This is a genomic window from Streptomyces sp. NPDC053541 (assembly GCF_044544705.1).
In the GTDB taxonomy this organism is placed as follows: Bacteria; Actinomycetota; Actinomycetes; order Streptomycetales; family Streptomycetaceae; genus Streptomyces.
This window is the reverse complement of the sequence record NZ_JBITXM010000010.1, coordinates 328,576-384,526: the sequence shown is the minus strand read 5'-3', so window position 1 is coordinate 384,526 and position 55,951 is coordinate 328,576. Positions and strand designations below refer to the sequence as shown.

The 55,951-nt window shown below is 73.9% G+C and carries 48 protein-coding genes, 1 pseudogene and 1 riboswitch (2 of these 50 running past the window's edge); of the genes and pseudogenes, 17 read left to right on the top strand and 32 right to left on the bottom strand.

Going from position 1 to position 55,951, the window contains the following annotated elements:
* From ACIGW2_RS26475 to ACIGW2_RS26465, 3 genes are all read right to left on the bottom strand, one after another.
* On the bottom strand, window positions 1-1,227 hold the 5' portion of the coding sequence (locus ACIGW2_RS26475) for an MFS transporter (protein WP_399846422.1). The gene continues 117 nt to the left of window position 1, outside the view; the window shows 1,227 of its 1,344 coding nt (coding positions 1-1,227); the start codon lies at window positions 1,225-1,227; its stop codon lies off the left edge, out of view.
* Window positions 1,224-2,957, bottom strand: coding sequence for an IucA/IucC family protein (locus ACIGW2_RS26470; RefSeq protein WP_399846529.1), 1,734 nt, complete (start codon window positions 2,955-2,957; stop codon window positions 1,224-1,226). Before ACIGW2_RS26470 ends, ACIGW2_RS26475 begins: the two co-directional genes overlap by 4 nt.
* Before the next feature lie 122 nt (window positions 2,958-3,079).
* Entirely contained in the window at window positions 3,080-4,276 is a 1,197-nt protein-coding gene (locus ACIGW2_RS26465; protein ID WP_399846420.1) for an acetyl-CoA carboxylase biotin carboxylase subunit family protein, read from the bottom strand.
* Between the two features lie 221 nt (window positions 4,277-4,497).
* On the opposite strand from ACIGW2_RS26465, the gene ACIGW2_RS26460 reads away from it, so the two are divergent.
* Window positions 4,498-5,379, top strand: a complete 882-nt coding sequence (locus ACIGW2_RS26460; protein ID WP_399846417.1) for a (2Fe-2S)-binding protein — start codon at window positions 4,498-4,500, stop codon at window positions 5,377-5,379.
* Window positions 5,380-5,518: 139 nt separating this feature from the next.
* Here ACIGW2_RS26460 and ACIGW2_RS26455 read toward each other — a convergent pair whose 3' ends face one another.
* On the bottom strand, window positions 5,519-6,517 hold the full coding sequence (locus ACIGW2_RS26455) for an ABC transporter substrate-binding protein (RefSeq protein ID WP_399846415.1): 999 nt from the start codon (window positions 6,515-6,517) through the stop codon (window positions 5,519-5,521).
* A 184-nt stretch (window positions 6,518-6,701) separates the two neighbouring features.
* On the opposite strand from ACIGW2_RS26455, the gene ACIGW2_RS26450 reads away from it, so the two are divergent.
* The 4 genes from ACIGW2_RS26450 (at window position 6,702) to ACIGW2_RS26435 (ending at window position 11,889) form a co-directional block, all read left to right on the top strand.
* Window positions 6,702-7,775 (top strand): FecCD family ABC transporter permease, encoded by a 1,074-nt coding sequence (locus tag ACIGW2_RS26450; RefSeq protein WP_391655967.1) that lies wholly within the window; start codon window positions 6,702-6,704, stop codon window positions 7,773-7,775.
* Window positions 7,772-8,914, top strand: coding sequence for a FecCD family ABC transporter permease (locus tag ACIGW2_RS26445; RefSeq protein ID WP_399846413.1), 1,143 nt, complete (start codon window positions 7,772-7,774; stop codon window positions 8,912-8,914). The genes ACIGW2_RS26450 and ACIGW2_RS26445 overlap by 4 nt, the downstream gene beginning before the upstream one ends.
* Before the next feature lies 1 nt (window position 8,915).
* Window positions 8,916-9,743 (top strand): ABC transporter ATP-binding protein, encoded by an 828-nt coding sequence (locus tag ACIGW2_RS26440; protein ID WP_391655969.1) that lies wholly within the window; start codon window positions 8,916-8,918, stop codon window positions 9,741-9,743.
* A 499-nt stretch (window positions 9,744-10,242) separates the two neighbouring features.
* A complete protein-coding gene (locus tag ACIGW2_RS26435) occupies window positions 10,243-11,889 on the top strand; it encodes an alpha/beta hydrolase (protein ID WP_399846410.1) in 1,647 nt (548 codons plus the stop codon).
* 42 nt (window positions 11,890-11,931) lie between these two features.
* Here the strand turns inward: ACIGW2_RS26435 and ACIGW2_RS26430 are convergent, their stop codons facing one another.
* Entirely contained in the window at window positions 11,932-13,161 is a 1,230-nt protein-coding gene (locus ACIGW2_RS26430) for an MBL fold metallo-hydrolase (protein ID WP_399846408.1), read from the bottom strand.
* 125 nt (window positions 13,162-13,286) lie between these two features.
* Window positions 13,287-14,090, bottom strand: coding sequence for an SIMPL domain-containing protein (locus tag ACIGW2_RS26425; protein WP_399846405.1), 804 nt, complete (start codon window positions 14,088-14,090; stop codon window positions 13,287-13,289).
* A gap of 241 nt (window positions 14,091-14,331) precedes the next feature.
* Between ACIGW2_RS26425 and ACIGW2_RS26420 the strand changes: the two genes are divergently transcribed.
* The 5 genes from ACIGW2_RS26420 to ACIGW2_RS26400 all read left to right on the top strand — a co-directional run bounded on the left by ACIGW2_RS26420 (window position 14,332) and on the right by ACIGW2_RS26400 (window position 19,623).
* Complete coding sequence (locus ACIGW2_RS26420; RefSeq protein ID WP_399846402.1) at window positions 14,332-15,297, top strand: STM4015 family protein; 966 nt, start codon at window positions 14,332-14,334, stop codon at window positions 15,295-15,297.
* Entirely contained in the window at window positions 15,294-16,463 is a 1,170-nt protein-coding gene (locus ACIGW2_RS26415) for an STM4014 family protein (protein WP_391655975.1), read from the top strand. The genes ACIGW2_RS26420 and ACIGW2_RS26415 overlap by 4 nt, the downstream gene beginning before the upstream one ends.
* 80 nt (window positions 16,464-16,543) lie before the next feature.
* Window positions 16,544-17,377 (top strand): STM4013/SEN3800 family hydrolase, encoded by an 834-nt coding sequence (locus ACIGW2_RS26410; protein ID WP_391656158.1) that lies wholly within the window; start codon window positions 16,544-16,546, stop codon window positions 17,375-17,377.
* A complete protein-coding gene (locus ACIGW2_RS26405; protein WP_399846399.1) occupies window positions 17,374-18,723 on the top strand; it encodes an STM4012 family radical SAM protein in 1,350 nt (449 codons plus the stop codon). The genes ACIGW2_RS26410 and ACIGW2_RS26405 overlap by 4 nt, the downstream gene beginning before the upstream one ends.
* Window positions 18,724-18,735: 12 nt before the next feature.
* The gene (locus ACIGW2_RS26400) at window positions 18,736-19,623 is read left to right on the top strand and encodes an STM4011 family radical SAM protein (protein WP_399846397.1); all 888 of its coding nucleotides are present in this window, start codon (window positions 18,736-18,738) and stop codon (window positions 19,621-19,623) included.
* 52 nt (window positions 19,624-19,675) lie between these two features.
* On the opposite strand, the gene ACIGW2_RS26395 is transcribed toward ACIGW2_RS26400, so the two are convergent.
* Both ACIGW2_RS26395 and ACIGW2_RS26390 read right to left on the bottom strand, forming a co-directional pair.
* Window positions 19,676-20,470, bottom strand: coding sequence for an SGNH/GDSL hydrolase family protein (locus tag ACIGW2_RS26395; protein WP_391655978.1), 795 nt, complete (start codon window positions 20,468-20,470; stop codon window positions 19,676-19,678).
* Window positions 20,471-20,641: 171 nt separating this feature from the next.
* Window positions 20,642-21,607 (bottom strand): peptidoglycan DD-metalloendopeptidase family protein, encoded by a 966-nt coding sequence (locus tag ACIGW2_RS26390; RefSeq protein ID WP_399846394.1) that lies wholly within the window; start codon window positions 21,605-21,607, stop codon window positions 20,642-20,644.
* A gap of 4 nt (window positions 21,608-21,611) precedes the next feature.
* Window positions 21,612-21,768, bottom strand: a riboswitch (cyclic di-AMP (ydaO/yuaA leader).
* A gap of 374 nt (window positions 21,769-22,142) precedes the next feature.
* Here ACIGW2_RS26390 and ACIGW2_RS26385 point away from each other — a divergent pair.
* Window positions 22,143-22,940, top strand: a complete 798-nt coding sequence (locus tag ACIGW2_RS26385; protein WP_399846392.1) for a tyrosine-protein phosphatase — start codon at window positions 22,143-22,145, stop codon at window positions 22,938-22,940.
* Between the two features lie 36 nt (window positions 22,941-22,976).
* On the opposite strand, the gene ACIGW2_RS26380 is transcribed toward ACIGW2_RS26385, so the two are convergent.
* The 18 genes from ACIGW2_RS26380 to ACIGW2_RS26295 all read right to left on the bottom strand — a co-directional run bounded on the left by ACIGW2_RS26380 (window position 22,977) and on the right by ACIGW2_RS26295 (window position 41,750).
* On the bottom strand, window positions 22,977-23,126 hold the full coding sequence (locus ACIGW2_RS26380) for a DUF6126 family protein (RefSeq protein ID WP_356075065.1): 150 nt from the start codon (window positions 23,124-23,126) through the stop codon (window positions 22,977-22,979).
* An 18-nt stretch (window positions 23,127-23,144) separates the two neighbouring features.
* Entirely contained in the window at window positions 23,145-23,744 is a 600-nt protein-coding gene (locus ACIGW2_RS26375) for a helix-turn-helix domain-containing protein (protein WP_391655981.1), read from the bottom strand.
* 86 nt (window positions 23,745-23,830) lie between these two features.
* Window positions 23,831-25,216: an aspartate aminotransferase family protein gene (locus ACIGW2_RS26370; RefSeq protein WP_391656159.1), complete on the bottom strand. Its 1,386-nt coding sequence runs from the start codon at window positions 25,214-25,216 to the stop codon at window positions 23,831-23,833.
* Window positions 25,217-25,227: 11 nt separating this feature from the next.
* Window positions 25,228-26,250 (bottom strand): adenosyl-hopene transferase HpnH, encoded by a 1,023-nt coding sequence (gene hpnH, locus ACIGW2_RS26365; RefSeq protein WP_356075070.1) that lies wholly within the window; start codon window positions 26,248-26,250, stop codon window positions 25,228-25,230.
* Between the two features lie 7 nt (window positions 26,251-26,257).
* On the bottom strand, window positions 26,258-26,929 hold the full coding sequence (locus tag ACIGW2_RS26360; protein ID WP_399846387.1) for a 1-hydroxy-2-methyl-2-butenyl 4-diphosphate reductase: 672 nt from the start codon (window positions 26,927-26,929) through the stop codon (window positions 26,258-26,260).
* Window positions 26,929-28,974, bottom strand: coding sequence for a squalene--hopene cyclase (gene shc / locus ACIGW2_RS26355; RefSeq protein WP_391655983.1), 2,046 nt, complete (start codon window positions 28,972-28,974; stop codon window positions 26,929-26,931). Before shc ends, ACIGW2_RS26360 begins: the two co-directional genes overlap by 1 nt.
* 119 nt (window positions 28,975-29,093) lie before the next feature.
* Complete coding sequence (locus ACIGW2_RS26350) at window positions 29,094-30,194, bottom strand: polyprenyl synthetase family protein (RefSeq protein WP_399846384.1); 1,101 nt, start codon at window positions 30,192-30,194, stop codon at window positions 29,094-29,096.
* Window positions 30,191-31,621, bottom strand: coding sequence for a hydroxysqualene dehydroxylase HpnE (gene hpnE / locus ACIGW2_RS26345; protein WP_391655985.1), 1,431 nt, complete (start codon window positions 31,619-31,621; stop codon window positions 30,191-30,193). Before hpnE ends, ACIGW2_RS26350 begins: the two co-directional genes overlap by 4 nt.
* 67 nt (window positions 31,622-31,688) lie before the next feature.
* Complete coding sequence (gene hpnD / locus ACIGW2_RS26340) at window positions 31,689-32,639, bottom strand: presqualene diphosphate synthase HpnD (protein WP_391655986.1); 951 nt, start codon at window positions 32,637-32,639, stop codon at window positions 31,689-31,691.
* Window positions 32,636-33,556: a squalene synthase HpnC gene (gene hpnC / locus ACIGW2_RS26335; protein ID WP_391655987.1), complete on the bottom strand. Its 921-nt coding sequence runs from the start codon at window positions 33,554-33,556 to the stop codon at window positions 32,636-32,638. The genes hpnD and hpnC overlap by 4 nt, the downstream gene beginning before the upstream one ends.
* A 364-nt stretch (window positions 33,557-33,920) precedes the next feature.
* Window positions 33,921-34,559 carry a TetR/AcrR family transcriptional regulator gene (locus tag ACIGW2_RS26330; RefSeq protein ID WP_391655988.1) on the bottom strand — a complete coding sequence of 213 codons (639 nt, stop codon included), beginning with the start codon at window positions 34,557-34,559 and terminating at the stop codon, window positions 33,921-33,923.
* Between the two features lie 153 nt (window positions 34,560-34,712).
* Window positions 34,713-35,501, bottom strand: a complete 789-nt coding sequence (locus ACIGW2_RS26325; RefSeq protein ID WP_356071985.1) for an ABC transporter ATP-binding protein — start codon at window positions 35,499-35,501, stop codon at window positions 34,713-34,715.
* Entirely contained in the window at window positions 35,494-36,423 is a 930-nt protein-coding gene (locus tag ACIGW2_RS26320; RefSeq protein ID WP_356071982.1) for an ABC transporter permease, read from the bottom strand. The genes ACIGW2_RS26325 and ACIGW2_RS26320 overlap by 8 nt, the downstream gene beginning before the upstream one ends.
* 49 nt (window positions 36,424-36,472) lie before the next feature.
* A complete protein-coding gene (locus tag ACIGW2_RS26315) occupies window positions 36,473-37,357 on the bottom strand; it encodes a glycosyltransferase family 2 protein (RefSeq protein ID WP_391655989.1) in 885 nt (294 codons plus the stop codon).
* A gap of 11 nt (window positions 37,358-37,368) precedes the next feature.
* Entirely contained in the window at window positions 37,369-38,148 is a 780-nt protein-coding gene (locus ACIGW2_RS26310; protein WP_356071976.1) for a CDP-alcohol phosphatidyltransferase family protein, read from the bottom strand.
* Complete coding sequence (locus tag ACIGW2_RS26305; protein ID WP_391655990.1) at window positions 38,126-39,187, bottom strand: iron-containing alcohol dehydrogenase family protein; 1,062 nt, start codon at window positions 39,185-39,187, stop codon at window positions 38,126-38,128. The genes ACIGW2_RS26310 and ACIGW2_RS26305 overlap by 23 nt, the downstream gene beginning before the upstream one ends.
* Complete coding sequence (locus tag ACIGW2_RS26300; protein ID WP_399846379.1) at window positions 39,175-39,924, bottom strand: sugar phosphate nucleotidyltransferase; 750 nt, start codon at window positions 39,922-39,924, stop codon at window positions 39,175-39,177. Before ACIGW2_RS26300 ends, ACIGW2_RS26305 begins: the two co-directional genes overlap by 13 nt.
* On the bottom strand, window positions 39,921-41,750 hold the full coding sequence (locus ACIGW2_RS26295; RefSeq protein WP_399846525.1) for a DUF5941 domain-containing protein: 1,830 nt from the start codon (window positions 41,748-41,750) through the stop codon (window positions 39,921-39,923). The genes ACIGW2_RS26300 and ACIGW2_RS26295 overlap by 4 nt, the downstream gene beginning before the upstream one ends.
* A 412-nt stretch (window positions 41,751-42,162) precedes the next feature.
* Here ACIGW2_RS26295 and ACIGW2_RS26290 point away from each other — a divergent pair, with 412 nt between their 5' ends.
* The 3 genes from ACIGW2_RS26290 (at window position 42,163) to idi (ending at window position 45,353) form a co-directional block, all read left to right on the top strand.
* Window positions 42,163-43,104: a cation diffusion facilitator family transporter gene (locus tag ACIGW2_RS26290; RefSeq protein WP_391655992.1), complete on the top strand. Its 942-nt coding sequence runs from the start codon at window positions 42,163-42,165 to the stop codon at window positions 43,102-43,104.
* 262 nt (window positions 43,105-43,366) lie between these two features.
* Window positions 43,367-44,602, top strand: a complete 1,236-nt coding sequence (locus ACIGW2_RS26285) for a GNAT family N-acetyltransferase (protein WP_391656161.1) — start codon at window positions 43,367-43,369, stop codon at window positions 44,600-44,602.
* 142 nt (window positions 44,603-44,744) lie between these two features.
* On the top strand, window positions 44,745-45,353 hold the full coding sequence (idi, locus tag ACIGW2_RS26280; protein WP_356071965.1) for an isopentenyl-diphosphate Delta-isomerase: 609 nt from the start codon (window positions 44,745-44,747) through the stop codon (window positions 45,351-45,353).
* An 82-nt stretch (window positions 45,354-45,435) separates the two neighbouring features.
* Here idi and ACIGW2_RS26275 read toward each other — a convergent pair.
* Both ACIGW2_RS26275 and ACIGW2_RS26270 read right to left on the bottom strand, forming a co-directional pair.
* Window positions 45,436-45,882: pseudogene (locus tag ACIGW2_RS26275) on the bottom strand (ATP-binding protein); the annotation flags it as partial.
* 142 nt (window positions 45,883-46,024) lie between these two features.
* Window positions 46,025-46,615, bottom strand: a complete 591-nt coding sequence (locus ACIGW2_RS26270; protein ID WP_391656162.1) for an HdeD family acid-resistance protein — start codon at window positions 46,613-46,615, stop codon at window positions 46,025-46,027.
* 168 nt (window positions 46,616-46,783) lie between these two features.
* Between ACIGW2_RS26270 and ACIGW2_RS26265 the strand changes: the two genes are divergently transcribed.
* Entirely contained in the window at window positions 46,784-47,527 is a 744-nt protein-coding gene (locus ACIGW2_RS26265; protein ID WP_399846375.1) for an enoyl-CoA hydratase/isomerase family protein, read from the top strand.
* Here ACIGW2_RS26265 and ACIGW2_RS26260 read toward each other — a convergent pair.
* Window positions 47,524-48,174, bottom strand: coding sequence for a DJ-1/PfpI family protein (locus ACIGW2_RS26260; RefSeq protein ID WP_391655994.1), 651 nt, complete (start codon window positions 48,172-48,174; stop codon window positions 47,524-47,526). The two genes, ACIGW2_RS26265 and ACIGW2_RS26260, sit on opposite strands and share 4 nt — an antisense overlap.
* A 13-nt stretch (window positions 48,175-48,187) precedes the next feature.
* A complete protein-coding gene (locus ACIGW2_RS26255) occupies window positions 48,188-49,180 on the bottom strand; it encodes a GlxA family transcriptional regulator (protein WP_391655995.1) in 993 nt (330 codons plus the stop codon).
* Between the two features lie 153 nt (window positions 49,181-49,333).
* Here ACIGW2_RS26255 and ACIGW2_RS26250 point away from each other — a divergent pair, with 153 nt between their 5' ends.
* Together ACIGW2_RS26250 and ACIGW2_RS26245 are read left to right on the top strand one after the other, a co-directional pair.
* Window positions 49,334-50,197 carry a hypothetical protein gene (locus ACIGW2_RS26250; protein ID WP_391655996.1) on the top strand — a complete coding sequence of 288 codons (864 nt, stop codon included), beginning with the start codon at window positions 49,334-49,336 and terminating at the stop codon, window positions 50,195-50,197.
* A gap of 113 nt (window positions 50,198-50,310) precedes the next feature.
* Window positions 50,311-52,701: a Tex family protein gene (locus tag ACIGW2_RS26245; RefSeq protein WP_391655997.1), complete on the top strand. Its 2,391-nt coding sequence runs from the start codon at window positions 50,311-50,313 to the stop codon at window positions 52,699-52,701.
* A 42-nt stretch (window positions 52,702-52,743) separates the two neighbouring features.
* On the opposite strand, the gene ACIGW2_RS26240 is transcribed toward ACIGW2_RS26245, so the two are convergent.
* The gene (locus ACIGW2_RS26240; protein WP_399846372.1) at window positions 52,744-55,863 is read right to left on the bottom strand and encodes a glycoside hydrolase family 3 protein; all 3,120 of its coding nucleotides are present in this window, start codon (window positions 55,861-55,863) and stop codon (window positions 52,744-52,746) included.
* A 31-nt stretch (window positions 55,864-55,894) separates the two neighbouring features.
* A protein-coding gene (locus tag ACIGW2_RS26235) for a ricin-type beta-trefoil lectin domain protein (protein WP_399846522.1) crosses the window boundary here: on the bottom strand, window positions 55,895-55,951 show its final stretch. It continues 1,788 nt past the right edge of the window; 57 of the gene's 1,845 nt are visible here — the last part of the coding sequence; its start codon lies off the right edge, out of view; the stop codon is at window positions 55,895-55,897.

The following is a 55,951-nucleotide window of genomic DNA, read 5'->3' as shown; positions in this document are numbered from 1 at the left end:
GCCGACGGCGGCGACGACGCCGGCCGCCACGGCACCTGCCTTCGAGAAGAACTCCAGCGAGCCGAACATGCCGCCGGGCGCCCGGCCCCTGCAGCAGTCCGCGGCCAGCACGGAGAGGCAGACGAGCCCGAGGGTGAGCCCGGCACCGAGCACCAGGCGCACGGCGGTGAGGGCGGCGAGCGAGCCGGCCGCGCCGTGTCCGGCGAGACCGAGCGCGATGCAGAGGAAGCCGAGGGCGAGACCGAGCCGGGGGCGGGCGTGGAAGCCCTTGTGCACCGCCATGGCCGTGACCAGGTAACACAGGTGCGGCAGGGCGAACAGGACGCCGGAGACCGCCGGGGAGGTGCCGGGGAGGCGCTCCTCGATGAGCGAGACGAGGTACGGGAAGGAGATGACGGTGGAGAAGACGAAGGCGAACTCCAGGGCGTAGAGCGCCCGGAGGGAGGTCACCGGGGACGTGGCCCGGTCCGGTGCCGTCCCGGATGCGGGCTCCTTCTCCGGCGCGGGCGCCGCTTCCTGCGCCTCCCCCTGTGTCCGTGCCGGTCCCTGTGCCGGGGCGCCGTCCGGGCGCGGTGTGGGCGCGTCCTGTGCCTTCGGCGGCTCGGTCCGCCGGCCGCGCGACTCGGGCAGGGCGCAGATCAGCAGGGCCGCGGTGAGCGGGAGCACCGCCAAGAGGGCGTACTGCCGGTGCGGCGAGAGCCAGGGCGACAGGGAGCCCACGACGATCGGGGCGAAGACGAGGGCGGCCCGGGCGGCGCCCTGCATGAGGGTGAGCGCCTTCGACAGGGCCGGGCCTTCGAGCGCGGCCCCCAGATAGCCGTTGGACGCGGCGAACGTGCCGCCGAGGACGCCCTGGAGGACGAGGGCTGCGGTGAAGGTGAAGATCGAGTCGGCCCAGCCGGCGAGCAGGAAGGACACGGCGAGTCCGAGCTGGGCGCGCAGCAGCAGCCGCTTGCGGCCGTAGCGGTCGGCGAGGCGGCCCCAGAAGGGGGCGCCGACGGCGCCGAAGACGGTGGGGACGACGTAGAGCACCCCGGCCCAGCGGGCAGCGGGGTCGCCGAGCTCCGGCAGGATCGCGGTGAGGAACGGCGGCAGGCCGAGGGCGGCGAAGGACGCCACGAAGTAGCAGCCGGCGACGGCGTGCACCTGGCGCCGGGCGAGTGCCGGGGCCTCGGCCGTGGCCCGGGCGGCCCGGCCGCTGTGCGGCGGGGCGGTGGTCGCGGTCATCGTCCTTCCCTCCTCAGGTAGTTGGGCCCGGTGGTGTAGTGCTTGTTGATGTCGGCGGCGCCGGAGCGTTCCTTGGTGAGCAGCGTGCCGGCGGTGACCATGGCCTTGACCGGGAGTTCCGGCGCGTCCAGGAGGTGGGCGCGCAGGACGGCGCCGGGCTCGCCGGGGGCGGTGCCGAGCCGTTCGACGGCCTCGGCCAGCCGGTCCCGTACCAGCGCGAGGAGCGTGGTGAGCGGGGCGCGTCCGTGGCGCGCGAGGCCGAAGGCGTAGGCGCCGGCGCACAGATGGACGGTGATGGTGGTGAACAGGTCGGCGACCGGGCGGTCGTCGTCGCCGAAGATGCGGGCGTCGTCGAAGTCGGCCGGGTCGGGCGCGTCGGCGCCGAGGGTGTCGGTCAGGCGGCGGGTGTGGACGCGCGGTCCGTCGTTGTCCTTGAGCAGCAGCCGGAGGCGGGTGCCGCCGCCGTCGGCGCGCCGGTCGAGGACGAGCGAGATGTTCTGCTGGTGGGACTCCAGGGCGATGCCGTAGCCGAAGAGGGTGGTCTGCCAGTCGAACAGCAGGGTGAGCAGGCCGTCGAGCAGGGCGACCGGGTCGCCTTCGTGGAACCGGTCCGCGAGGTGGTCGATCAGAAGCCGGCCTCCGGGGGCCTCGGCCAGGAGCGCGGCGAGGGGGACGACGACGGCGTCGTCGAGTCCGGCCGGGTGGCGGCGGCACAGGGCGGCGAGGATTTCGTGGCCGGCGTGGGCGTACACGGTCTCGTCGGCGTGCAGGATCGTTTCGCGGAACCGCGGTTCCCGGGCGATCACGGTGTGCAGGAGCCGCTGTCCGGCGGCGCCGTCGACCAGCGTGCCCGGCTTGATGGTGCGCCGGTTGCGCTGCCCCAGGGTCGCGGTGGCCAGCGGCAGCTTGAGGTGCAGGGACGGTTCCTCGGCCAGGGCGACGGTCCGCATGGACAGCGTCGGCACGACCTCCAGACGCGGCTCCGGGGCGAGGACGGCGTGCTCGTGCAGGCCGGTGGCGCGCAGCGCCTCGGCCAGTGGCGCGCCCGCCGTCAGCGGGTGGACGGGCAGCGCCAGGTGGGTACGGGCGAGGGCGGGCAGTCCGAGGTCGGCCGGGGAGGGCCAGCGGGCGGGCAGCCGCCCGGCGCCGCCGGGCACGGTGACGGCCTCGCGCGGGACGGCGACCCAGCGCAGCGCGAAGCGCGGGTGGAACTCGGGGGCGTACGCGCGTATTCCGTCGTCGTCGAGTCCGGAACGGCCGCGCGCCGTGGGGTACACGGGGTGGTCGAGGCGGGCGGCCAGCGTGTCGTACCCGAGCCCGTGCGCGTAACCGGTCCAGCGGGCGGGGTCGGCGCCGTGGAGGCGGGTGAGCCGGGCGGCGGTCTCCTCGCGGGTGCGCTCGTGCAGGCGCATGGTGGCGAGGGTCTGGCGGCACTCCTCGGCGTAGGCGTCGAAGCCGGGCCGGTCGACGGGCTCGGCCAGGTCCCGGAGCGCGCCGATGATCTCCTCGTACGTGGCGAGCGGGGCGCCGTCCGACTCCCGGACGAGCAGCGGCATCCGGGCCGCGTACGCGCTCTGGAAGCCGTCCTCGGCGACGGGCAGCAGCAGGGCGTCGCCGTCCTCGCCGGCGCGGCGCAGCCACGCTCCGTCGGCCCGCCGGACGAGGGTGCCGCGGCTGCGCAGGCCGACGACGTCCTCGCGCAGCAGCGCGGACAACACCCGCAGGAGCAGCTCCCGTTCGGCGGTGCCCGCGTCGGCGGCCGCGCGGTCGGCGCTCTCCTGGTCAGCGGTGTCGTGGCCGGGGTTCTCCCGGCCAGCGGTGTCCTGGTCGGGGCGGGTTCCGGTGAGTGCCGTCACGGGGTGATCTCCCAGCGCTGCGCGGCCAGGAAGTCCGCGACGACCCGGTCGACGGTGGCCTGGTCGGTGCCGGTGGCCCGCAGCACGCCGAGGTAGTCGCGGTTGGTGTGGTACAGCTCGTGCCGCTCGCCGGTCGCGCGGAGCGGACGGTAGGCCAGCCGGACGCCGTCGGTGGTGAGGTCGACGGGGCCGGGGGCGGACCGGAGCGTGCCGGCGGCCTCGGCGCAGGGGTATTCGAGGCGGGCGGCGCCGTCGGTGCGGGCGCCGAGGTCCGCGGGGAGCGGCTCGCCGAGGTGGGTGCGCAGGATGTGCTCGAAGAGCGGGATGTCGAGGAGCTGGGCGAGCAGCAGGTCGCACTGGTCGCCGATGGCGCGGTAGTTGACCTCGATGATGCGGGCGCGGCCCTCGTGGACCACGAACTCGGTGTGGCAGGCGCCGAAGCCGACGCCGAGGGCGTCGAGCTGGGCGAGGATCTGCGCGACGACGGGCTCGGGGTGGGCGGGGACGAAGGTCAGGCGCTCCTCGATGAAGTACGGGGGCGCGGACAGCTCGGTGTGGAAGCCGCCGAGGACGTGCCGGAGGTTCCCGTCGCCGAGGGTCTCCAGCGTGTGGAGCTCCCCCTCCAGGAACTCCTCGACGATCAGGGCGGCTTGCGGCCTGCGCCGCTGTATCTCCTTGCAGTGCAGGAGGAGTTCCTCCTGGTCCCGGACGAGGACCACGTCCTCGCTGGCGACGCCCTCGCGCGGCTTGACCACGCAGGGGTAGGGCACGCCGGCGCCGAGGAGCGCGGACGGGTCCTGCCCTGCGGGGAGTTCGGCCGCCCGGACGGTGTCGGCGCCGGTCAGGGCGAGATGGCGGCGCAGGTGCGCCTTGTCCTTGGCGCGGAGGGCGGCCCGCCAGTCCTTGGCGGGCAGACCGAAGTACTCGGCCGCCAGTGCCGCCTGCGTCTGCAGGTGGTCGCTGTTGGTGAAGACCGCGTCGGGCCGGTGGTGGGTGGCGATCCGGGTGATGACGGCGCGGAAGTCGCGCACGTCGCACTCCAGGACCTCGATGCCCGGGCCGGTCCGGCGGTGGGCCTCCGGCTGGTCCGTCAGGACCGTGACGTCCAGGCCCAGCCGGGCCGCCGCGGGCAGGAACCCCTCGGTGACCGAGTCGGTGGGGTTCAGGGCGAGCAGGTACAGCCGCTTGGGCATGCCGGGGCCTTCCGGGGACGGGTGGGGAGGGTGGTGCGGGGCAGATCCGCGTGCACAGGCGGCGCCGCGACGGAGAGTTTAGGTTAGGCAACCCTAAGACATCAACCCGGCGCACGGGTCAACCACCCTGTCCGACCGGCCCGTTGGCGTGTCCGATCTCCCCCTACCCCGACCTCCGCTAAGGTAAGCCTGACCTCACCGACTCGCGCGAAGGAGCTCCGATGAGCCAGGCCCCGGGGTCACCGGCCGCCACGGCGGGCACGGCCGCGTACGACGCCGCGGACGGGGCGTCCGCGCTCACCGGCACCTACCGGCGCGTGATCGCCGTCTGCGAGGCACTCGACGCCCGTGTCGTCGACCCGTACGCCCCCGACGAGGCCGCGCTCCTTCCCGACGGCCACGAACTCGCCGCCGGTCCGGGGATACTCGACGCCTACCTCGACGCCTCCGCGGCCCGCGTCACCGCCCGCCACAGCGCCGCACCGCGCCGGGACGTCGTGGCCTCGCGGGCGCTGCACGACTACCTGTGGTCCGTCAGCCTGCTGATGAGCGGCGCCTGGTACCTGGACCGCCGGGTGCCGCGCGTCGCGCCGCGCGACATCCGGGTGGACCTGACCACGGGCGCGTTCGGGATCGTCCCCGGCCAGGACTTCGCGTGCCTCCCGGACGATCCCGCGGCGGGATCCGCCGCCGCCCGGGTCGTGGGACACGAAGAGGAGCTGCGCGCCGAACTGCGGGCCGCGGTCGTCGACCACGTGCGCCCGCTGCTGGCCGCGATCGGCCCGACCGTGCGGCGCGGACCGCGCGCCCTGTGGGGCATGGTCGCCGACGACCTGCTCTCCGGCATCTGGTACCTCGGCCGGACCCTGGGCCAGGAGGAGCGTGCGGTGCGCGCGGCGACCGAGCTGCTCCCGACGGCGATCCCGCCCTTCCCGGGCGGGGCGGACTTCCGGCGCCTCACGGGCCGCGACGGCCGCCGCTTCCCGACCCGTACGCGCCTGGGCTGCTGCCTCTACTACGCGCTGGAGCCCGCGAGCGCCTGCCTCACCTGCCCGAGGACCTGCGACGCCGAGCGCCTGCGCCGGCTCCAGGACGAGGACTGAGCCCGTACCGGATTGACTTACGGCGAAGGGCAAGTGAGCACCGCAGGCCACGGGGCCGCCGGGCCCCGTACAGTGAAGGGCCGGTGCCGGAGGCGCGTCGACGCGCCTCCGGCACCGGCCCCGCCGGTCACGGCCCCGCTCACTTCGCCGGGTCGACCTTGAAGATCTTCGCCATGTCGTCGAGCACCAGGTCGGCGCCCTGGAGCGAGACGGAGGTCATCCAGACGGCGTCCTCGACCTCGTGGACGTTGCCCTTCTGCACCGCGTTCAGGCGCTTCCACAGCGGGTTGGCGAGGAACTTCTTCTTGCGCTCCTCACCGCCCGAGAAGGTGGTGACGAAGATGTGGTCCGCGTCGGCCTGCCCGATCTGCTCCTCGCTGATCTCGATGTTGAACTCCTTCGGGTCCTGCTGGTTGGCGGGCCGGGCGAGTCCCATGTCGGTCAGGATGATGCCGCTGAAGGTCTTGGGCAGGTAGATGCGCGTCGGACCGTCCAGGAAGCGGACCATGGAGTAGGTCTGCCGGGGGTTCTTGGCGTTGATGGCGTCGCCGATCTTCTTGGCGCGCGTCGTGTAGGCGGCGAGCTTGTCCGCGGCCTTCTTCTCCTCGCCCAGCGCGGTGCCCAGGAAGGTGATGTTCTCCTTCCAGATCGGGCCGGTGGTCTTCACGAAGACGGTCGGCGCGATCTTGCTGAGCTGCTCGTAGAGGTCCTCGTGACGCACCGTCGCCGACACGATGAGGTCGGGCTTGAGGGCGGCGATCGCCTCCAGGTTCGGGCTGTCGATCGGACCGACGTCCTTGGTGTCCTTCACCGCGTCACCGAGGTACGCGGGGAAGCCCTTCTGGTCGCGGTAGGCACCGATGCCGCCGACCAGCGGTGCGTCCAGCGCGACGACGGCCTCGACGAGGCTGTTGTCCAGCGCCACCACGCGCTGGGGCTTGCTCTTGATCTCCGTCTTGCCCTTGTCGTGGGTGACGGTCCGGGGGAAGCCCGCCTCGGAGGCAGCGGCCGGCTTGTCGGCGGCGGGCTTGTCGTCGCCCTTGCCGCCTCCGCAAGCGGCCACGGAGAAGGCCAGGGCGGCGGTGAGCAGGGCAGCGGCGAACCGGCCGGGCCGGCGGCGCTGGACGAGGGTGTTCATGGGTCTCCCATACACGGACTGTTGCACTGGGCAAGGCGGAACTGCGGGCCTGCCGGCGTCCATCACGGATGCTTAGGCAAGGCTTACCTATCAGGGCGCTGTGAGAATAGCGCCTCTCCGTGACCGGATCCATACGGTGGGATGGTCGTACACACAACCGTTAGGCATGCCTTACCTTGTGCAGGTGTCTGTGAAGCCCGTCGCCGAAGGCGCGCCCGCCGCGCCGCCGTTCGTCCCGCCACCCGACCGGCGGCCACCGAGAACGGGGGCGCGCGCCCTGGTCGCGGTGCTCCTCGCGGTCGCGCTCGCCGCCGCGGTCTGCGCCTCGCTGGCCATCGGGACCAAGGCGGTCCCGCTCTCCGACGTCCTGAACGCGATCGGCGGCGGCACGGACGGCGACGCGGTCGTCATCCGCGAACTGCGCATGCCCCGCACCTTCCTGGGCCTCCTGGTCGGCCTGGCGCTCGGCGCCGCCGGGGCCGTCGCCCAGGACATCACGCGCAACCCGCTGGGCGATCCCGGCCTCATCGGCATCAGCGCCGGCGGGGCGTTCGCCGTCGCGGCCGGCATCGGGGCCTTCGGGCTGACGAGTTCGTACGAGTACATCTGGTTCGCCTTCCTCGGCGGCGCGCTGGCGGGCCTCGTCGCCTACGCGGTCGGCGGCACCGGCTACGGCGGCGCGACCCCCGCCAAGCTGGCGCTGGCCGGCGCGGCCGTCACCGTCCTGCTCGACGCGGGCACCAACACCCTGGTCCTGCTCGACGTCCGCACCCTGGACCAGTACCGCTTCTGGGCCGTGGGCTCCCTCGCCGGGCGCGATGCCCAACTCGGCGTGCAGCTGCTGCCGTTCATCGTCGTGGGCCTGGTGCTGGCCCTCGGCCTGAGCGGCCGGCTCAACGCCCTGGCCCTCGGCGACGACCTGGCCACCACCCTCGGCACCAAGGTCAGGACCACCCGGCTCCTCGGTGCCGTCGCCGTGATCCTGCTCACGGGTGCCGCCGTCGCGGCGGCCGGGCCCGTCACCTTCATCGGCCTGGTGGTCCCCCATGTGATCCGGGCGTTCACCGGTCCCGACGCGCGCTGGCTGGTGCCCTGTTCGGCGCTCGGCGGCGCCACGCTCATGCTCAGCGCCGACGTCGTCGGGCGCATGGTCGCCCGGCCCGGCGAGCTGGAGGCGGGCGTGGTCACCGCGATGCTCGGCGCCCCGTTCCTCGCCCTGCTGGTCAAGCGCGGCAAGCTGAAGGAGCACACCCGATGATCGCCCCGCACACGCCGGTCGCGAAGGCACCGGCCGCGGCCACGGACACGGCCACACCCGCGCCCCGTACCCCCGCACCGCGCAAGGGCGTCCTCCGTGTGGAGTTGGGGCCGTTCGGCGCGGCCCTGCGCCTCCGGGTCGCGGCGACCGTCCTCGTCCTGGCCGTGCTCGGCTTCGCGGGCCTGGTCGCCTCGGTCTCGCTCGGCACCTACGCCATCCCGGTCGGCGAGGTCCTGGGCTCCGTCCTCGGCACCGGCGACGGCGCGGCGGACCTGATCATCCAGGAGCTCCGGCTGCCCCGCGCGCTCACCGCCCTCCTGGTCGGCGCCGCGTTCGGCCTGGCCGGCGCGGTCTACCAGGCCGTCACCCGCAACCCGCTCGCCAGCCCCGACCTCATCGGCATCTCGGCCGGCGCCGGCGTCGGCGCGGTCGGCGCCATCCTGATCGGCGGCGTCACCGCCGCGGGCGCCGGGACGTTCGGCGCCGTGCCCCTCGGCGCCCTGGCCGGCGCGCTGCTCACCTCCGCCGTCATCTACCTGCTGGCCTTCCGGGACGGCACCATCACCGGCTACCGCTTCGTCCTGGTCGGCATCGCCGCGAACGGCGCGCTCGTCGCCCTCACCCGCTGGATGCTCGCCCGCGCCGACATCGACCAGGCCTCCCGCGCCATGGTCTGGCTCACCGGCAGCCTCAACGGGCGCGGCTACGAACACGTCCAGTGGTCCGGGCTCGCGCTGGCGGTGCTGCTGCCGCTGACGGTCGCGCTGGCTCGCCCGTACCAGCTGCTCCAGTACGACGACGACACCGCCCGCAGCCTCGGCGTCCCGCTCCGGCACGCCCGGATCGCGCTGCTCGTCCTCGCCACCTGCCTGACCGCACTGGCCACCTCGGCGGCCGGACCGATCGCCTTCATCGCCCTCGGCGCACCGCAGATCGCCCGCCGCCTCGCGGGCACGCCGGGCGTGCCGATGGTGTGCAGCGCGCTGACCGGCGCTGTCCTGCTCGTCCTCGCCGACCTCGCCGCCCGGACCGTGCTCGCCCCGACCGAACTGCCCGTCGGCGTCCTCACCGGCGCCGTCGGCGCCCCCTACCTGCTGCTGCTCCTCGCCCGTACCAACCGGGCCGGAAAGGGAGGCTGACATGACCTCACAGCTCACCGACGCCGTCGCCGTCGCCGCCCTGCACGGCACCGGGCTGCGCCTCGGGTACGGCGACCGGGTCGTCGCCGAGGACCTCGACCTGGCGATCCCGGCGGGCAAGGTCACGGCCCTCGTCGGCCCCAACGCCTGCGGCAAGTCCACCGCGCTGCGCGCCCTCGCCCGCCTCCTGAAGCCCTCGGGCGGTGCCGTCCACCTGGACGGCGAGGACATCGCCGGCATGTCGGCCCGGGACTTCGCGCTGCGCCTCGCCCTGCTCCCGCAGACCCCGAGCGCACCGGACGGCATCACCGTCCGCGACCTGGTGGCCCGCGGCCGCACCCCGCACCAGCGCTGGTGGCGCCAGTGGTCCTCCACCGACGAGGCCGCCGTGGACGCCGCCCTGGCCGCCACCGGCACCGCGGACCTGGCGACCCGCTCCCTGGACGAGCTGTCCGGCGGCCAGCGCCAGCGCGTCTGGATCGCGATGGCCCTCGCCCAGGACACCCCGGTCCTGCTGCTCGACGAACCGACGACCTATCTGGACCTGGCCCACCAGGTCGACGTCCTCGAACTGGTCGCCGAACTCAACCGCGGCGACGGCCGCACCGTGGTGATGGTGCTCCACGAGCTCAACCTCGCCTGCCGCTACGCCGACCACCTCGTCGCCCTGCGCGACGGCCGCGTCGTCGCCGCCGGCAGCCCCTCGGACATCGTCACCCCGGAGCTGGTCCGGGAGGTCTTCGGACTCCGCGCCGCGGTCATCACCTGCCCGGTCGCCGGCACCCCGCTCGTCATCCCGGAGGGCGGCCGCCGCACCGAGCCGGTCTGACCGGGACGACGGGCACAACGGCTACGAACAACGGCGGGGACGCGGCTCCGACGAGCGCCGCGTCCCGCCGGCCCGGAGGGATGCCCTCGCCGCCGGCCCCCGGCACGGTGCTTCCCCGCACCCCGAGGGCGAAGAGCCTGCGCGGCCGGCCGTACGAGCCCGTGCAGGGGGCGGCGCTCGGCCGGGACGACGCTCAGCCCGGACGATGCCGAGGCCGAAGCGGGCCGGATCCTCCAGGCGTACCACTTCGGCCGTGCCGGCACCCCCCTCCAGGTCGCCCGCCGGCTCCACCTCGGCCGCGCCACCCGCTTCCGCCGGTTGCGCCACGGGCTCGACACGCTCGCGGCCCGCCTCCGGGACCCCGAGCGCCGGCCCGCCGCTTCCGGACCAGGCCGCCCCGGAGCCTCCGCGCGCCGACAGCAGCGCCTGCTTGCGCGATCTTTACCGGTTCTCCAACTCCTGACATTCTGACCGGACTTGAGCAACCGAAGGAGGTTCCTTGTCCCGGATATCCACCCTGGCGGTGGTGCTCACCAGCACCCTCGCCCTCGTTTCCGGCGGTGCCGTCACGGCCTCGGCGGCGCCCACGGCGCCCGCCGGAGAGACGTCCCCGGCGACCGTCCCGGCCACCGCCGCGGAACAGGTCGACCCGGTGGACTGGACGCCCTGCAACCCGGACCCGTCCAAGCCCGACCCGAAGATCTACGACTGCGCCGTCTACCCGGTGCCGCTGGACTACGCGAACCCGTCCGGCCAGAAGATCGGCATCGCCATGCTGCGGCGCCGGGCCGGCGACCCGGCCAAGCGCATCGGCTCGCTCTTCCTCAACCCCGGCGGCCCCGGCGGCAGCGGTTACCTGTGGGCCACCACGACCCGCTTCGAACCCAAGGTCCAGGAACGCTTCGACCTCATCGGCTTCGACCCGCGCGGCGTCGCCCGGAGCAACCCGCTGCGCTGCTTCAAGACCAACGAGGAGGCCGACGCGGTCTTCGGCCGGATGACGGGCGTGCCCGTCACGCCGACGGAGGTGCGCGACACCCTCGCGGCCACCAAGGACTACACCGACTCCTGCGCGCGCAACGCGGGTCCGCTCGTCCGCCACATGTCCACCCTCAACGTGGTGCGCGACCTCGACCGGATGCGCCAGGCCGTCGGCGACGCCCAGCTCACCTTCGCCGGCTTCTCCTACGGCACGCTGATCGGCTCCACGTACGCCAACATGTACCCGGACAAGGTGCGCGCCGTCATCATCGACGGCAACGTCGACCCGCACCTGCGGCTGCACAACGGTCTCGAGTACGACCGGCAGCGCGCCTCGGGCGGCTTCGAGCTCGCCCTGGACGAGTTCCTCAAGCGCTGCGCGGCCGCCGGCGCGCCCCGCTGCGCGTTCGCCGAGGGCGGCGACACCCGCGCGAGGTTCGACGCGATCCGCGACCGTCTGCGCACCGGGCCGGTGACCCTGCCGAGCGGCGAGACGGTCACGCTGAGCAGCTTCACCAGCCAGGTGGCCAGCGCCCTGTACGCGCAGAGCCGGCTGGCGCCGCTGGCCCGCTCGCTGCAGGCCCTCGACCAGGTCGTCAACCCCCGGCAGGGGCTCGGCGCGGTGGCCCAGGACGTGTCCGCGGACGAGGCCGACCGGCTGGCCAAGGTCGCCCCGGCCGCGCTGCGCGAGGCGCCCGCCGACACCCCGTACACCGCCGACGACTCGTACTACGGCGTCAACTGCCAGGACAAGCCGTACCCGTCGAATCCGAAGGTCTTCGCGAGCCTGGCCCGCGCCTGGGAGCTGGAGGCGCCGACCTTCGGCCGCTACCAGGCCTTCGACGCACCCGCGTGCGCGACCTGGCCGTCACCGGCCCGCTCCTCCGAGCGCTACGCCGGCCCGTGGAACAAGCGGACCGCCAACCCGGTCATGGTCATCGGCAACACCTTCGACCCGGCCACCCAGTACCGGTTCGCCCAGAACATGCAGCGGGAGCTCGGCAACTCCGTGCTGGTCACGGTCGACGTGATCGAGCACTGCGCGGTCGGCCGCAGCAAGGCGCTCAACGCCCTGGTGACCTCCTACCTGGTGGACGGAGTCGCGCCGGAGCCCGGCCAGGTCCTCAAGCCGGACCTCGACCCGTTCCCCCTGCCCAAGGCCTGACCCGGGGGTGACACCGCGGGCGCGGTGACGGCGGCCCCGCCGTCACCGCTCTCCCGCGAGGTCCAGGTCGCCGCTGCGCGCCTCGGCCGGGACCCGCGCCGGCTCCGGCCGGCGCCACGGGCGGGCGATCGGCCGGGACAGCCCGCGCCACCACGGCTCGGCGGGCAGCTTCCCGGCCGGCTCGAACGGCTCGCCGGGCCGCGGGAACGCCACCGCCTGCCCGGCGCCCTCGGCCTCGTCCTTGGTCCACTCCCCCGGCTCCGCCCACGCGTGCGGGGCCAGGTTGAAGGTGCCCCAGTGGATGGGCAGCAGCACGCCGTGCGAGCGCCCGCCCTGGAGGTCGAGGTGGGCGCGCAGGCCCTCGGCGGGGGTCATGTGGATGTCCGGCCAGTACGCGGAGTACGCCCCGATCTGGATCATGGTGGCGTCGAAGGGGCCGTGTGCGGCGCCGATGTCCCGGAAGCCGGAGAAGTAGCCGGTGTCGCCGCTGTGGTAGATCCGGTGGTCCGGGCCCGCGACGGCCCAGGAGGCCCACAGGGTGTGCTGCTGGTTGCGCAGGCCGCGGCCGCAGAAGTGGCGGGCCGGGGTCGCGGTCAGCCGCAGGTCGCCGACCTCGGTGGTCTCGTTCCAGTCCAGCTCGCGCAGCCGGGAGGCGGGCACGCCCCAGTGCTCCAGGTGGGCGCCGACGCCGAGCGGGACGGCGAAGAGGGTGTCGGTGCCGGCCAGGGCCTTGATCGTCGGCAGGTCGAGGTGGTCGTAGTGGTCGTGGGAGATCACCACGACGTCGACCGGGCCGAGCGCCGCGAGCGGCACCGGCACGGGGTGCAGCCGCTTCGGCCCGACGAAGGAGAAGGGCGAGCAGCGCTCGCCCCACACCGGGTCGAAGAGCACCCGGCGGCCGTCGATCTCGGCGAGGACGCTGGAGTGGCCCATCCAGGTGAGGCGCAGCCCGGTGACCGGCGGCTTGGCCAGGTCGGCGACGGTGGTCGGGTGGACCGGGATGCGGCCGGTGGGGGCCCGGCGGGCGCGGGCCTCCTTCTCGAAGTAGACCTTGGCGAACTCCAGGGTCGAGCCGGACGGGCGGTGCCGGGCCTCTTCCGGGTTCCGGAAGACCCCGTCGGCGAAGTTCGGCGAGCGGCGGATGCGCTCCAGCCGCTCTCCGCCCGGGTCGGCGCCGAAGGCCGGGGGGCGCAGCGCGCGCAGCCGTGCCCGCGGCGAGGAGTCGGAGCCAGTGCCGGTCACAGGGCCTCCTGAGGTCGGTGGTCCCTTCATTATGGGCGGCCGGTGGGGTGCGGCGCCGTGCCGATCCGCTGTACGTACGCAGCCGGGCCGGCGGGCGGGGCGGGAGCGGGCCCCGGCCCGGCCGTCCGCCGGGCGGGTGCCCCCTCGTCGCGCGGCTACTCCAGCTCGTACACCGCGGTGACGGTCACGTGCTCCTCGATCTCGCCGGGTGCCAGCGGCACGGGCGCTCCCCCGTCGGCGGCGGCCGCGGGGAGGGTGCCGGGGCCGGGGCGGACGCTCTCCCCCTCGGTGAGGGAGACGAGCCGGCCGAGCCGCCGGCCGCTGAGCCGGGCGTGCTGGGCGGCCTTGTCGTGGGCGTCGCGGTGGGCGGCCTCGCGGGCGGTGGTGCGCAGCGCGGTGGGGTCGGCGACGTCGAAGACGACGCCGTTGACCCGGCCGGCGTCACCGGTGGCGTCGTTGACCGCGCCGATGACCCGGCCGGCGCGGTCGATGTCGCGGACCTTCACGGAGAAGCCCTGTCCGGCCTGGTAGCCGGTGACCTTGTTCTCGCCCCCGGTGCTCTGGGCGTAGACCGGCGAGAGGGAGAGGCTCTCGGTGCGGATGTCGCGGTCGGCGACGCCTTCCGTGTGGAGCGCGTCGACCAGGGCCTTGGCGGCGGTCTCCTGGGCGGCCATGGCCTCCTTCGCGGTCTTGCGGGTGACCTCGACGGCGACCGAGAGCACGGCGAGGTCGGGTGCGGCGGTGGCCCGGCCGTTGCCGGTCACGGTGACGGTGGCCGGCGCGGGCGCCCGTACGGCGGCGGGGGCGGTGGCGCCGGGCGCGGCGGCGCTCGCGGGGGCGGCGGCGCCGAGCAGGACCCCGCCGAGGGCGGCGCCGACGGCGAGGGCGCGGAGCGGCCTCGCGAGGCGGGCGCCCGCGGGTGGGAAGGGGGATGGTTCGTGGGGGTGACGTTCGGTCATGAGCGGTCCCTTCGGGGATGGTTGCCGGTGCACCGGCCGCGCACATCCCACCAGCCGCCGCCCGTCCGGCCGTCGCGGCACGACCGGACGGTCCCGCGCTTCACCCCTTTCGTACCAGGGCCGGCCGGCCCGCCGGACAGGCCCTTGGGCCGGTACGGAGGCTGTCAGTGCCGCTTGGTAGAACTTCTGGCAACGGCCGATCAGGGCCGTGCGGCGACCCGTCGAGTTGTCTGGAGCCTTCATGACCATCGGGAATTACCTGCGGGAGTTCCACGACCTGCCCGTGTTCGAGTTCCCCGCTCCCGGTGCGGAGGGCGAGGCACGCGAGCTGCCCGACCCTGCCTCGGTGGCCTGGCGCCTGTCCGCGGCGACTTACGCGGAGCCGGGGGACGAGGAGTGGGAGGAGCTCTTCCCGCGCTTCCTCGACACGGTGGACACGGCGAAGGTCCGCGCCGTGGTCGTCGGCGGCTGGAACGAGGCGTACGAGAACTCCTCGGCGGCCATCGTCGAGGCGCTGGTCGCGGCCAGGGACCGGCTGCCCGCCCTGGAGGCGGTGTTCCTCGGCGACATGCTCTCGGAGGACTGCGAGATCTCGTGGATCATCCAGTCCGACGTGACCCCGCTGCTCGCCGCCTATCCCGGTCTGCTGGGTCTCGGCGTGCGCGGTGCCGGCGAGCTCGCCTTCCCGCCGGTGCGTCACGAGGCGCTGCGGCGGCTCGTGGTGCAGAGCGGCGGGCTTCCGGGCTCCGTGGTCCGGGACATCGGCGCCTGCGACTTCCCCGCCCTGGAGCACCTGGAGCTGTGGCTCGGCCGGGACGACTACGGCAACGACTGCACGCCCGCCGACCTGGAGCCGATCCTGGCCGGCACCCGGCTGCCGGCGCTGCGGTATCTGGGCCTGCGCAACAGCGACACCCAGGACGAGGTCGCGGCCGCGGTCGCGCACGCGCCGGTGGTGGCGCGCCTGGAGGAGCTGGACCTGTCCATGGGCGAGCTCACGGACCAGGGCGCCGAGGCGCTGCTCGCCGGTCAGCCGCTCACCCATCTGCGGCGGCTCGGCCTGGCGCACCACTTCATGTCCGAGGAGGCGGCCGGGCGGATCACCGCCGCGCTCGCCCCGCACGGCGTCGCGGTGGACGTGAGCGACCGGCAGGTCCCCGAGGAGTACAACGGCAGGACCTGGCGCTACACCGCGGTCGGCGAATGACCTCCGCCGCGGGCCCCCGCCCGGGTGGGCCGCGTCTCGCCGTCGTCGGCAACCCGGGCAGCCGCCGGGTCCGGTTCTTCCTGGACGCGGTGGCTGCCGCCGGGCTGCCCGCGGCGCGGGTCGTGCCGTGGCTCGACGTGCTGCGCGGCACCGCCGGGTTCCGACCCGGCGAGACCGTCCGGGTGGACACCCCCGGGGAGGACCCCGAGGTGGACCGGCTGCTGCGCGGCGCGGACGACCCGACCCGGGTGGAGGGCTCGCGGCGCTGGTACGAGGCGTTCACCGGCGCCCTGCCGGAGCTGGCCGCGCGGGTGGCGGCGGCCGGGGCGGCCCTGGTGGACGACCCGGCGGAGACGGCCGTGCTGTTCGACAAGCGGCAGACGCACGGGCGGCTGCGGGCGGCCGGGGTTCCGGTGCCGGACTCGCCGACCTCGGGCCCGGACGCGCCTGCGGTGGGCGGCTGGGCGGAGCTGCGGGCGCTGATGGCGGGCGCCGGCCTGGCCCGGGTGTTCGTGAAGCCGGCCCACGGTTCCTCCGCCTCCGGCGTGCTCGCCGTGGAGACCGCGGGCACCGGGCGGGTCCAGGCCACCACCTCGGTGGAACGGGCCCCGGACGGGCGCCTGTTCAACTCGCTGCGGGTGCGCCGCTACCGCACGGAGGCCGAGGTCGCCGCCCTGGTGGACGCCCTCGCCCCGGACCGGCTGCACGTCGAGCGCTGGATACCGAAGGCCGCCCTGGACGGCCGGGCCGCCGACCTGCGGGTGGTGGTGGTCGACGGCCGGGCCACCCATGCCGTGGTGCGCACCAGCCGCTCCCCCATGACGAATCTGCATCTGGGCGGCGCCCGCGGCGACCTGGCCGCCGCCCGGGCGGCGATCGGCGCGGCCGGCGGCCGGTTCGCCGACGCGCTCGACGTCTGCGAGCGGGCCGCTGCCGCCTTCCCCGGCACCCGGTGCGTGGGGGTCGACCTGCTGCCGGCCGCCGGCTGGCGCCGCTTCGCGGTCGGCGAGGTCAACGCCTTCGGCGACCTGCTGCCCGGCCTCACCGGACTGCCGGGCAGCGGGGCCGAGGGCCAGGACACCTACGCCGCCCAGGTCGCCGCCCTGCTCCGTACCCGCACCGCCCCGCCACCACCCCCGAGCACCACAGGAACCAGCGCACCGTGAACTCCCCCTCCCCCGCCCCCGCCGAAGCCCCCGGGCACGACGCCGCGGCCCCCTGCCCCATGCCCGACGACGCCCTCGACATGAACGCGGTCGTGGGCAGCCACGACCTGCTCCTGGTCACCCTCGACACCCTGCGCTTCGACGTGGCCGCCGAGCTCGCCGCCGAGGGCCGGATACCGAACCTGGCCCGGCACCTGCCCGGCGGGGCGTGGGAGCGCCGGCACGCGCCCGGCAGCTTCACCTACGCCTCCCACCAGGCGATCTTCGCGGGCTTCCTGCCCACCCCGGCCACGCCCGGGCCGCATCCGCGGCTCTTCGCGGCCCGGTTCGCGGGCAGCGAGACCACCGCCGACGGCACCTACGTCTTCCACGACACGCCCGACCTGGTCTCGGCGCTCGCGCACGAGGGCTACCGCACGGTGTGCCTCGGCGGGGTCGGCTTCTTCAACAAGCAGCCGCCGCTCGGCACGGTGCTGCCCGGCCTGTTCCAGGAGAGCCACTGGGAGCCCTCCTTCGGTGTGACCTCGCCGACCTCGTTCGAGTCCCAGGTGGCCCGTGCCGAGGAGGTGGTCGCCGCGCTGCCGAGGGAGCGCCGGCTGTTCCTCTTCGTCAACGTCTCGGCGCTGCACCAGCCCAACTGGTTCCATCGGGAGGGCGCGAGTCCCGAGGACGGCGACTCGCGCGCCACCCACGCCGCCGCCCTGGAGTACGTGGACCGGCACATCGGGCGCCTGTTCGCCGCGATGAGCAGCCGCCGCGACTGCTTCGCGATCGTCTGCTCCGACCACGGCACGGCCTACGGCGACGACGGCTTCACCGGGCACCGGCTGGGCCACGCGAGCGTGTGGACGGTGCCGTACGCCCAGTTCGTGCTGCCCGGACCGGGCCGGGACGCGAAGGAGCCGGCCGCGTGAGCACCACGACCACCGCCACCACCGCCCCCCGCCCGTACACGAGTTACGTCTACGCCTACCCGCACAAGACGGCCTACCGTCCGCTGCCCGACCGGCCCGCGCTCGCCGGGCTGTGGGCGGACGAGCCGAAGGACGCGCTGTCCCTCTACGCGCACATCCCCTTCTGCGAGGTGCGCTGCGGCTTCTGCAACCTCTTCACCCGGATCGGCGCCCCGGACGAGCTGACCACCCGCTATCTCGACGCGCTCGACCGGCAGGCGACGGCGGTCCGCGAGGCCCTGGGCGACGCGGCGCCGGTGCGGTTCGCCACGGCCGCGTTCGGCGGCGGCACGCCCACCTTCCTGACGGCGACCGAGCTGGAGCGCCTGTGCGACATCGCCGAGCGCCGGATGGGCGCCGATCTGCGGGCGGTGCCGCTGTCGGTGGAGACCTCGCCCGCCACCGCCACCGCCGACCGTCTCGCGGTCCTCGCGGAGCGCGGCGCGACCCGGCTGAGCATCGGGGTGCAGAGCTTCGTCGAGGCCGAGGCGCGCGCGGCGGTGCGCCCGCAGCGCCGCTCCGAGGTCGAGGCGGCCCTCGGCCGGATCCGCGACACCGGCGTCCCGGTGCTCAACATCGACCTGATCTACGGCATCGACGGCCAGACCGAGGCGTCCTGGCGGCGCTCGCTCGACGCCGCGCTCGCCTGGCGGCCGGAGGAGCTGTATCTGTACCCGCTGTACGTGCGGCCGCTCACCGGCCTGGGCCGCAAGGGCCCGGCCGAGAGCGAGCGGGAGTGGGACGAGCGGCGGCTGCGGCTCTACCGGTACGGCCGGGACCACCTCCTTGAGCGGGGCTACGAGCAGGTGTCGATGCGCATGTTCCGGCGCGCGGACGCCCCGGCGCTCGGTCCCGACGACCACGCCTGCCAGACGGACGGCATGATCGGCCTGGGCTGCGGCGCCCGCTCGTACACCTCGCGGCTGCACTACTCCTTCGACTACGCGGTGGAGATGCGCGAGATCCGCTCCATCATCGACGCCTACACCGGGGCGGCCGACTTCTCCCGGGCCGAGGTGGGCCGCCGGGTCGACGCCGGCGAGGCGCGCCGCCGGCATCTGCTCCAGTCGCTGCTCCAGGCGGCGGGGATGCCGCTGGCGGAGTACGAGGCCCGGTTCGGCGGCTCGCCGTTCGCGGACTTCCCGGCGGAGCTGGCCCGCTTCGAGGAGCGCGGCTGGCTGGACGCGGACGCCCCGGCGGGGCTGCTGCGGCTGTCCCCGGAGGGCCTGGCGCACTCCGACGGGCTCGGTCCGGAGCTGTTCTCGCCGGCGGTGCGGGCGGCCATGGCCGCGTACGAGGCGAAGTAGGGGGCGGCGGCGATGGACCTGACCGTGCTCTACCGGGGGCCGCTCGCCTCCTGCGACTACGACTGCCCCTACTGCCCGTTCGCCAAGCGGCGGGACAGCCCGGAGCAGCTGCGGGCCGACCGGGCGGCCCTGGAGCGCTTCGCCGGCTGGGCGGCCGGGCAGACCGGGGACCGGCTGCGGATCCTGTTCACGCCGTGGGGCGAGGGCCTGGTGCGGTCCTGGTACCGGCGCACGCTCGTGGAGCTGTCCCGGCTGCCGCACGTGGAGCGGGTGGCGATCCAGACCAATCTGAGCTGCCGCACCGACTGGCTCGCCGAGGCGGACCTCGGCACGGTGGCGCTGTGGTGCACCTACCACCCGGGCCAGACGCCGTACGAGCGCTTCCTCGGCAAGTGCCGGGAGCTGGCGGGGCGCGGGGTGCGGTTCAGCGTGGGCATCGTGGGGCTGCCCGAGCACCGGGAGCACGCGCGGCGGCTGCGCGCGGCGCTGCCGGAGCGGGTGTACCTGTGGGTGAACGCGGCGGAGGGGCACACGTACACCGACGCCGAGGCCGCCGAGTGGACGGCGCTCGACCCGCTCTTCCCGTACAGCCGGCATCCGCACGCCTCGGCGGGGCTGCCCTGCCGCACCGGCGCGTCGGTGGTCTCGGTGGACGGCGACGGGACGGTGCGGCGCTGCCACTTCGTCCGGGCCGAGCTGGGCAACCTCTACGACGGTTCGTACCGGGCGGCGCTGCGGCCCCGGCCGTGTCCGCTGGCCGTGTGCGACTGCCACATCGGCTACGTGCACCTGGAGACGCTGCCGTTGTACGACGTGTTCGCCGGGGGCGTCCTGGAACGCGTCCCGGCGAACCCGCCCGGGCGGCCGCCGCTGCCGGTGCTGCCGGTGCTGCCGATCTGATCCGGAAGACCGGGCTTGCCCGGAAGCCCGGCCCGATCCGGAGGAAGTCGATCTAGAGCGGCAGCAGGTCGGGGCGCTTGGCCTCGACGTGGTCGCCGGAGCTCTCGCCGCGCAGCCGGCGTCCGATCCACGGCACCAGGTACTCCTTGGCCCAGTGGATGTCGTCCTTGCGGACCTCCAGGGTGCCGCGCGGCGGCTGCGGCGGCCAGGGCTGCTCCGGGTCGGCCGGCACCCGCATGCCGAGGACCTGGGCGGCGCGCAGCGCGACCCGGGTGTGGCCCTCGGGCGAGAGGTGGAGCCGGTCCTCGTCCCAGGCGCGCCGGTCCTGGACGGACCTCAGCGACCACAGGTCGAGCACGGGGCAGCCGTAGCGGTCGGCGATGGCCCGGACGTGCCCGTTGTAGGTGGCGATCTTGCCGCGCAGGTGCTTGAGCAGGGTCACGTCGCGGGTGTCGAAGCCCGTGGTCACCATGACGGTGCCGACGGCGGAGGTGAGGTCGGCCACCGCGCGCTCGAAGCGCTCGGCCACGTCGTCGGGGTCGGTGCCGGGGCGGATGATGTCGTTGCCGCCGGCGCAGAAGGTCACGAGGTCGGGGGCGAGTTCCTTCGCCCGCGGGACCTGTTCCGCGACGATCTGGTCGAGCAGGCGCCCCCGTACGGCGAGATTGGCGTACCGGAACTCGTCGTGCTCCGGCAGTTGGTCGGCGAGCAGGACCGCGAACCGGTCCGCCCAGCCGACGTACGTCCCGTCGGGCCCGGGGTCTCCGACGCCCTCGGTGAAGCTGTCACCGATCGCCGCGTACGACCCGAATGCGTTCTTGTCTGGTGATCTCGAATCGTCTGCCACGGGACCACATCTTTCCCTTCGGGATGTGACCTACGCGACCGTAAGGAGGGGTTGACGGCGGGTGACATATGCCACCGATAAAGATTCCACCAAGCCGGAATACGCCGGAGGCCCGGCACGTGCGTGCCGGGCCTCCGGGTGCTGTCCGGACGGGGCCGGGGTGACGTGGTGTCAGATGCCCACGCCGTGCTGGCGCAGGACGGCCAGCGGGTCGATGTCGGAGCCGTACTCCGGCCCGGTGCGCATCTCGAAGTGCAGGTGCGGTCCGGTGACGTTGCCGGTGGCGCCGGAGAGGCCGATCTGCTGGCCGCCGCTCACAGTCTGTCCGGCGGAGACGGACAGCGAGGAGAGGTGGGCGTACTGCGAGAAGGTGCCGTCGGCGTGCTGGATGACGACCTGGTTGCCGTAGGCGCCGCCCCAGCCGGCGGAGTAGACGGTGCCGGGGCCGACCGCGCGGACGGTGGTGCCGGTGGAGGCGATGAAATCGACACCGGTGTGGTAGCCGGAGGACCACATGGAGCCGGAGGCGCGGTACGGGGTGCCGATGCCGCCGCTGACCGGGGCGACCCAGCCGGAGGAGGCGGCCGGGGCCGCGGCCGGGGCGGTGGCGGGGGCGGCCGGGGCGGCGGCGCGCTCGGTGCCGCGCGAGGCGCGGCTCGGGGCGGTGTCGCCGTTCTTGGCGGTGCTCTTGGGCGCGCTCTTGGCCGCGGGGGCCTTCGGTGCGGCGGCCTTGGGCGCGGGGGCGGCCTTGGCCGGGTTCTTCGCGCCGAGGGTGAGCTTCATGCCGGGCAGGATCAGCGAGGGGTCCTCGCCGACGACCTGGCGGTTGTCGCGGTAGAGCTTCTGCCAGCCGCCGGCGAGCCGGTGCTCGGTGGCGATCTTCGACAGGTAGTCGCCGCGCACGACGGTGTACGTGGTGCTCTTGGCGGCCGGGGCCTTGGCGGGGGTGACGGCGGCGGGCGCGGCGGCGGCGACGGCCTGGCGCGGGGCGGCGGGTGCGGCGGCCTGCTCGGCGGCGTGCGCGCCGGTGGCGCCGATCAGCGGGAGGGCGACGACGGCGCCTCCGGCGCCGGCGGCCACGAACCCGCGGGTGATGGGGTTGGCCTTGGTACGGCGGTGCTTACCCTTCGCGGGCATGGCGGTGTCCTCTCCGTCGCCTGCGAGGTGAGCTGTCGGGTTCGGACTGGAGATGTCCGGCCGCGCGGACGCGCGGCTTCACCCCGAGCCGTCCTTCTCTTCGGGAGGACGGCGACGTACCTGGGTCCCCCGCTCCTGCCGTGTACGGGTGAGTGCGGATTCCGGGCGGCGGCAGGATTCGGCGGTCCGTCCGGAGTGAGCGCGACGCTAGACGAGCGGGGACGAGCGGAACAAGCCGCCGGTTCCATTCGATCTCGAACACGGTGAATGCGAGCCGGAATTCCGGTGACCCTCCGTTGATGCCGTTCTCTCGATTTCCCTTTGCCGGGGGGAATTTGGAAAAGACGATCAGCAACGGTCCGTCACGTGTATGACGCTGCTCACGCCCCGATTCCCATCTCCCCTGCAACCAGGGCGCCTTATCCTCAATCGCTCAATTCGGGCAGATCACCCATTCCCTCCCGAGGGGGTGCCCGAACGGGCCGGGAGCCATGATGATTGCCCGAGGAACCGATCTCGACGAGCAGGAGCAACCGTGACGCAAGCGACGACCGAGCCCGAGCTCACCGGCGTACGCAACTTCCGCGACGTGGGCGGTCTGCCGACCGTGGACGGCCGGTCCGTGCGCCCCGGACGCCTGTTCCGCAGCGGTCACCTGGCGCACGCCACGACCGAGGACGCGCACTTCCTGGCCGGACTCGGGCTGCACACGGTCTTCGACTTCCGCAACGAGGCCGACCGGCGGATCGAGGGCCCGGACGTCGAGCTGCCCGGCGTGCGGAACGTGAACATACCCCTGAGCGACCCCGCCGACGGCAAGGAGTTCTGGCACATGGTGCGCACGGGCGACCTGGCGCAGCTGCGTGAACTGCTGGGCGACGGCAAGGCGGCGGCCAGGATGTCCGCTTCGTATCGGAAGATGGTGGTCGAGAAGGCTCCGGAACACAGCCGGGTGCTGCACGCGATGGCCGAGGACAGCGTCCCCGCCCTGATGCACTGCGCCGCCGGCAAGGACCGCGCGGGCCTGGCGATCGCGGTCTCGCTGCTCGCGGTCGGCGTGGAGCGCGAGGCGATCGAGGAGGACTACCTCAAGTCCGGCGCCCCGCACCGCCGCTACAAGATCCAGCGCAGCTCCACCGACCCGGACGCCATGGCGCCCGAGGTGATGGAGCTACTGGGTCCGCTCTTCGACGCGCGGGCGGAGTACCTGCGGGCCGCCTTCGAGACGATCGAGCAGACCTGGGGCTCGGTCGACGTCTATCTGACGGAGGGCCTGCGGCTCGCCCCCGCAACCCGGGAGCGGCTGCGCGAGCGGCTGGTCACCGAGGCGTAGACCGCCGCCCGACGGGGGCGATCAGCCCGCTACGGGCTACTTCGCCCCCATCGCGAAGAGGAGATACAGGAACGCGGCGAAGACGTGGCCGGCGACCAGATAGGCGAAGAGCCGGAGCACCAGCCCCTTGGGGAACTTGCCCTCACCGCGCTCCTCGCCGGTGACCGGTACGGACTTCTCGGACATGTCGGTCCTTTCTGGGCCTCAGCGTCGATGCGGGGTGCCGTCACCGAGGCACAGCTCGGCGGCGGGACTCTGCATCAGGGTGTGGACGAACAGCAGCTCGGCACCCGACGGGGTCGCGGCGCCGATCCGGTGCGGGGTGAGCGAGTCGAAGTGCGCGCTGTCCCCGGGATCGAGGACGTGCACGGTCTCGCCCAGCGCGAGCCTGACCCGCCCCTCGAGGACGTGGATCCACTCCTCGCCCGGATGGACCCGTACGATGTCGGTGCTGGTGGCGTACGGGACGTGGACGCGCAGCGCCTGCATGGCGCGGCCCGCGCCGCCGGCCTGCCGGTAGACCCAGCCGTCGGCCTCGACCGGTTCGGAGCGCCCGGCCCGCACGACCGGGTCGCGCTCCGGCGGCGCCTCGCCGAGCAGCTCGGAGACCGTCGTACCGTAGATACGGGCGAGGGCGAGCAGCATCGGCAGCGAGGGCTGCCGGTTCCCCGTCTCCAGACGGGAGAGGTGGGCCGGCGAGAGCCCGGCCCGCTGGGCGGCCGCCTCCAGGGTGAGCCCGCGCCTGCGGCGCAGGGCCCGCAGCTGCGGAGCGACGTCCGGGAGGACGTCGGTGACGTGGTCCATGCGTCCATTGCGCCAGGCCCGTGCCTCTGAGGCAACTTTCTTGCCTCAGAGGCAAAAGCCCGTGCGCGGAAACCGGCTGATTCCGGTCAGCGCTGCGCGACCGCCTGCTTGACCAGCGTCTTCCCGAAGTCCCACAGCAGTCCGCCGCCGGCGTGGGCCTCGTCCATCACGGCCGTGAACGCGGTCACGAAGCGCTCGACGTCCGCCTCGTCGACGACCAGCGGCGGGATGAGCTTGATCACCTCCAGGTGGTCCCCGGAGACCTGGGTGAGGATCCGGTGGCGCTGGAGCAGCGGCACCACGACCATCTGGGCGAAGAGCCCCTTGCGGGCCGCCTGGAGCATGGTCCAGCGGCTGCGCAGGCCGAGGGAGCTCGGGCGGCCGAACTCGATGCCGATCATCAGCCCGCGGCCGCGGATCTCCTTCAGGAGCTCGTAGCGCGGGACGAGCGCGCGCAGCCGGTCGGCGAGCAGCCCGCCGACCCGGCGCACGTGGGCCACGGTGTCCTCGGACTCCATGACCGAGAGCACCGCGAGCCCGGCGGCCATGGCCTGCGCGTTGGAGCCGAAGCTGGCCGAGTGGACGAGCACCCGGTCCATCGAGGAGTAGACCTTCTTGAAGATCCAGTCCTTGCCGAGGGTGGCGCCGACCGGGACGTAGCCGCCGGAGAGCGCCTTGGCGACGCAGACCAGGTCCGGTTCGACGCCGTCCTCGTGCTGGTACGCGTAGAAGTCGCCGGTCCGGCCCAGGCCGGTCTGCACCTCGTCGGCGATCAGGAGCGCGCCGTGCCGGTGCAGCAGCTCCTGGGCCGCCTTGAGGAAGCCCGGCGGGGCCTCGTGCACGCCCTTGCCCTGGATCGGCTCGACGACGAAGCCCGCGACGTCGCCCCGGCGCAGCTCCCGCTCCAGGGCGTCGAGGTCGCCGAGCCCGATCGCCGTGTCGGGCAGCAGCGGCGCGAAGCCGTCCCGGAAGCCCTTCTCCCCGTTGACCGAGAGGGAGCCGGTGGTGAGGCCGTGGAAGGCGTGCGCGCAGTAGACGATCCTCGGCCGGCCGGTGGCGTACCGGGCGAACTTCAGGGCCGTCTCGACGGCCTCGGTGCCGCTGTTGCCGAAGAAGACCCGGTCGAGGTGGGGGCTGTGGGCGAGCAGCCGCTCGGCGAGCAGCCCGGGCAGCGGCTGGCAGTCGAAGCGGGTGAGGTCGGCGAGCTGGGCGTCGAGCACGTCGTGCAGGGCCTGCCGGACCACGGGGTGGTGCCGGCCCAGGCCCATGACGCCGAAGCCGGCGAGCATGTCGAGGTAGTCGTTGCCCTCGGCGTCCCAGAAGTGGGCGCCCTCGGCCCGCTCGTAGACCTTGTCGAAGCCGATGGTGCGGAGCATCCGCGGGAGCTGGTGGTTGAGGTGGCGGGCGTGCAGCTCGTAGCGCTCGCCGCCGCGCTCGGCGAGCAGCGCCCGCAGGTCGAACTCACCGGTCATGGCGCGCTCGCTCACCCGTTGTTCCCGCCCACGGTCTCGCGGACCGCGCGGAGCGACTCCTTGAGGGAGCCCATGGTGGCGAGGACGGCGGTGGGCTCGTAGCCGCAGTGGGCCATGCAGTTGGCGCAGCGCGGGTCCTTGCCGCGGCCGTACTTGTCCCAGTCCGTCTCCTCGATGAGCTCGCGGTACGTCGGGACGTAGCCGTCGCTCATCAGATAGCAGGGGCGCTGCCACCCGAAGAGCGAGTAGTTGGGGATCGCCCAGGCGGTGCAGGGGAAGTCGGCCTTGCCCTCCAGGAAGTCCAGGAAGAGCGGCGAGTGGTTCAGCCGCCAGCGGCGCCGGTTTCCACCCGCGAAGGCCTTCTTGAAGAGCTCCCTGGTCTGCTCCACGCCCAGGAAGTGTTCCTGGTCGGGGGCCTTCTCGTAGGCATACGCGGGCGAGATCATCATTTCGTCGACCTGGAGGTCGTCATTGAGGAAGTTCAGCACCTCGATGATCGTCTGCGGGGTGTCGGTGTTGAAGAAGGTGGAATTGGTGGTGACCCGGAAGCCGCGCCGCTTGGCCTCCTTGATCGCCGCCACCGCCTCGTCGAACACCCCCTCCTTCGCCACCGATTCGTCGTGCCGCTCGCGCAGCCCGTCGATGTGCACCGCGAAGGCGAAATAGGGGGAGGGCGTGAACTTGTCCAGCTTCTTGCGCAGCAGCATGGCGTTGGTGCACAGGAAGACGTATTTGCGCTTCGCCACCAGCTGGCGCACGATCTCGTCGATCTGGGGGTGCATCAGCGGCTCGCCGCCGGCGATGGACACCATCGGCGCCCCGGACTCCAGGACGGCGCCGACCGCCTGGGCCACCGGCATGCGCTGCTTGAGCACACCGGCCGGGTGCTGGATCTTGCCGCAGCCCTCGCACTTGAGGTTGCAGGCGAAGAGCGGCTCCAGCTCGACGATCAGCGGGAACTTGTCCCGCTTGCGGAGCTTCTGTTCGAAGAGATAGGTCCCGACCCGGATGGACTGACGGAGCGGCATGGCCATAACTCGTTCACCTCCTGGGGAGCAGCAAAGAACGGTGCCATTCGAGGAATGCGGGTAGGACCGCACGCAGCACACGGAAGGCCGATATTCCCCCGCGCACCGTGCCGATCCGGACCAGTTCATGTTCTGGAGCGTCCACGACCACCCGTACGGCCGCAACCGGGCGGGCTCCGGCGGCCACGGCCGTGCTCAGGGTGGCGGCCGACTCCATGTCGACGGCGATGGCGCCGCCGGCCCGCAGCGCGGCCCGCTCGGGGCCGCGCACGACGTGGTCGGAGCCGGTCAGCGGGCCGGTGTGGACGGTGCGGCCGGGCAGCGCCCGGGTCAGCGCCTTGACCAGCAGGTCGGTGCCGACGCAGGGGGTGGTGCCGTCCGGGCCTCGGGTCTCCTCGGCGACGACGATGTCGCCGGGGTGCATGCCGGGCGCGAGCCCGGCGCAGAAGCCGGAGGCGATCACGGCGGCGTCCCGCCAGGCCTCCCGGCCGAGGGTGCGGCCGACGGCCCGCCGGGCGTGCGCCGGACCCATGCCGGTGCGCACCACGGTGACCGGCGCGGGGGCGCCGCCCCGGTCGCCGCTGCGCAGCGCCAGCTTCTCGATGCCGAGCGCGCAGGCGACGACCAGCGGCGGCACGGCGGACCCCGGGTCCCCGGCCGCCCCGGCCGCGGGCGGCCCGCCCATCAGCGGGGCCCCCGGCCGGGCAGGGCCGGTTCCCCGTTCACGTAGCGGCCGAGCGCGGTGAGCGGGAAGACCTGGCGGTAGAGGTGGTAGTTGATGGAGAAGTCCCAGGGGAAGCCGGTGCCGGTGAACTGGGGCTCGTCCCAGGAGCCGTCCTCGCGCTGGGTCCGGGCCAGCCAGGCGATGCCGCGGCGGACCGCCTCGGAGTCCCGCTCGCCGGCCGCGAGCAGCGCGATCAGCGCCCAGGCGGTCTGCGAGGCGGTGGACTCGCCGTGCCCGATCCAGGCCTCTTCCCTGTACGAGCGCAGGTCCTCGCCCCAGCCGCCGTCCTCGTTCTGCACGGACCGCAGCCAGCCGACCGCGCGGCGGATCGCGGGGTGGCTGCGCGGGATCCCGGCGGCGGTGAGGGCGGGCACCACGGAGCCGGTGCCGTAGACGTAGTTGACGCCCCAGCGGCCGAACCAGGCGCCGCTGGGCTCCTGTTCGGCGAGCAGCCACTCGATGCCCCGGCGGGTGGCGGGGTCGTCGGCGCGGCCCTCCCAGGCGAGCATCTCCACGACGTGGGCGGTGACGTCGGCCGAGGGCGGGTCGATCACCTCGCCGAAGTCGCAGAACGGCAGCCGGTTGGGGAAGGGGCTGGTGTTGTCGGCGTCGAAGGCGCCCCAGGCGCCGTTCCTCGACTGCATGCCGTGGGTCCAGCGGGCGCCGCGGGCGACGGCCGCGTCGAGCCGGGCCGGGTCGGGGTGCTTGACCCGGCGCAGTGCCAGGATCACCTCGGCGGTGTCGTCGATGTCCGGGTAGTTGTCGTTGTGGAACTCGAAGGCCCAGCCGCCCGGGGGCAGTTGGGGCCGGCGCACCGCCCAGTCGCCCTTGCGGGTGATCTCCTCGCCGAGCATCCAGTCGGCCGCCTTCACCAGGGCCGGGTGATCGGGCCGTACGCCCGCGTCGGCGAGCGCGATGGTGGCGAGGCAGGTGTCCCAGACCGGGGACTGGCAGGCCTCGATCATCCGGGCGCCGTCCTCCCGCCACACGGCGAAGCGGTCGAGGGACTCCAGGCCGGCCTTCATCACCGGGTGTTCCAGGTCGTAGCCGAGCAGGTGCAGGGCGATGACCGAGTAGACGGCGGGGGGCTGGATGCCGCCCCAGCAGCCGTCGTTCTCCTGGCGCTCGATGATCCAGCGGGCCGCGACGTTCATGGCGGCCTTGCGCAGCCGGCGCGGGGCGACCTTGCGGTAGAGGTGCAGGCCCTTGTCGACGCGCTGGAAGAAGCCGTCCCAACTGGCCGCCTGGGCCAGGGGCTTGCCCGGGTTGGGGCGGGCCGGGTCGGTGTGCAGCTCGTCGAGCGCGAAGGGCGCGGGCCGCACCGGCCGCTTGGCGGAGACGACGGTGAGCGGCACGATCGTCTGCCGGGCCCAGCAGCCGAAGTCGTAGATGTTGAGCGGGAACCAGCTGGGCAGGAAGACCAGTTCGGGCGGCAGCTCCGGCAGGTCGTCCCAGCGCCACCAGCCGAAGAGGGCGAGCCAGATCCGGGTGAAGACGCGGGCCTCGGCGATGCCGCCCTGTGCGCGGACCCAGGCGGCGGCCCGTGCCATGTGCGGGTCCTCGGGGGCGTCGCCGGCGAGCCGGAGGGCGACGTAGGCCTCGATGGTGGTGGAGAGTTCGGCGGGCCCGCCGTGGAAGGTGGCCCAGGTGCCGTCGGCGCGCTGCTCGCCGCGGATGTGCAGGGCGGCGGCGCGGGTGGTGGCGGGGTCGAGGATGCCCAGGAACCGGCGGAGCAGCAGGTCCTCGGCGTCCATGGTGACGTTGGTCTCCAGGTCGCCCTTCCACCAGCCCTCGGGGTCCTGGCGGCCGAGGAGGTGGGCGACGGAGCGTTCGGCCGCGAGGGCGGCGGCCTTGTCGAGGGCGCCCTGGGAGGCGAACGCGGGCGCGACGGTGGTCGTCGTCGTGGGCGTGCCGGCGTCGGGCGTGGTGGTGGCGGTGGTGGTGTCGCTGGCCGCGGCCGCTCGGGGTCCCATGGCCCCGGCGCTTCCGTCGGTCGTCGCTGTCATGGCTTCCCCTTCGTGCAGGCGGTGTACTCGGGCGTACTTTCTGCTTCTTCGGGTCTGCCGTCGGCCGGTGCCGGGTGGCACCGGCCGGCGACTGCGCACTCATATCAGAGCGATGGTGATCATCTCTTCCGTACGACGACGAAATCGGCCAGTGCCGTCAGCTGGTCCCGCACCCGGACCGGGAGGTCCACCTCGTGCAGGGCGCGGACGGCGATCTCGTGCTGGCGGCGGGCCTCCTGGGAGGTCCAGTCCCGGCCGCCGGCCTCCTCGATGAGGGCGGCGCGGGCGGCGAACTCGGCCTCCGAGAAGGAGTCGAAGTCGGTGCTCTTGGCGTCGGCGGCGAGCAGTTCGCCGAGCCGCTCGGAGGCCGGGCCGCCGGCCGCGAGGGCGGCGACGACGGGCAGCGACTTCTTGCGCTGGCGCAGGTCGGACCAGGTCTGCTTGCCGGTGGAGTCCGGGTCGCCCCAGATGCCGAGGAGGTCGTCCACGGCCTGGAAGGCGAGGCCCAGGTGGTAGCCGTACTCCTCCAGCTTGTCGGCGGTGCGGTCGTCGGCGCCCGCGAGGACGGCGCCGATGGACGCGGCGCAGGCGAGCAGGGCGCCGGTCTTGTTGCCCTCCATCTCCAGGCACTCCTCGACGGTGACCCGCTCGCGGTGCTCGTAGGAGATGTCCTGCGCCTGCCCGTCGATGAGCTTGCGGTTGGCGGTGGTCAGCCGGCGGGTGGCGCGGCCGGCCTCGGCGGTGCCGAGTTCGAGGAGCAGTTCGTTGGCGAGGGCGGAGAGGGCGTCGCCGACCAGGATGGCCTGGGCCGGGCCGTACACCTTCCACACCGTGTCGCGGTGGCGGCGCTGCTCGTCGCCGTCCATGAGGTCGTCGTGGAGCAGCGAGAAGTTGTGCACCAGCTCCACGGCGACGGCGCCGGGGATGCCGACCTCGGGGGCGGCGCCCATGGCCTCGGCGGAGATCAGGGCGAGCGCGGGGCGCACCGCCTTGCCGCTGTCGCCCTCGGTGGGCCGGCCGAGCGCGTCGATCCAGCCGAAGTGGTAGGCGGCCACGGTGTCCATGGGCGGCGCGAGGCGGTCCACGGCCGCCCGCATGACGGGCGTGGTCAGGGCGCGGCCCCGCTCCAGCAGTGCGGCGACGTCCGCGGTGTCGACAGCCGGATTCCCCGGTGGCACAGTCGGCACGGTCTCTCCTCTAGTTCCGGTACTCACACTCATGCCGCCTCCTGCAGCGGATGGTCGTAGTGGCGGCCGAGTGCGGAGAGCGCGGCGCCCGCGGCGCTGAAGCCGCTGCGGACGGCACCCTCCATGGTCGCGGGCCAGCCGGTGGCGGTCCATGCGCCGGCCAGGTAGAGGCCGGGCGCGCGGGTGCGGGCGCCGGGCCGGAGCCGGCCGACGCCAGGGGTCGGGGCGAAGGTGGCGGTCCGCTCCCGGGTCACGAAGAAGTCGCGGACGCCGGCGCCGCGGGCCGCGGGCAGCAGCCGCTCCAGCTCCGGGAGGTAGCGCTCGCGGAGCACGGCCACCGGCTCGTCGATCTCGTCCTGGGCGGCGGACTGGGAGACCGCCAGGTACTGGCCGGGGCCGGTGAGCCCGGAGGACTCGGTGCGGTCGAAGACCCACTGGACGGGGCTGCCGAGGGCGGTGAAGAAGGGCCGGCGGAGCACCTTGCGGTCGTAGACGACGTGCACGTTGAGGATGGGCGCGGTGCCGATGTCGAGGAGCCGGTCGGGGTCGTCGAGGGCGCCCTCGGGCAGCAGGGCGTGGGCCTCGCGCTGGGCGACGGCGAGGACGACGACGTCGGCCTCCAGGCGCTCGCCGGGCAGGTCGACGGTCCAGTGTCCGTCGTCGGTGCGGGTGATCCGCTCGGCCCGGGCGCGCAGTTCGGTGCGCACGCCGAGGGCGTCGAGGGCCTTGCGGGCCAGGGTGTCGTGGAGTTCGCCGAGCGGGACGTGGGCCCAGCCGATGTCGGCGGCGCCGTTCTCGGAGAGCAGCCCGGTCTTGAAGACCTTGGCGGCCAGGCCCATGGAGGCGTCGGGGGCGACGGCGTTGAGGGTGGCGACGCCCACCAGGTCCCACAGGGCCTCGACGGACCGGGCGGACTGCCCGTGCCGGCCGAGCCAGGTGCCGAAGTCGATGCCGTCGAGGGCCGGGTCGGCGGGGTCGAGCTTCTTCAGCGCGAGGGCGGCCCGGGCGACCTGGGCGCGTTCGACCGGCGACAGGTGCGGATAGGTGGCGAGACTGGCGGCCAGGTGCAGGGGTACGGGCAGGTTGGTGCGCCGCAGCCGGCCGAGCCGTGGTCCGGCGGCGCGGCCGACGTCGAGCACGGGGACGTCGAGGCGGCGCTGCACGGGGGCCAGGTGGGCGCCGCCGACGCGCTCCAGGAACCAGCGGTAGCCGGTGCAGCAGCGCAGGTAGACGTGCTGTCCGTTGTCGACGGTGAGCTCGCCGCGCCGGAAGGAGAAGGCGAGTCCGCCGAGCCGGGGCCGGCCTTCGAGGAGGGTGACGTGCAGTCCGGCCTCGGCCAGCTGAAGGGCGCTGGTGACGCCGGCGAGTCCGCCGCCGACGACGACGGCACGGGCCCGCCGCCCGCCGTGTCCGCGCACGACGGTGGCGCCCCCGGTGACCCTGATGTCGTCGGCGGTCATGCGGTCTCCCCTCGGTCCGTGATCGGGGACGCGGTCCGGCGGCCGCGGGTTGTCCCGTGGGCAAGGGTCATGCCGGCCTCCTGACGGTGCGCCGGGAGATGTGACGGGCGTCCAGGCCGGACAGGCCGCGGACGGCGACGTAGGCCTTCTCGCGGCCGGGGAGCGAGACGCGGCCGCGGAGCACGGCCCCGGGGTCGCGCTCGATGCGGTCGAGGAGGCGGCGGTAGATGCCGGCCATGGCGGCGACGCAGGCGCCGCTGCGGCGGTCGAGCATGGGCAGCAGCCGGTAGCCCTCGGCGAACAGGGCGCGGGCGCGGCGGACCTCGAAGTGCACGAGGCCGGCGAAGTCGGCGCCGGGCGGCGGGGTGTCGGCGGCGAAGCCGGCGGAGCAGCCGAACTTGGCCAGGTCGTCGGCGGGCAGGTAGGTGCGCCCGTTGCCGGCGTCCTCGCGGACGTCGCGCAGGATGTTGGTGAGCTGGAGGGCGAGGCCGAGGGTGTCGGCGTACTCGGGGGCGCGTTCGGCGCCCTGCGCGCCGGGCTGGGTGCCGAACACGCCGAGCGAGAGCCGGCCGATGGCGCCGGCGACGCAGCGGCAGTAGACCCGGAGCTGGTCCCAGGTCTCGTAGGTCTCGCCGCGCACGTCCATGAGGACGCCGTCGATCAGCTCGTCGAGGCCTTCCAGGGGGATCGGGAAGCGGCGGGCGGAGTCGGCGAGGGCGACGGCCACCGGGTCGGTGTCGTCCTCCTCGACCTCGCCGGCGCGGATCCGGGCGAGGACCGCCCGGGTCGCCTCCAGGCGCTCCTTCTTGTCGGCGGGCGCGAGCGGGCCGTCGCCGATGTCGTCGACCCGCCGGGAGAAGGCGTACAGCGCGGACATGGCCTGGCGCTTGTCGGTCGGCAGCAGCCGGATGCCGTAGGCGAAGTTGCGCGCCTGCTGTCCGGTGACGGCCTCGCAGTATCCGTACGCGGCCTGGACCGGCGCCGACGGCTGGGACTGTCCCTCCACGGTGCGGCTCACCCCTCTTTCCGCGCCGTGAGCAGGACGGCGCCCGCCCGGCGCATCAGACTCGGTTTGGCGGCCTTGGGCGGCCCGGGCAGGACGTCGAAGCCGGCGGCGGCGATCGCGTCGAGCGCCGCGTACCCGCCGGCGGTGAAGCCGGCGAGCAGCAGCCGGAGCCGGCCGCGGACGCTGCCGACGAGCGGGGCTCCTGAGTCGAGGAGGGCGCGGGCCCGGTCGGCCTCGAAGGCGATCAGGGCGCGCACGGAGGCCCCGGCGGTGGGGGCGGCGAGGTCGTCGACGGTGACGTGGAAGCGCTTCAGGTCCTCGGCCGGCAGGTAGACCCGGTCGCGGGCCAGGTCCTCGGCGACGTCCTGGAGGTGCTCGACGATCTGCAGCGCGGTGCAGATCTCGTCGGAGCGGCGGATCCGCTCGGGGGTGGCGGTGCCGGTGATGCCGAGCACGAGCCGGCCGACCGGGTTCGCGGAGAGCTCGCAGTAGGCGAGCAGGTCCTCGTAGGTCTCGTAGCGGCTGACGAGCTGGTCCTGCCGGTTGGCGGCGACCAGGCCGAGGAAGGGTTCGGCGGGCAGGGCACGGCGCTCGACGGTGGGGACGAGGGCGCGCAGCAGCGGGTGGTGGGGGCCGTCGCCGGCGGGGTCGAAGACCCGCCGCAGGTCGGTCTCGAAGGCGTCGAGGAGGGCGAGCCGGTCCTCGGCGTGCTCGGGGGCGACGCCGAGCAGCCGGGCGTCCGCGCCGCCGGGGGCGAGGTCGCCGTCGCCGATGTCGTCGACGAGCCGGGCGAAGCCGTAGACGGCCATCAGGTCGTCGCGCCAGGCGCGCGGCAGGAAGAAGGGGGCCACGGGGAAGTTCTCGTCCGCGGCCTTGCCGAGTGTGGCGTGCGAGGTGTCCCGGTCTCGCACCTGCCGGGTTCCGGTCACCGGCCGCTGCCCGACGCGGGGACGGCGACACCCTCGTGGAGCTGGAGATTCTGCGTCATGGCCGTCACATCTCCCGTTCTACACCGCGGATCCAATCCATCCTATTTCGGACACGCCGCCGAGCCCTGCCCGTGGCGCTCCGCCCGGGGCCCGGACGCCGAGGGGTATCGCCCCACTTGCCGCGAAACAGACCGGTACAGCTTACGTTGTACGAGGCCGGATGCCGCGTCGGGGGGCCGCGCGCCCGGTGACAACGTCGGGCGGGGCGTCAACCTTCCCCGGGTGGCCGGAAGTTCACCCTTTCTTGACCTTGTTGACCATGGCTTGGGGCGCGCCGCGGCGGCGGCCGGGGGCGCCCCGGAGGTCAGGGTGCGCGGGTGCCGGAGACCACCATGGCGAGGGTCGAGTCGACGACGTCGTCCCGGCGCTGGGCGGGCAGCCGGCGCAGCGGACCCTCGAGGAGCAGCAGCGACAGTCCGTGCACGGCCGACCACGCGGCGGCGTCGGCGGCCGGACGGGCGGCGCGCGGCGGACGGGCGGTGGCGCCGAGGGCGGTCAGGGCGTCGGTGAGCAGGGTGAAGGCGCGCACCTCGCCGACCGGCGCCTCGGGGTCGGGGTCGCCGGTCTCGGTGCGGGCGGTGCCGAAGGCGGAGCGGTAGAGCCCGGGCTGTTCGACGGCGAAGGCCACGTAGCCGCGGCAGAGGGCGGCGAGCCGGGCCTCGGCGGCGAGGGCGGGGTCGTCGGCGCCGGGCACCCGGGCGGCGGCCCGCTCCATGGAGTCGGCGAGCGCCCGCCGGGCGTGGTCGCGGACGGCGGCGAGGAGTTCGCCGCGGCCCTCGAAGTGCCGGTAGGCGGCGGTGGGCGAGACGCCGACCCGGCGGGCGGCCTCGCGGAGCACGACCCGTTCCGGCCCTCCTTCGCCGGCGAGACCGACGGCGGCGCAGATGAGGGCGTTGCGCAGGTCGCCGTGGTGATAGCTCTTTCCTCCCGGGATCGCTGCCATGGGCTCATCCTGCCCGATGTTGACCGCATGAACATTCCGGGCGGGCGCGCGACGCGCGAAATCCGGACGCCCGTGAACGCGCCGCCGCCCCCTCCGATCGGTTCGGCGGGGGCGGTGGCGGTGCCGGTGCGGGTGGTACGGACCCGGGCGGGGCTACTTGCCGGTCTCGCGCTCGTAGGCGGCGATGACCTCGTCGGTCGGGCCGTCCATGAGCAGCTCGCCCTTCTCCAGCCAGAGCACGCGGTCGCAGGTGTCGCGGATCGACTTGTTGCTGTGGCTCACCAGGAAGACCGTGCCGGCCTCCTTGCGCAGCTCGCGGATGCGGGCCTCGGAGCGGATCTGGAACTTGCGGTCACCGGTCGCGAGCGCCTCGTCGATCATGAGGACGTCGTGCTGCTTGGCGGCGGCGATGGCGAAGCGGAGCCGGGCGCCCATGCCGGAGGAGTAGGTCCGCATCGGCAGCGAGATGAAGTCGCCCTTCTCGTTGATGCCGGAGAAGTCGACGATGTCCTGATAGCGGCTCTTGATCTCCTCGCGGCTCATGCCCATGGCGAGGCCGCCGAGGATGACGTTGCGCTCACCGGTCAGGTCGTTCATGAGCGCGGCGTTCACGCCGAGCAGCGAGGGCTGGCCGTCGGTGTAGACCTTGCCGCTCTCGGTGGGCAGCAGGCCGGCGATGGCGCGCAGCAGGGTCGACTTGCCGGAGCCGTTGCTGCCGATGAGGCCGATGGCCTCGCCGCGGTAGGCGGTGAAGGACACGCCGCGGACGGCGTGCACCTTGCGCACGCCGCGCTCGGTCTCGCCCTTGCGGCGGCGGATGATCCGGCTGAGCGCCGCGGTGGCGCTGCCCTTGCCGCCGGCTCCGGCGTTGACCCGGTAGACGATGTGGACGTTGTCCGCGATGACGGTGGGGACGCGGTCCCGGGAGTCGTGATCAGCCACGGCCGTACCTCTCCTCGGCCTTCCAAAAGTAGACGAAGCCGCCGAGGCCGATCACCACGGACCAGGCGACGGTGGCGATCCAGACGTGCGGCGGCAGGTTGGAGGCGCCGTAGCCGTCGATCATCGCGAAGCGGATGAGGTCCATGTGCAGCGCGGCGGGGTTGTACTGGAGCAGGTCGGCGATCCAGGCCGGCTTGTCCGCGAGCATCACCGGGATGGAGAACATCACGCCGGACGCGTACATCCAGGTGCGCATGATGAACGGCATCAGCTGCGCGAGGTCGGGCGTCTTGGCGCCCATCCGCGCCACGATCATGGCGAGGCCCGCGTTGAACACGAACTGCAGCAGCAGGGCCGGCAGGACGAGCAGCCAGCTGAGCGACGGGTAGCTGCCGAAGGCCACGGCGACGACGACCAGCACCAGCATCGAGAACAGCAGCTGCTGGAGCTGCTGGAGCGCGAAGGAGATGGGCAGCGTGGCGCGCGGGAAGTGCAGCGCGCGGACCAGGCCCAGGTTGCCGGAGATGGCGCGGACGCCGGCCATCACCGAGCTCTGGGTGAAGGTGAACACGAACACGCCCGTCACGAGGAACGGGATGTAGACCGACCGCGACATGCCGCGGTCCGCGCCGATGATCACGCCGAAGATCAGGAAGTAGACGAACGCGTTCAGCAGCGGCGTCACCACCTGCCAGAGCTGGCCGAGCTTGGCCTGGCTGTACTGGGCGGTGAGCTTCGCCGAGGAGAACGCCAGGATGAAGTGGCGGCGTCCCCACAGCTGGCGGATGTACTCCCCGAGGCCCGGGCGGGCTCCGCTGACGGCGAGGCCGTGCTTCGCGGCCAGTTCGGCCGGGCTCAGGCCGTCGTCGGCGGACGGTCGGGCGCTCGTCACGACCCCACCGTCCTGGGATGTGTCACTCACAGTCGAAACTTTCGTGTTCGGGATGCGCGGCAAGTCGGGTACCACGATGTCAGACGACGGGCGGGCGTCCCAGTCGGGTCAGCCGCCACACCGTACGCCACCTCATGGGGTGCCGTGGACCGCACGGGGTCCGCCAGCCCGCCCGGAATCCGCCGCACCACGCCCTGAGGGCCGGTACGGAGGGCCGCCGGGCCAGCGTGAGGAGCAGCCAGACGCCGAGATAGACCGGCACCAGGGGTGCGGGAAGATTGCGGCGGGCCAGCCACACCCGGTTGCGGGCCACGTTGAAGTGGTACGTCGCGTGCCGGGACGGCGGAGTGGTGGGGTGCAGCAGCACCATGTCGGAACGGTAATCGATCATCCAGTCGGCGTCGAGGGCCCGCCAGGCGAGATCGGTCTCCTCGTGCGCGTAGAAGAACGCGTCGGGCAGCCCGCCGACCTCGGCGAAGACCTTTGTGCGCACCGCGTTGGCGCCGCCGAGGAAGGTGGTGACGCGCGAGGAGCGCATCGGGTCGGAGGCGCGCAGCCGCGGCACGTGCCGGCGCTGGGTGAGGCCGGTCTCCGGGTCGGCGATCCGGAAGCTGATGATGCCGAGCCGGGGGTCGGCCGTGAAGGCCTGGCGGATCAGCTCCGCGGTGTCGGTCTCGGCGAGCCGCCCGTCGTCGTCGAGGAACAGCAGGGCGTCGACGTCGCTGCCGCCGGGCCCGAAGGCCTCGATGCCGATGTTGCGGCCGGCCGGGATGCCGACGTTCTCCGGGAGGGTCACCGAGCGGACGCCCTCGGGCAGCCCGGTGACCTCCGTGCCCTGGCCCACCACGACCACCTCGATCGGGTCGCCCTGCTGCCGGGCGACCGAGTCGAGGAGGGCGCGCAGGTCGTCGGGGCGGTTGCCCATGGTGATGACGACCGCGCCCAGCTTCATCGGCCTGGTCATGGTGGCGGTCCTCACTTGAGCCTGCTGGAGGCCAGGATCGACACCAGGTGCAGCACGGTCTGCAGCAGCGCGATGCCGGCGAGCACCGCGACGCCGAGCCGGGAGAGGAAGAGGTCGCCCCGGACGTGGTCGCCGATCGCGAGGACCAGGATCAACAGGGAGGCCTCGATGCCCAGGATCAGCCGGTGGAACTTGAGCGCGGCGGCGGCCCGGCGGGCCAGCGCCATGCCGGAGGAGCGCGGCTCGGCGGCCGCCTCCTTGACCGGCGGCATGCCGGCCTGGTGCCGGGCGACGCCGACCAGGTCGGTCTCGGCCTTGATCAGGATGGCGCCGAGCGCGGCGAGGGTGCCGAGGAAGGCCCACAGCCAGTCGATCCGGCCGCCGCCCCACAGGTCGGCGGCGCGCAGGCCGAAGCCGACGAGCACGGCCGCGTCGCACAGATAGGCGCCGACCCGGTCCAGGTAGACGCCGGCCAGCGAGTACTGCTTCTTCCAGCGGGCCAGCTCGCCGTCGACGCAGTCGAGCAGCAGATAGCCCTGGACGGCGACGACGCCGAGCACGGCGCCCCAGATCCCCGGCACCAGCAGCGCGGGCGCGGCGAGGACGCCGGACAGGGTCATCAGATACGTCAGCTGGTTGGGCGTGACCCGGGTGTTCGCCAGCTGGCGGGTGACCCGCAGCGAGATCTCCCGCATGTAGAGGCGGCCGCCCCAGTGTTCGCCGCTCCGCCGGTCCTTCACACCCGGCGGGTGGACGACCGGTCGGAGCTCAGCTACCGATGGCTTTGGCATAGTCGGCGTACGCGTCCCTGATCTGGTCTGTGGACAGGTCGAGGTGTTCGAGGATGGTGAAGCGGCCGGGCCGGGTCTGCGGGGCGAAGTCCACCGCCCGCACGAACTCGTCGACGGTGAAGCCCATCTCCTCGGGCAGCACGGGCAGGCCGTGCCGGCGCAGGGTCTCGACCATCCGGGCGGACTCCTCGCGGGCGCCGCGCAGGTGCATGGCGAAGGCCGCGCCGAGGCCGCACTGCTCGCCGTGGCTGGCCGCCCGGGTGGGGAAGAGCAGGTCGAAGGCGTGGCTGATCTCGTGGCAGGCGCCCGAGGAGGGGCGGCTGTCGCCGCTGATCGACATGGCGATGCCGGACATCACCAGGCCCTCGGAGAGGGTGACGAGGAAGTCGTCGTCGCCGACGCCGCCGGGGTGGCGCAGCACGGCCTCGCCGGCGCTGCGCGCCATGGCGGCGGCCAGGCCGTCGACCTTCTCGCCGGTCTCGCGGTGGGAGAGCTCCCAGTCCGCGATGGCGGAGAGGTTGGAGATGGCGTCGCCGATGCCGGAGCGCACGTAGCGGATCGGCGCGTCCCGGATCACGTCGAGGTCGATGACCAGGGCGATCGGGGTGGGCACGCCGTAGGAGCCGCGGCCGTTGTCGTTGTCCAGGGTGGAGATCGGCGAGCAGATGCCGTCGTGCGACAGGTTGGTGGCGATGGCCACCAGCGGCAGTCCGACCCGGGCCGCTGCGTACTTGGTCACGTCGATGATCTTGCCGCCACCGAGCGCCACGACCGCGTCGTAGCGCTGGCCGCGCATGGCGTCGGCGAGCCGGACGGCCTCGTCGATGGTGCCGCCCATGACCGGGTACCAGTCGGCGTCCGGCAGCTCGGGGGCGAAGCGGTCGCGCAGCTTCAGGCCGGAGCCGCCGCTGATGGCGATGGCGATCCGGCCGTTGCTGGAGATCCGCTGGTCCGCGAGGAGCGCGGACAGGTCGTCCAGCGCTCCGCCGCGGATGTCGACGACGACCGGCGAGGGGATGAGCCGGGTCAGTACTGGCACGCGATGTCACGGCCCTTCGCGAGGTCGTCGTGGTTGTCGATCTCGACCCACTTGACGTCGCCGATGGGGGCCACGTCGACGGTGAAGCCGCGGTTGACCAGCTCCTGGTAGCCGTCCTCGTAGTAGAGGTCGGGGTCGCGCTCGAAGGTGGTCTTGAGCGCGTCCGCGAGCTCCTGGGCGGCCTCGGCCTCGATGAGGGTGACGCCGATGTACTCGCCGGTGGCGGCGGCCGGGTCCATCAGCTTGGTGATCTTCCGGACGCCCTTGCCCTCGGCGGTGACGACCTTCATCTCCTCGTCGGCGAGGTTCTTCACCGTGTCGAGGGCGAGGATGATCTTCTGGCCGTTGCCGCGGGCGGCGAGCAGGGTCTTCTCGACGGAGACCGGGTGGACGGTGTCGCCGTTGGCGAGGATCACACCGCGCTTCAGGACCTCACGGGCGCACCACAGGGAGTAGGCGTTGTTCCACTCCTCGGCCTTGTCGTTGTCGATGAGGGTCAGCTTCAGGCCGTACTTCGCCTCCAGCTGCTCCTTGCGCGCGTACACGGCCTCCTTGCGGTAGCCGACGACGATGGCGGCCTCGGTGAGGCCGACCTCGGCGAAGTTCTTCAGCGTGAGGTCGAGGACGGTCAGCGAGCCGTCGCCGGCCGGGTCCACGGGCACGAGGGCCTTCGGAAGCGTGTCGGTGTAGGGGCGCAGACGCCGTCCGGCACCGGCTGCCAGTACGAGGCCAATCATGCTGTCTCTCCTTCGTCGTGTACGGCGGGTGCTCCGGAGGAGACCCAGAAGCGGATGGACTCCGCGAGCACCACGAGACCCACGACGGCCGCGAGTGCGGCGAGGGCCCGGGTGAAGTCGTCACCGCGGTCCGCGAGGAGTGCGGCGAGCGCGGCCACCACGAGCGTGCGTCCCTCGTGGCCGCCGACGGTGCGCACCAGCCACGCGGGCGGCGCGCCGGTGCCGCCGCGAATGCGGTACACCGTGTCGTAGTGATGGTAGGCGACCGCCGCGACCAGCCCGAATGCGGCGGGAAGGGCGTGCGCGGCGTCGGCCTTGGCGGCCAGCACAAGCACCGTGCCGTACTCGGCGGCGCGGAAGAAGGGCGGGACGAGCCAGTCGAGGGCGCCCTTGAGGGGGCGCGCGACGGCGAGGCCCGCGGTCATCGCGTAGAGCACGGCGACGGGGACGAGCCGGACGTCGCCGAAGGGCAGGGCGAGCGCTCCGCCGAGCATCACGGCGGCGCCGAGGGCGGCGACGAAGACGGGGGCGGCCGTGCCCGCGCGGCCGCGCAGCATCCGCGCCTGGAGCTCGGCGAGCGGCCCGGAGTCGGTGAGGTCGGCCAGGGCCTGTGCGGCGCGGTCGGTGCGGGCCCCCTTGCGGGTGAGGGAGCGCAGGACGCGGCCGGCGGTGGTGTAGCAGGCGCCGAAGGCGCAGCCGACGATCAGCGCCCAGAAGACGATCCGGGGGCTGGTGACGGCGGTGAGGACGGCGATCATCGCCCAGCGCTCGCCGATCGGCAGGATGATCATGCGGCGGGCCCAGACGGTCCAGCCGACTCCGTCGAGCCGGTTGGACAGGGCCAGGCTGGTCTTGGCGGCGCCCGCGGTGCCCGGGCCGTCGGCGTTGGCCTCGTTGAACGAGAAGTCCACGACGTGCCGGCAGGTCATGAGGATCATCGCGCCGAGCGCGAGGGCCCAGACGTCGTCGCCGTTCCGGGCCGCACCGAGGGCGAGTCCGGCGTAGAAGGAGTACTCCTTGGCACGGTCGAAGGTGGCGTCGAGCCAGGCGCCCATCGTCGAGTACTGCAGGGAGTAGCGGGCGAGCTGCCCGTCGGTGCAGTCGAGGACGAAGGAGACCAGGAGCAGCACGCCGGCGGCCACGTAGCCGGCGCGGTCGCCGGTGGCGGCGCAGCCGGCCGCGAGCAGCGCGGTGAGCAGCGAGGCGGTGGTGACCTGGTTGGGGGTCAGGCCGCGGCGGGCGCACCAGCGCGCGATGTAGCGCGAGTACGGGCTGATGAAGAAGGTGGTGAAGAAGCCGTCGTGGGCCTTGACGGCGGACTTCAGGCGTACGGCCTCCTCGTCGACGGCCTCGACGGCGGCCCGGGCCTCGTGGCGGGCCTCCGGTCCGTCGGGCACGGTGGCGACCAGGGTGCCGAGCTGGGGCCGGTGCACGGCGACGCCCTCGGCGTCGAGGGCCTCGGCGAGGGTGTCGGGGAGGCTGACGGCGAGCGCCCGGGCACCGCCCGCGGCGGCGGTGCCGCCGGGCGCGGCCTCCGCGTCCAGGGCGCGGGCCAGGGCCTGCCGGGCCTCGGGCTGCGCGCTGAGCGCGCCGGGTGCGGCGGCGACCGGGAAGCGCGGGTCGGTCAGCGCGAGCCGCAGCGCGTGCCGGTGTCCGACGAAGCGGGGGTCCACGACGGCGACCCGCTGTCCGGCGGGCACGCGGGCCAGCAGGGCGCCGGTCTCGTGCGGGCCGGACGCGACTTCGACGGCGAAGCCGAGGGACCGCAGATCGGCGTCGAGCGACGATCCGGGGACCGGCGGACCGGTGAGGATGGCGGTCGGCAGGGCGAACTCACTCCTTGGAGCTGGCGGACGGGCCGGCGCGGCCCCGGCACGGCACGGACACGGCGAGGCGGCCCGGCATCGGCGGCGGCACGTCGGCTGAGGCTATCGGATGACGGAAGCGCGAGTTCACCGAGGTTTCGCGGGACGGTCTCCCCCGATCCGCCCCGTGTCCGCGCGGGTACGCCAGGTGCCGGAGGGATCATCATCGGCGATGGGCCGTCCGGGGGACAAACCGCGGTCGGAGACCCCCGGGGTGAGGCTTTCGGCCACTCCCCGTCCGAATCACATAACCGCAGGTCAGAGCATATGACAACGGTGTTCAGTACCGTGTTGCACATACCCCCCACCCGTAGTTCACTGGCGATTCGGAGACGCCGAACGGCACACGACGAGACGATCTGGGAGGCCTTCCATGGGGGCTGGACACGACCACGGACACAGCCACGGCGGTCCGCCGCCGACCGGCACCGCGGCCCTGGCCCACCGCAACCGGCTGCGCATCGCGCTCGGCATCACGCTCTCCGTGATGGTGGTCGAGATCGTCGGCGGTCTCGTCGCCGACTCGCTCGCCCTGATCGCGGACGCGGCCCACATGGCCACCGACGCCGTCGGCCTGGCGATGGCCCTGCTGGCGATCCACTTCGCCAACCGGCCGCCGGCCGGCAACCGCACCTTCGGCTACGCCCGGGCCGAGATCCTCGCGGCGCTCGCCAACTGTCTGCTGCTGCTCGGCGTCGGCGGATACGTCCTCTACGAGGCGATCCAGCGCTTCCTGGAGCCGGCCGAGACCCGCGGCGGCCTCGCCATCACCTTCGCGGTGATCGGTCTGGTGGCCAACATCGTCTCCCTCTCGCTGCTGATGCGCGGCCAGAAGGAGAGCCTGAACGTCCGCGGCGCCTATCTGGAGGTGCTCGCCGACGCGCTGGGCTCGGTGACGGTGATCGTCGCCGCCGGGATCATCCTGCTCACCGGCTGGCAGTACGCCGACCCGATCGCCTCGATCCTGATCGGCCTGATGATCGTGCCCCGCACCGTGAAGCTCCTGCGGGAGACCCTGGACGTGCTCCTGGAGGCCGCCCCGAAGGGCGTGGACATGGCGGAGGTGCGGGCGCACATCCTGGCGCTGCCGGGCGTCGAGGACGTGCACGACCTGCACGCCTGGACGATCACGTCGGGCATGCCGGTGCTCTCGGCGCACGTGGTGGTCACCCAGGACACCCTCGACGCGGTCGGGCACGAGAAGATGCTGCACGACCTCCAGGGCTGCCTGGGCTCGCACTTCGACGTCGAGCACTGCACCTTCCAGCTGGAGCCGGCCGGGCACGCCGAGCACGAGGCCAAGCTCTGCCTCTGACTGCTAGCCTGGCGGAGTCGTACGTGTGAGAGAGGGGCTGAGGTTGATGACCGTCGCGATGAAGGCTGCCCGCATCGGCAGCGCCCGGTCGTCCCTCAGCCTCCGGGTCTCCGGCTGACCTGACGCACTCCGTCCTGTCGTCGGCCGGGACCCTCTCACCCAAGGGTTTCCCACGTTGTCCGACAACGACATCAGCACCACCGACACCACCACCGACTCCGGCACCACCACCGACTCCGACACCGGCGTCTCCGGCGAGGCGCTGCGTGACGCCTTCTTCGCCCTGCACCACGGTCTGCCGCGGCAGGGCCCCGGCTCCGACGCCACCACCCGCCGGCTGCTCGCGCTCGCGGGCCCGCTGCCCGAGCGCCCGCGCGTGCTCGACCTGGGCTGCGGCCCCGGCCGCTCCGCCCTGCTGCTCGCCGCCGAGGCGGGCGCCGAGGTGACCGCGGTCGATCTGCACGAGCCGTTCCTGGCCGAGCTGCGGGCGGCGGCCGCCGCCCGCGGACTCACCGACCGGGTCCACGCCCTGCGCGCCGACATGGGCGCGCTCGGGGACCTGCCCGACGGCTCCTTCGACCTCGTCTGGGCCGAGAGCTCCGTCTTCGTGCTCGGTTTCGACCGGGCGCTCGCCGACTGGCGCCGGCTGCTCGCACCCGGCGGGACGCTGGTCCTCACCGAGTGCGTGTGGACCACCGAGCGGCCCGGCCCCGAGGCCCGGGCCTTCTGGGAGGAGCACTACCCGCTCCGTACGGTCACCGCGAACGCGGCGGCGGCCGTCGCCGCCGGCTACCACGTCCTCGGCACCGTCCCGCAGCCCGAGAGCGACTGGGAGGCCTACTACGGCCCCCTGGCCGCCAAGGCCGACGCCGCCGACACCACGGTGCCCGGCATGGCCGTGGCCGTCGCCGCGGCCCGCGCCGAGATCGCGCTGCGCCGGGAGCACGGCGGCGACTACGGCTACACGGGCTTCGTGCTGCGCCCGGCCGATCCGCGCTGGCGCACCCGCGAGGAGACCGCGGCCGACGTCGCACGGGTGCGGGAGGTCAACGCGGCGGCCTTCCCCACCGCCGCGGAGGCGGGCCTGGTCGACGCCCTGCGCACCGACCCGGACGCCTGGCTGCCCGGCCTGTCGTACGTGGCGGAGGCCCCGGACGGGACCGTCGCCGCGTACGCCCTGATCACCCGGTGCCGGGTCGACGGGGTCCCGGCGGCCGCGCTCGCCCCGGTCGCGGTGGCGCCGGAGCACCAGCGGACCGGGGCCGGGCAGGCCGTGGTCCGGGCGGTGCTGGACGCGGCGAGGCTGCGCGGGGAGCGCCTCGTGCTGGTGCTCGGCCATCCGGGTTACTACCCACGGTTCGGGTTCGCACGTGCGTCCGCGTACGGAATCCGGCCACCCTTCGAGGTTCCGGACGAGGCCATGATGGCGCTCGATCTGGAGGGTTCCGGTGACGTGAGCGCGGGCACGATCACGTATCCCGCGGCCTTCGGGGTCTGACGCGTGCGCCGTTCCCGCCGTGCCGGGGTGTACTCCGGTGCGGTGGGAGCGGTCATGTCCGGCCGCCGAAGTACGGACAAGCCGGTTTTGTACGGCAGACTGAGGTGGCCCGCGAGGGCGAGGACCGATGCGAAGGATGGGTATGCCGACCACATCAGCCACCGTGGCTCACCACTCGTCGAACGGCGTGCGGCCGACCGATGCCGAGGCGCCGATCATGCTCGAACTGGTCGACGAGAACGGCGTCACGATCGGCACCGCGGAGAAGCTCTCCGCGCACCAGGCGCCGGGGCGGCTGCACCGCGCGTTCTCGGTCTTCCTCTTCGACGAGGAGGGCCGGCTGCTGCTGCAGCGGCGCGCGCTCGGCAAGTACCACTCCCCCGGCGTGTGGTCCAACACCTGCTGCGGCCACCCCTACCCGGGCGAGGCCCCGTTCGCGGCGGCCGCCCGGCGCACCTTCGAGGAGCTGGGCGTCTCGCCCTCGCTGCTCGCGGCGGCCGGCACGGTCCGCTACAACCACCCGGACCCGGCCTCGGGCCTGGTGGAGCAGGAGTTCAACCACCTCTTCGTCGGGCTCGTGCAGAGCGGGCCGCGCCCGGACCCGGAGGAGGTCGAGGAGACCGCCTTCGTGACGGCCGCCGAGCTGGCCGAGCGCCACGCGTCCGCGCCGTTCTCCGCCTGGTTCATGACGGTGCTCGACGCGGCGCGCCCGGCGATCAGGGAGCTGACGGGTCAGACCGGGGGCTGGTGACCCCCGCCGGGGCCTGCCCCGGGGCCTGGCCCTGAGGCTGGGCCTGGGTCAGCGGTCCGCCCGGGGCCTGGCCCGGCACGAAGGGGTTGAGCGGGAGCGCCGCCCAGATGATCTTGCCGCCGCTCGCGGTGTGCTCGACGTCGCAGGCGCCGCCGGCCTCGCGGGCGACCTCCCGGACGAGGAGCAGTCCGCGGCCGCCGGTCTGTCCCCAGTCGGCCTCCAGGGCCTTGGGGCGGTAGGGGTGGTTGTCCTCGACGGACACCCGCACCCACTCCGCCCCGATGGCCACCTCCACCGCTATCTCCGGGGACAGCAGCGCGGCGTGCTTCACCGCGTTGGTGACCAGTTCGGAGACGATGAGGAGCAGTCCCTGCACGGTGTCCTCGTGCACCGGGACGTTCTGCCGGACCAGCAGGTCACGGACGGCGTGCCGGGCCTGCGGCACGGACACGTCGACCGCGGGAGCGGTGAAGCGCCAGACCCCTTCGTAGGACGGTGGCCGGGCGGGGACGCTCCCGCGGCTCTCCATAGTCCGGCTCCCGCCCTCGTGCTCGATTGTCGCCACGGGTCGAGTCTTGGCAATCCGGCGGCACGCCTCGGGATACTGACCAGAAGTCGACAGATATCGACCGGTTCCCGATCGGGTGAGTATGCCAACGTCAGTTGTTCGACTACTCCTGATCCCCCGCTGACGCCTTCGTCGTCGGCGCCGTTGGTGTGACCATACTGACGATACGGCGTCCCCCGATGCCCATCGCGATCAGGCCCAGCCCGTCGAAGAGCAGCGCCAGCGAGAAGAACACCCCGAGCACGTAACGGCTGCTGTCCGGCCAGTCGAAGAGCACGAGCAGGCCGAGGAGCAGCCCGAAGGCGCCCTGGAGCAGGGTCCAGCCGAACTGCGGCCCGCGCACCACCACGCTGCCGACCAGACGGAACAGACCGCCGGTCAGGAAGAGCAGGGCCGCGAACATGGTCAGCGCCTCGGCCGAGCCCTCCGGGTGCCGGATCACCACCACGCCGGCCGCGATGTTCAGCGCGGCGACCACCACCGCGAGCCAGAAGTAGCTGCTCCCGCGCGACTCGATGGCGTGCAGCAGCCCGACGACGCCACCGATCAGCAGCAGCCAGCCGAACAGCAGCATCGAGGTGAGGGTGGCCAGCCCGGTGTAGACGAGACCGACGATCCCGCCGATGACGAGCAGCACGCCGAGCGCGGCGAGCCAGCCGAAGCTCCGGCTGAGCCGTTTTCCCTCGCGGGCCATGTCCCGGCGCACCTCGTCGGCCGACGCGGCCGCGGGCGGGCCGGGAGCGTCGGTGTCCCGGCCGGGCGTTCCGGTGTCCTTGCGGGCCATGCGCGCCTCCTCCTCGCACCCCCCTTCTCGCACCCCTTCTTGATCGTACGTACGGGTCCCCCGGATAGCATCCGGCGCATGGAGCCGCAGCTGACCGTGCACGTCGCCGACGAGGTCGCCACCCTCGTCATCGCCAACCCCGCCAAGCGCAACGCGATGACCGCGGAGATGTGGCGCTCGCTGCCCGGGCTGCTGGCCCCGCTCGCCGCCGATCCGGGGGTGCGCGCGCTGGTGCTGACCGGCGCGGGCGACACCTTCTGCGCCGGGGCGGACATCTCGACGCTGCGCGAACCGGGTGACGAGCAGCAGGCCCTGGCGATCCGCGCCGAGGCGGCGCTCGCCGCCTTCCCCAAGCCGACCCTGGCCGCCGTGCGAGGCTACTGCGTGGGCGGCGGCAGCCAGCTCGCCGCCGCCTGCGACCTGCGCTTCGCCGAGGAGGGCGCGCGCTTCGGGATCACCCCGGCGAAGCTCGGCATCGTCTACCCCGCCTCCTCCACCCGGCGCCTGACCGCCCTGGTCGGGCCCTCGGCCGCCAAGTACCTGTTGTTCTCGGGTGAGTTGATCGACACCGAGCGGGCGCTGCGGACCGGTCTGGTGGACGAGGTGCACCCGGTGGGCGCGCTCGACAAGCGGGTCGCGGAGTTCACCCGGGTCCTGGTCTCCCGCTCGCTGCTCACGCAGTCGGCGGCCAAGGAGTTCGCCGACGGCCTGACCGGCCGCGAGGAGCACTGGGCGGAGCAGGCGCGCGGCAGCGGCGACACCGCGGAGGGGGTCGCCGCCTTCCTGGAGCGCCGCCCGGCGCGCTTCACCTACGGGCGTTAGCGCCCCGGGGCACCGCCGGCACCGGCACCGGCGGCCTCGCGCCACCGGGCGACGATCGCGGCCGGGGCCTTGTCCGGGGAGCCCGCGTCGTACGGGGGCTGCGGGTCGTACTCGGTGAGCAGCTGGACGGTCTGGGCGGCCTCGTCGCCGGCGATCCGGCCGAGCAGGTGCAGGGCCATGTCGATGCCCGAGGAGACGCCGGCGGCGGTCACGTACTTGCCGTCGAAGACCACCCGCTCGCCGGTGGGTTCGGCGCCCAGCGCGCGCAGCTCCTCGTAGGCCAGCCAATGGGTGGTGGCGCGGCGGCCGACGAGGAGGCCGGCGGCGCCGAGCAGCAGCGAGCCGGTGCACACCGAGGTGGTCCAGGTGCTGGTCGCGTCGGTGGCGCGCAGCCAGTCGCGGAGCCCCGGGTCGTCCTTGGCGGTGCGGGCGGCCGGGCCGCCGGGGACCAGCACGACGTCCGGGCGCGGCACCTCGGCGAGGGTCCGGTCGGCGAGCAGGGCGAGGCTGCCCTGGTCGTTGCGCACGGGGCCGGCGTGCTTGGCCACGAAGACGGTCTCGGCCCCGGGGAGCCGGGCGAGGAGCTCGTACGGGCCGACGGCGTCGAGCGTGGTGAACCCCTCGTAGAGCAGGACGGCGATCTGCATGCGGTGCTTCCCTTCAGAGGACGGGTGCGTGGTCGCGGACGGGTGCGTGGAAGCGGCGGCGGTAGTCGGCCGGTGCGGTGCCGAGCGCCTTGACGAAGGCGCGGCGCATCGCCTCCGGGGTGCCGTATCCGGCGGCGCGGGCGACCTCCTCGACGCCCCGCGCGGTCTCCTCCAGGAGCCGGCGGGCGTGTTCGAGGCGGACCCGGTCCACGTAGCGGCCGGGCGTGACGCCGGTCTCGGCCCGGAAGGCACGCGCGAAGTGGCGCGGCGAGAGCCGGGCGCGGGCGGCCAGCGCCTCGACGGACAGGTCGGCGCCGGGGTGCTCGGCGATCCAGGCCTGGACGTCCCGCAGCGGCTCGCGGCGGGCGGTCTGGGCGGCGAGCTGGGCGCTGAACTGGGCCTGGTTGCCGGGGCGGCGCAGGAAGACCACGAGGTGGCGGGCGACGGTGAGCGCGGCCTCGCGCCCCAGGTCCTCCTCGACCAGGGCGAGCGCCAGGTCGATGCCCGCGGTGACGCCGGCGGAGGTGGCCACCCGCCCGTCCCGTACGAAGATCGGCTCGGGCTCGACGGTGACCGCCGGGTGGCGGCGGGCCAGGAGTTCGCAGGCCGACCAGTGGGTGGTCGCCCGGTGCCCGTCCAGCTGCCCGGCCTCGGCGAGTAGCAGCGCCCCGGTGCACACCGACACCAGGCGGGCGGCGCCCGGGGCGTGGGCGCGCAGCCAGGCGACGAGCGCCGGGTCGGGGCGGCGGGTGCCGCCTCCGCCGGGGACGAGCAGGGTGTGCGGCGGACCGTCGGCCACGGCCGCGTCGAGGGAGGTGTCGGGCAGCAGGGTGAGCCCGCTGTCGGTGCGCACCGGTCCGCCGTCGGACGAGGCGGTGCGCACGGCGTAGGCGTCCGGCCGCCCGGCGGCCCGGGCGGCACCGGTGAACACCTCGACGGGTCCGGTGACGTCGAGGCTCTGGACGCCGTCGAAGAGGACGACGAGCACGGGGCGGCGCTGGGTCATGCCGCCATCCTTCGCCCGGCCCGAGCACGGCCGCAATGACGCGCTCCCCACCTTTTCGGCCCTCGCCGGTGTCTCGCGGGCCGCGAGCGCCGGGGCCGGGGGGCCGGGGCGGGGATTCCCGTACCTACCAGCCGGTAGGTAGGGTGCGGGGCCATGACGACTCTGCCGCCGCTCGCCGGGCGCCGCTGCGCCCACCCGGTCAACCTCCTCCACGCGACCCTCTTCTTCTCGCCCGACCTGGACGCGGTCTTCAAGGAGCTGGGCGTCGAGGACCCGCACACCGTGCGGCTGGCCGCGCGCAGCGCCCCGCTCGGGGCGGTCGGCGCCGGGACGGTGGCCGCGGCCTTCTACAACTACGCGCACGACTTCCTCGCCCCGCGGCTGCCCGCCGTGTGGCAGACCGCCTCCCCCACCGAGGTGCTCGACGCCCGGCTGCGGGCCGCGGACGCCACCTACCGGCGGCTGCTCGGCGAGGAGGCCGTGGCCTCGGCCGAGATGGCCGAGGCCGCCGAGCTCGCGCTGCGCGCCGCCGAGGCCTGCACCCGGCACGCCCGGCCGCTGTACGCGGGCAACGCCGACCTGCCGGTGCCGGACGCCCCGCACCTGCGCCTCTTCCACGCCACCACGCTGCTGCGCGAGCACCGCGGCGACGGGCACGTGGCCGCCCTGCTGCACGCCGGGCTCGACCCGGTGGAGGCGCTGGCCAGTCACACCGCCACCGGCAAGGGCATGGCCCCGCGCTGGGTCCTGGGCACCCGCGGCTGGGGCCGGGCCGACTGGGACGCGGCCGTGGCACGGCTGACCGCGCGCGGGCTGCTCGACGCCGAGGGCGGGCTCACCGAGGCCGGGGCGGCCCTGCGGGAGTCGCTGGAGGCCGAGACCGACCGGCTGGACGCCGCTCCGTACGAGCACCTGGGCGCGGCCGGCACGGCCCGGCTGACCGAGCTCGCCAAGGGCTTCCTGGTGACGGCGGCCGGCGCGGGCGCGTTCCCCGCGGACCTCGCCGGCCGCGGCTGAGCCGGGGCCGGGCCGCCCGCGAGGGGGCCGGGCGGGTCGGTTGCCGCGTACGGGTGACCGACCCGGCAGAATGCATCCGCAAGCTTGAGGCACGAGAAGGCGGGTCGGACATCGTGACGACGTCCATCGAGGCAAGGATCGCCGAGGAGCTCGGCGTACGCGAGCGACAGGTGAGGGCGGCCGTCGAACTGCTCGACGGCGGTTCGACCGTGCCGTTCATCGCGCGCTACCGCAAGGAAGCGACCGAGATGCTCGACGACGCGCAGCTGCGCACCCTGGAGGAGCGGCTGCGGTATCTGCGCGAGCTGGAGGACCGGCGGACCGCCGTCCTCGACTCGGTGCGCGAACAGGGCAAGCTGACGCCCGAGCTGGAGGCGCGGATCCTCGGCGCCGACACCAAGGCGCGCCTGGAGGACATCTATCTGCCCTTCAAGCCCAAGCGGCGCACCAAGGCGCAGATCGCCCGCGAGGCCGGTCTGGAGCCGCTGGCCGACGGGCTGCTCGGCGACCCGACGGTGGAACCGCTGGCCGCCGCGGCCGCGTTCGTGGACGCCGGCAAGGGCGTCGCGGACCCGGCCGCCGCGCTGGAGGGCGCGCGGGCCATCCTCACCGAGCGCTTCTCCGAGGACGCCGACCTGATCGGCGAGCTGCGCGAGCGCATGTGGGGCCGCGGCCGGCTGGTCGCGAAGGTCCGCGAGGGCAAGGAGGAGGCCGGCGCGAAGTTCGCCGACTACTTCGACTTCGCCGAGCCGTTCACCGCGCTGCCCTCGCACCGCATCCTCGCGATGCTGCGCGGCGAGAAGGAGGACGTCCTCAGCCTGGAGCTCGAACCGGAGGAGCCCACCGACGGGCCCTCCTCGTACGAGCCGATCGTCGCCCATCGCTTCGGCGTCGCCGACCGGGGCCGGCCGGGCGACAAGTGGCTCCTGGACACCGTCCGCTGGGCCTGGCGCACCCGGATCCTGGTGCACCTCGGGATCGACCTGCGGCTGCGGCTGCGCACGGCCGCCGAGGACGAGGCGGTCCGGGTCTTCGCGGCGAACCTGCGCGACCTGCTGCTCGCCGCCCCGGCGGGCACCCGCGCGACGCTGGGCCTCGACCCCGGCTTCCGCACCGGTGTGAAGGTGGCCGTGGTCGACGCGACGGGCAAGGTCGTGGCCACCGACACGATCTACCCGCACGTGCCGGCCAACAAGTGGGACGAGTCGCTCGCGAAGCTGGCCCGGCTCGCGAAGGAGCACGCGGTCGAGCTGGTCGCCATCGGCAACGGCACCGCGTCCCGCGAGACCGACAAGCTTGCCGGTGAACTCATCGCGAAGCACCCGGAGTTGAAGCTGACGAAGGTGATGGTCTCGGAGGCCGGGGCCTCGGTCTACTCCGCCTCCGCCTTCGCCTCGCAGGAACTCCCGGGCCTGGACGTGTCGTTGCGCGGCGCGGTCTCCATCGCGCGCCGGCTCCAGGACCCGCTGGCCGAGCTGGTGAAGATCGACCCGAAGTCGATCGGCGTCGGGCAGTACCAGCACGACCTGTCCGAGGTGAAGCTCTCGCGCTCACTGGACGCGGTGGTCGAGGACTGTGTGAACGGCGTCGGCGTCGACGTCAACACCGCCTCCGCGCCGCTGCTTTCGCGGGTCTCCGGCATCAGCTCGGGCCTCGCCGAGAACATCGTCGCCCACCGCGACGCCCACGGCCCCTTCCGCTCCCGCAAGGCGCTCAAGGACGTGGCGCGGCTCGGCCCGAAGGCGTACGAGCAGTGCGCGGGCTTCCTGCGCATCCGCGGCGGCGACGACCCGCTGGACGCCTCGGCGGTGCACCCGGAGGCGTATCCGGTGGTGCGCCGCATGGTGAAGACGACCGGCGGCGAGGTCGCCTCGCTGATCGGCAACACCGGTGTGCTGCGCTCGCTGCGGGCCGACGACTTCGTCGACGAGACCTTCGGCCTGCCGACGGTCACGGACATCCTGAGGGAGCTGGAGAAGCCGGGCCGCGACCCGCGCCCCGCCTTCCGGACGGCCACCTTCAAGGAGGGCGTCGAGAAGATCGGCGACCTGGTGTCGGGCATGGTCCTGGAGGGCGTGGTCACGAACGTCGCCGCCTTCGGCGCCTTCGTGGACGTCGGCGTCCACCAGGACGGTCTGGTGCACGTCTCCGCCATGTCGAAGACCTTCGTCAAGGACCCGCGGGACGTGGTGAAGCCGGGTGACGTGGTGAAGGTCAAGGTCCTGGACGTCGACATCCCGCGCAAGCGGATCTCGCTGACGCTGCGCCTGGAGGACGAGGCCGCGGCCGGCGGGGAGCCGGGTGCGCCGCGCCGCGAGCGGGGCGAGCGGGGCGGACGTCCGCCGCAGCAGCGCCGCGGCGGTGGCGGGGGCGGCCGGGACCGTGAGCGGGCACAGGGCGCTGCCCCGGCCCCGGCGAACAGCGCGATGGCGGACGCCCTGCGCAAGGCGGGCCTGCTGAACGAGGGCGGTTCCGGGGACCGCCGGGGACGCGGGAGGCGCTGACGCGCCGCCCGGCCCCGGCGGCCGGAGGTCCCGCGCGGCCGGTCAGCCGGCCGCGCGCCAGGCCTCGGTCAGGGCGCCGACCGCACCCGCCGGATCGCCGGTGAGCAGCAGGTGGTCGGCCCGGGCGAAGGGCTTCGCCGTGCGTTCGGTGAGGTGCTCGCCGATCCGGTCCTGGACCATCAGGCGGGCGCGTTCCACCAGCCGGCGGGCGGCCGGGGACTTCCCCTGGCCGGCCTGCTGGAGGGCGCGGGCGGCCAGGCCGAGGGCGCGCAGGGCCGGTTCGCCGCCGCGCGGGACCTCGCGGAGGGTGGTGAGGCCCCAGCCGTACGGGAACTGCGGGTCGTACGCCGTGTCGCCGACGTTCAGCGGCAGTTGGCCCTCCGACTTCGGCCAGCTGACCGGGAGTTGCCCGGTGAAGGGCCGGCGGCCGTAGAGGACGTCGGCGACTCCGTCGCCCTCGGTGCCGGGCAGCCAGGACGCCACCAGGGCGTCGATGGCGGGCAGCCGGTCGCCGATGAGCTGGGGGCGGCCGGAGACGACGAGGACGACGCAGGGCATCGCGGCGCAGACCCGGTCGACGGCCGCCTGGTCGGCGGCGTCGAGCTCCAGGTCGTGCCCGTTGCCCACGTCGCCCATGCCTTCGGCGTACGGCCGCTCGCCGACGACGACCACGCCGACGTCGTGTCCGGCGGTGGGCGCCGAGGCGTCCTTCGAGTAGGTGGGCGGGGCGCCGGGGTCGGCGGACTTCCGCAGGGCCTCCAGGACGGTGGTGCCGGTGGTGGTCCGGCCGGAGGAGCCCTGCCAGGTGACGGTCCAGCCGCCGGCCTGGTTGCCGAGGTCGTCGGCGTTGGACCCGGCCACGTAGACGCGCTGGTCCGGCTTGAGCGGCAGCACGCCGCCGGCGTTCTTCAGGAGCACCTGGGAGGCGGCGGCCGCCTCGCGTGCCACGGCGCGGTGCTCGGCCGAGCCGACCGAGGCGAGGTGGGTGGTGTCCGCGTACGGCTTCTCGAAGAGGCCGAGCCGGAACTTCTGGGTGAGGATGCGGGCGACGGCGTCGTCGATCCGGGCGGCCGGGATGCGGCCGGCCTCGGTCTCGGCGACCAGGGTCCGGGTGAACTCCTGGTAGTTCGTCGGCACCATGATCATGTCGAGGCCGGCGTTGACCGAGGTCCGCACGTCGCTCGGGTAGTCGCCGGGGATCTGGTCGATGGCCTGCCAGTCGCTGATGACGAAGCCCTCGAAGCCCATCCGGTCCTTGAGCACGCCGTTGATCATCTCGGCGTTGGCGTGCATCTTCACGGGGCCCTGGTCGTCGCCCAGGACGTCGAGCGAGGAGTACGAGGGCATGACCGTGCCCACGCCGTGCTTCACGGCCTCGCCGAACGGCGCGAGGTGCACGGCCTCCAGCTCCTGGCGGGTGACCCGGGTGACGCCCTGGTCGATGGTGTACGAGCCGGTGGTGGAGGAGCCGAACTCCGTGCCGCCGTCGCCGACGAAGTGCTTGGCGGTGGTCAGCACCTTGTCGTTCCGGTCGAGGTCGCTGCCGTCGCGGGCGCCCTGCATGCCCGCGATGACGCTCTCCATGGCGGTCACCAGGGCCGGGTCCTCGCCGAAGGACTCGTACGAGCGGCCCCAGCGTTCGTCGCGGGTCACGCACAGGCAGGGCGCGAAGTCCCAGGGCACTCCGGTGGCCCGTACCTCCTTGGCGGTGACGGCGCCGGTGCGGGCGGCGAGGCCGGGGTCGCGCGCGGCGCCGATGCCGATGTTGTGCGGCATGACCGTCGCGCCGACCAGGTTGTTGTGCCCGTGCACCGCGTCCACGCCGTAGACCAGCGGGATCTGCAGCCGGGTGGCCCGGGTGCGCAGCTGGTAGGCGTCGGTCATCCGGGCCCAGGCCTCGGGGGTGTTCGGGGTGGGCACGGAGCCGCCGCCGGAGAGCAGGGAGCCGAGTTCGTAGCCGGCGATGTCGCCGGGCGAGCGCAGGGCGTTGCGCTCGGCCTGGGTCATCTGGCCGGCCTTCTCGCGGAGCGTCATCCGGGAGAGCAGGTCGGCGACCCGCTTCTTCACCGGCAGCCGCGGGTCGAGGTAGGGCAGGCCGTGGGCGTTGACGGCGACGACCGGGGTCTCGGCCGGCGGCTTCGCGCCGTCGACGGTGAGCTTGACCGGGATCGTCTCGGCCTCTTCGGCGGTCTGGTCCTTCAGGGTGGTGACGGTGATCGAGCGGGTGGTGCCGGAGGGCGTGCCGGCGGGGAAGACGAGGGTGCCGCTGACCGGCGTGTAGTCGCCGCCGGGCCGGGCGGGCCCGGCGTCCTCGGTGGTGTACGCGACGGTCACCGGCCCGCCGGTCGGCTGGGAGCCGGTGGTGGCGACCGAGACGTCGATCCGGGCGGTGCCGCCCTCGTCGACCGGGTGCACCACGGCGCCCGTGACGACCCGGGTGTTGAGGGCCGGTTCGGCCGTCCCGTACAGCTCGACGCCGTCGAGGGCGAAGCGGCCGCCCGGGGAGCCGGTGGGCAGGGTGAGCGCGTAGCCCCACATCGCGTCGAGGCCGAGGACCTGGTCGATGCCGCCGACCGGCTGGTAGTCGGCGCGGTACCGGAACTCCGAGAAGGGGATCTCGACGAGGTGCCAGCCCTCCCAGTCGTCGGTGAAGGAGGTGGTCCACAGCTCGGAGGCCTCGCCGTTGGCGCCGCCGTCCTTGATCTCGAAGCTGATCCGCTTTCCGGAGCCGGGCGGCAGCGGGGCGGTGTTCTGACCGTACCACCAGAAGCGGATGCCCTTGTACGCGGTCCAGTCCTGGGCCGGCCGGTCGAAGGCGAAGTCGTGGGTGAAGCCGCCCCAGCCGCTGATGTCGTAGCGTCCTTCGAGGACCTTGGCGCCCTCGGGGGCGTCGGCGCGCTCGGCGAGGCTCAGCGTGGGGTGGTCGTCGGCGTCGCTGCCCCAGGTGAACAGGCCCTCGGCGGGCGGTGCGGCGAAGGGCACCTCGCCCTCGAAGCGGTCGACGGGCCGGGGCGCCGGGTCGGCCGCAGGGGCGGCGGCGCTCGGCACGGCTCCGGCGAGCAGTCCGGCGAGGACGGCGGTGGCGGCGAGCGCCGCGGCGCCCGCCCTTCTTCGGCGGCGTGGCCGGGTGCGCAGGTGCGGTCGGGGGTGCGGGTGCGGCATGCGGAGGGTCTCCCGGTGAGTGGGTCGGTGGTCAGGAGGGCTGGTGGGTCCACTTCTGGTTGGCGGCGCCGGTGCAGGTCCAGATCTG

What these genes read in the sequence shown, in the direction of transcription:
- ACIGW2_RS26430 (WP_399846408.1), bottom strand. Translation starts at nt 13,161, where the DNA reads ATGAAGGGACCACCGACCTCAGGAGGCCCTGTGACCGGCACTGGCTCC.
- ACIGW2_RS26445 (WP_399846413.1), top strand. Translation starts at nt 7,772, where the DNA reads ATGATCGCCCCGCACACGCCGGTCGCGAAGGCACCGGCCGCGGCCACG.
- hpnE (WP_391655985.1), bottom strand. Translation starts at nt 31,621, where the DNA reads ATGACCGCCGACGACATCAGGGTCACCGGGGGCGCCACCGTCGTGCGC.
- ACIGW2_RS26390 (WP_399846394.1), bottom strand. Translation starts at nt 21,607, where the DNA reads ATGCCCGCGAAGGGTAAGCACCGCCGTACCAAGGCCAACCCCATCACC.
- shc (WP_391655983.1), bottom strand. Translation starts at nt 28,974, where the DNA reads ATGACAGCGACGACCGACGGAAGCGCCGGGGCCATGGGACCCCGAGCG.
- ACIGW2_RS26440 (WP_391655969.1), top strand. Translation starts at nt 8,916, where the DNA reads ATGACCTCACAGCTCACCGACGCCGTCGCCGTCGCCGCCCTGCACGGC.
- ACIGW2_RS26300 (WP_399846379.1), bottom strand. Translation starts at nt 39,924, where the DNA reads ATGATTGGCCTCGTACTGGCAGCCGGTGCCGGACGGCGTCTGCGCCCC.
- ACIGW2_RS26380 (WP_356075065.1), bottom strand. Translation starts at nt 23,126, where the DNA reads ATGTCCGAGAAGTCCGTACCGGTCACCGGCGAGGAGCGCGGTGAGGGC.
- hpnH (WP_356075070.1), bottom strand. Translation starts at nt 26,250, where the DNA reads ATGGCCATGCCGCTCCGTCAGTCCATCCGGGTCGGGACCTATCTCTTC.
- ACIGW2_RS26250 (WP_391655996.1), top strand. Translation starts at nt 49,334, where the DNA reads ATGACGACTCTGCCGCCGCTCGCCGGGCGCCGCTGCGCCCACCCGGTC.
- ACIGW2_RS26455 (WP_399846415.1), bottom strand. Translation starts at nt 6,517, where the DNA reads ATGAACACCCTCGTCCAGCGCCGCCGGCCCGGCCGGTTCGCCGCTGCC.
- ACIGW2_RS26465 (WP_399846420.1), bottom strand. Translation starts at nt 4,276, where the DNA reads ATGCCCAAGCGGCTGTACCTGCTCGCCCTGAACCCCACCGACTCGGTC.
- ACIGW2_RS26375 (WP_391655981.1), bottom strand. Translation starts at nt 23,744, where the DNA reads ATGGACCACGTCACCGACGTCCTCCCGGACGTCGCTCCGCAGCTGCGG.
- ACIGW2_RS26240 (WP_399846372.1), bottom strand. Translation starts at nt 55,863, where the DNA reads ATGCCGCACCCGCACCCCCGACCGCACCTGCGCACCCGGCCACGCCGC.
- ACIGW2_RS26400 (WP_399846397.1), top strand. Translation starts at nt 18,736, where the DNA reads ATGGACCTGACCGTGCTCTACCGGGGGCCGCTCGCCTCCTGCGACTAC.
- idi (WP_356071965.1), top strand. Translation starts at nt 44,745, where the DNA reads ATGCCGACCACATCAGCCACCGTGGCTCACCACTCGTCGAACGGCGTG.
- ACIGW2_RS26260 (WP_391655994.1), bottom strand. Translation starts at nt 48,174, where the DNA reads ATGCAGATCGCCGTCCTGCTCTACGAGGGGTTCACCACGCTCGACGCC.
- ACIGW2_RS26310 (WP_356071976.1), bottom strand. Translation starts at nt 38,148, where the DNA reads ATGCCAAAGCCATCGGTAGCTGAGCTCCGACCGGTCGTCCACCCGCCG.
- ACIGW2_RS26370 (WP_391656159.1), bottom strand. Translation starts at nt 25,216, where the DNA reads ATGACCGGTGAGTTCGACCTGCGGGCGCTGCTCGCCGAGCGCGGCGGC.
- ACIGW2_RS26425 (WP_399846405.1), bottom strand. Translation starts at nt 14,090, where the DNA reads ATGACCGAACGTCACCCCCACGAACCATCCCCCTTCCCACCCGCGGGC.
- ACIGW2_RS26420 (WP_399846402.1), top strand. Translation starts at nt 14,332, where the DNA reads ATGACCATCGGGAATTACCTGCGGGAGTTCCACGACCTGCCCGTGTTC.
- ACIGW2_RS26270 (WP_391656162.1), bottom strand. Translation starts at nt 46,615, where the DNA reads ATGGCCCGCGAGGGAAAACGGCTCAGCCGGAGCTTCGGCTGGCTCGCC.
- ACIGW2_RS26330 (WP_391655988.1), bottom strand. Translation starts at nt 34,559, where the DNA reads ATGGCAGCGATCCCGGGAGGAAAGAGCTATCACCACGGCGACCTGCGC.
- ACIGW2_RS26410 (WP_391656158.1), top strand. Translation starts at nt 16,544, where the DNA reads ATGAACGCGGTCGTGGGCAGCCACGACCTGCTCCTGGTCACCCTCGAC.
- ACIGW2_RS26350 (WP_399846384.1), bottom strand. Translation starts at nt 30,194, where the DNA reads ATGAGTGTGAGTACCGGAACTAGAGGAGAGACCGTGCCGACTGTGCCA.
- ACIGW2_RS26315 (WP_391655989.1), bottom strand. Translation starts at nt 37,357, where the DNA reads ATGACCAGGCCGATGAAGCTGGGCGCGGTCGTCATCACCATGGGCAAC.
- ACIGW2_RS26255 (WP_391655995.1), bottom strand. Translation starts at nt 49,180, where the DNA reads ATGACCCAGCGCCGCCCCGTGCTCGTCGTCCTCTTCGACGGCGTCCAG.
- ACIGW2_RS26265 (WP_399846375.1), top strand. Translation starts at nt 46,784, where the DNA reads ATGGAGCCGCAGCTGACCGTGCACGTCGCCGACGAGGTCGCCACCCTC.
- ACIGW2_RS26415 (WP_391655975.1), top strand. Translation starts at nt 15,294, where the DNA reads ATGACCTCCGCCGCGGGCCCCCGCCCGGGTGGGCCGCGTCTCGCCGTC.
- ACIGW2_RS26460 (WP_399846417.1), top strand. Translation starts at nt 4,498, where the DNA reads ATGAGCCAGGCCCCGGGGTCACCGGCCGCCACGGCGGGCACGGCCGCG.
- ACIGW2_RS26290 (WP_391655992.1), top strand. Translation starts at nt 42,163, where the DNA reads ATGGGGGCTGGACACGACCACGGACACAGCCACGGCGGTCCGCCGCCG.
- ACIGW2_RS26360 (WP_399846387.1), bottom strand. Translation starts at nt 26,929, where the DNA reads ATGGGCGGGCCGCCCGCGGCCGGGGCGGCCGGGGACCCGGGGTCCGCC.